Consider the following 55,844-nt stretch of genomic DNA (forward strand, 5'->3'; position numbering starts at 1 on the left):
CCCTGCGCGCGGGCGACTGGGCGAGCAGCGTGCCCGACCTGCTGACCGCCGAGGGTCGGCTGGGGGTCCGGCTGGGCGAGGACCCGGCGGACGCGCGGGCCGAGCTGGAGCGGTGCGTGGCGGACACGTGCGCGGCCGATCCGTGGCTGCGCGCGCATCCGGCGTCGGTGACCTGGCCGGGCGGGCAGTTCGCGAGCGGGCGGCTGGCGGAGGGACATCCGCTGCGGACGGTGGTGCGGGACGCCTGCGCGGACGCCAACGGCTGGGCGTCCCGGCCCCGGGAGCGCGGGGCGCCCTACGGCAGCGATCTGCGGCTGTACGCGGGGGCCGGGATCCCGACCCTGCAGTACGGGCCGGGGGATGTGCGGGTGGCGCACAGTGCGGAGGAGCGGGTGTCGGTGGCGGAGGTGGTGGCGGTGGCCCGGACGCTGGTGGTGGCGGTGCTGCGGACGGTGGGGGTCGAATAGGCCCGCCGGGGCCGGCCTCCGGCAACGGCTCCGCCTCCGCCTCCGCCTCGGCCCCCGGCAACGGTCACCGGCCCCGGTCGCCGTTGCCGGTCACGACCCCCAGGGAACCGTAAGAAACCCCTCCGCCCGCGCGCTCGCCAGGCCGATCCTCGGGAGGTCGCTGCTCTTGGTGAAGAGGATGTAGCGGGGCTCCCACACCGGGCGGTACTTGGCGTTCGCGCGGTACAGGGACTCGATCTGCCACCAGCGGGAGAAGAAGGTCAGGGTCGCGTGCCACAGGCGCAGGACCGGTCCGGCGCCGAGGCGGGAGCCGCGTTCGAAGACCGAGCGGAACATCGCGAAGTTCAGGGAGACGCGGTCGACCTTCAGTTCCGCGGCGCGGAGGAGGAGTTCGACGACCATGAACTCCATCAGGCCGTTCTCGGAGTCGCGGTCGCGGCGCATCAGGTCCAGGGAGAGGCCCTGCTCGCCCCAGGGGACGAAGCTGAGGAGGGCGCGGGGGGTGTCGTCCGCGTCCCGGCACTCCAGCATCACGCAGCGGCCGTCCGCCGGGTCGCCGAGGCGGCCCAGGGCCATGGAGAAGCCGCGCTCGGTGGCGCCGTCGCGCCAGCTGTCGGCCCGTTCGATCAGGGTCGCCATCTCGTCCGCCGGGATGTCCTCGTGGCGGCGGATGCGGACCGTGTAGCCGGCCCGGCGGACCCGGTTGTGGGCCTGGCGGACGACGCGCATCGCGCGGCCCTCCAGGGTGAAGTCGGCGATGTCGACGAGCGCCTCGTCGCCCAGCTCCAGGGCGTCCAGGCCGTGCCGGGCGTAGACGGTGCCCGCCTCCTCGCTCGCGCCCATGACGGCGGGCGTCCAGGCGTGCTGCCGTGCCTCCGTCAGCCATGCGTCGATCGCGCCGGGCCAGGCCTCCGGGTCGCCGATCGGGTCGCCCGAGGCGAGGCTGACGCCGCCGACGACGCGGTAGGTGACCGCCGACTTGCCGGTGGGGGAGAAGATCGCCATCTTGTCGCGGCGCAGCGCGAAGTAGCCGAGGGAGTCGCGGGCGCCGTGCCTGTCCAGCAGGCACCTCAGCTTCGTCTCGTCCTCCGCGCTGAGCAGGCGTCGGCCGCGCGGCGAGCGGAAGCCGGCGTAGAGGACGAGGCAGAAGGCGGCGGCGAGGAGGACGTTGATGACGATGTCGGCCCAGCGCGGGGCGTGCACCGCGGTGACGTGGTCGGCGAGCGGGCCGACGCTGACGCCCCGCAGCAGGGTGTACGCGATCTCGTCGGGCAGGGTGGCGCCGGGCAGCTTGTTCGTGGCGTCGACGAGGAGGGTGCCGAGGACGCCGGTCACCAGGACGCCGGCGGCCCCCACCGCCAGCGCCGTCTTCGGGTTGGACGGGTCGCCCACCGCGTGGAACTCCCGGCGGCTGATGAGCAGCGCGGCCACGAAGAGGCCGGTGAGGGCCGCCGAGACCCAGTTGAAGGCGTGGGCGCGGTACTCGTGCTGGGTGAGGGCGAGGACGTAGAGGGCGAAGAGCGGGGCGGACAGCAGCAGGTTGACCACCCAGGCCGCGCGCTTGCGGCGGCGCATCACCAGGACGAAGAAGATGGCGAGGGCGGCCGAGACCAGGCCGGCCGTGGCCAGGTACGGGGTGAAGAACTGGCCGCTGTGGTGCGCGTGCTGCCGGTGCAGGTGCAGGGTGATACGGCCGTTGTTGTGCTCGTCGACCTCCTGGCGGAAGGGGAGCGACATCACCGCCACTATGTTCAGCACGGCGATCGCGCGCAGGTACCAGACGGTGAAGTCGGCGGCCCGCCTGCGCAGTGTGCCGCCGGAGGCGCCGGTGGGGGCGCGGAGGGCGGCGGAGACGCGGGGCGGGATCAGGGTCGACAGCTGTGCGGGCATGGGGACCGGTCACCTTGGGGACGGGGGAGCGGGTTGACGGAGGGCTGACCCTACAGTCTGTAAGGTAACTGTGGGGGACGAGGGCGGGATCCGCCCCGGTAGGGAAAACGGTGTGAAAGGGCGTACCGCCTCTTACGGACGCACGGACGCCTGGGTCCGTTCCTGTTCCCGTTCCGCCCGCCGCCTGGCCGCCAGCATCCACGCCAGGTTGCCGATCGCCGCCCCGGCCGCCACCGCCGCCACGATCACCCCGCCGGTCGCCAGCCCGTCGCTGAACAGGTGCGGGCGCCGGTCGAGGCTGTGCAGGCCGAAGCCGGACAGCTCGTACACGCCCACCGCCGCGACCAGCAGGCTCGCCACCAGCACCGCCACCGTGGGGGCGAGGCTGCGCCGCGCCTCCTGTGTGTCCGTGCCCTGCATGAGTACCCCCGTGAGCTGACGAGCCGCCGTGGCCGATGGGGAACCTACAATACGTAGGGTCCGGATAGCCTCAGGACGTGCGTATTTACATCAGCGTGGATATGGAAGGCATCACCGGGCTGGTCGACCGGGACGATGTGCAGCCGGGCGGCCGGGACTACGAGCGCGGCCGGTCGATGATGGCCGAGGACGTGAACGCGGCGATCCGCGGGGCGGTGGCCGCCGGTGCCACCGAGGTTCTCGTCAACGACGCCCACGGGCCGATGCGGAACCTGCTCCCCGAGCACCTGCACCCCGCCGCCCGCCTGGTGCGCGGCAAACCGAAGAGCATGATGATGCTGGAGGGGCTCACGGCGGAGCACGACGCGGCGATATGTGTCGGATACCACTCCCGGGCCGGTGCCCTCGGTGTGCTGAGTCACAGCTTCATGGGCCACGAGATCGAGGACATCTGGCTGGACGGCAGGCCCGTGGGAGAGATCGGTCTCGCGCACGCCACCGCCGCGGCCGCCGGCGTTCCGGTCGTGGCCCTCACGGGTGACGACGCGGCATGCGCCGAGATGACGGCCTGGGACGATTCGGTCGTCACCGTGCCCGTGAAGTACGCCCGGGACCGGTTCGCCGCCGAGCTGCGCCCGGCGGAGGAGGCCCGCCGGGCGATCGAGGAGGCGGTCGTGGCGGCCCTGACGCCGGTGCCGAAGCGGCCCGCCGCGCCCGAGGGCGAGTCGGCCCTCGCCGTGCGCTGGCAGTCCGCCTCCGTGCCCGCCGTCCTGCTCGGCATCCCCGGGGTGACGGCCGTGGACAGCCGCACCGTGCAGGCCCGTGGTCCGCTGCCCGCCCTCTACCGCCAGTTCGGCGTCTGGATGCGGGTCGCCTCCTCGCTCACCAACCAGCCGCCGTACTGCTGACCCCCGGCGGCCGGCTCAGCCGAACCGGCCCGCCACGTAGTCCGCCGTGCGCTGGTCCTGCGGCGAGTTGAAGACGGCCTCCGTGTCGCCGTGCTCGACGATGCCGCCCGGGGTGCCCTGCTCGGCCAGGAAGAACGCGCACTGCTGGGAGACGCGCGCCGCCTGCTGCATGTTGTGGGTGACGATGACGATCGTCACCTGGCCGGCCAGGTCCTGGATGGTCTCCTCGACACGGCGGGTGGAGGTGGGGTCCAGGGCCGAGCACGGCTCGTCCATGAGGAGGACCCGGGGCCGGACCGCCAGGGCCCGCGCGATGCACAGGCGCTGCTGCTGGCCGCCGGACAGGGCGCCGCCGGGCTGGCGGAGCCGGTCGCGGACCTCCTTCCACAGGCCGGCGCGGGTCAGGGACTCCTCGACCAGGACGTCCTTCTCCCGGCGGTTCACCTTCGTGCCGGTCAGCTTCAGGCCCGCCACCACGTTGTCGTAGATCGACATCGCCGGGAACGGGTTCGGCTTCTGGAAGACCATGCCGATCCTGCGGCGGGCGTCGGTCAGCCGCCAGGACGGGTCGTAGATGTCCTCGCCCTCGAAGAGCACCTCGCCGCCGAACTGCGCCGACGGGATCAGCTCGTGCATCCGGTTGAGGGTGCGCAGGAACGTCGACTTGCCGCAGCCCGACGGGCCGATCAGCGCGGTCACCTTGCCCGCGGGCATGGTCAGCGACACCTGGCTGAGCACCTGGTGGGAGCCGAACCAGGCGGAGACGGCACGGGCGTCGAGGGTGGCGGGGGCGGGGCCGTCCACCACGGTGGTGGCGGCGGGCAGTACGGCGGTGTCGGTCATCTCGACGGTCTCGGCGGTCACAGCAGTCTCGGCAGTCTCGGCGGTGTCGGTGGAATCAGCGGAATCAGTGGAGTCGGATGGCTCGGGTGCTTCGGTCACTTCGGTTGCCTGGGTAGCTTCAGTCACTTCACTCACCTCGGTCACAGCAGGTTCGGCAGCAGTTCGGTGGTCCGCGTCGCGACCTGGAGGCCGAGCACCGCGACGACCGGGGCGAAGACGATCCACGTCTGGTGGCGGCCCCAGCGGTGCCAGGTCCAGACGGCGGCCACGGCGGTGAGGAGCAGCGCCTGCAGCCACATCACGAGCGGCCACGGCACCCCGGTGGGGCGGGCCAGCGGTTCCTCGGAGCTCGGCAGGGTGCCGGCCCGGATCACGGCCGACGGGGTCTGGAACGGCGCGGAGACCAGGTCGGCGTCGACGCGCAGCACGCCCGAGGGCATGAACTTCGGGCCCGTCGCGGTGATGAGGACGATCCGGCTCTTGCCCGAGGCCAGCGCCGTCGGCGCCGGGTCGCCGGCCCGCCGTACGTCGATGACCTGGAACTTCGCCTTGCCCTGGCCGGTGGTGACGGAGAACGTGTCACCGGTGGCGAGCCGGGAGAGCGTGCCGAACGGCCCGCCGTACGCCGCGGCCCGGCCCATCAGCACGCTGGTGCCGGCCTGGCCGGGCATCGGGGTGTCCCGGCGGTGTCCGGGGCCGTCGGTCGTCACGGAGGAGTCGGTGCCCTCCAGGACGACCTGGTTCAGGCCCAGCTTCGGTATGTCGATGAGCGCGACCGGCGTGCCGGGCGCCAGCAGCTTGCCGTCCTGCCCGGTCTGCGCCACCGGGGCGGTGCCGAGGGCGAGTTGCTCGCGCAGCTGGTCGAAGTCGGCGTGCTGGGCCGAGTGTTCCTGGGCGGTGCTGAACACCAGCAGCTGGGCGGTGATGCCGAGCAGCAGGGCGGCGAGGCTGAGCAGTCCACCGCGTGAGAGGTGGCGGACGAAGGTGAGGCTGCGGACGGGCCTGCGGGGCACGGCCGGAGCCAGGGTTTTCGGTGTCGGTACGGCGACGGTCATGGCGGCCCGCCTCCTTCGAAGAATGAGTGAGGGGCCGCCGGGAGCCGTACGAGGCTCCCGGCGGGCCCGTCAGACGGTCACTTGGAGGTGATGGTGAAGTTGGCGCCGGTCTTCGAGTTCACGGTCGAGGAACCGACGTAGAAGGCGTGCAGGGTGTGCTTGCCCTTGGCCAGCTTCGGCAGGGTGATGGTGACCTTGCCGCTGCTCAGGGTGCCGGTGGCGATGACCTTGGAGCCCTGGTAGATGCGGACGGTGCCGGTCGGGGTGGTGCCGGTCGCGGTGACCTTGACGGTGACCTTGGCCTTGGCGGTGTGGCTCACCGTGGTGGGGTGCGACGTGGAGACCGACGCCGTGGCCTTGGTGATCTTCAGGGAGACGGTCGTCGAGGACGCGTTCAGGCTGGAGCTGCCCGCGTAGGAGACCGACAGGGAGTGCGTGGCGACCTTGAGGTGGTTCGACAGGCCGATGGTGACCTTGCCGGACGAGTCCAGGGTGCCGGTGCCGAGGACGGTGGTGCCGTCCTTGACGGTGACCTTGCCGGTCGGCTTCACGCTGTGCGTGTCGGTGACCGTGACGGAGACCTTCGGGGTCTTGCCGTACGCGGTGGTGGCCGTGGTGGCCGCCGTCTTGCTCGCGTACTTGACCGCGCCGGTCCAGGTGGCCGCGGCACCGGTGCCGTTGAGGTTGTTGGCGGTGACCGTGGCGGTGTAGGTGCCGTTGGCCAGGCCGGTGAAGGAGTACGACGTGGTGGAGGCCGCGACGTCCTTGACCGCGACGACGCCGCCGTCCGCACCGGTCAGCGTGATCTTGTAGTCGGTGACCGGCAGCGCGGTGGCGGCCGGCGCCGTCCAGGACAGCTTCAGGCTGGCGTCGCCGACGGTGGACTTCAGGGTGGGGGCGCCCGGCACGTGCGCGTCGACGCCGGACTCCTCCAGGCCGCCGACCTTGGCGTGCTTGGTCAGCAGGACGGAGCCGTTGTAGGACTCGTTGACGAAGCCGAACTTGGAGATGACGGACTCGGCGGCGTCCGATGCCAGCTCGGCGGTGTGGCTGCCGCTGGTGACGAAGACGTCGTACAGGTCCTTGTCGAAGAAGATGCTGGTGGTGTCGATCGCGCGGCTCGGTACGACGTTGTAGACGTCACGGCCGAACGTGGAGTTCTCGTAGTAGGCGTTGACCGGGGCCAGCTTGCCGTTGACGGTCGTGACCGGGCTGGTGGCGCCGCCGGTGTCGCCGGGCAGCTGGATGGAGGCCAGGTGGCCGCCGGCCGCGGCCGCCGTCTTGCTGTAGTCGGGGGAGACGCCGTTGATCTGGGCGATCCAGGAACCGACCGAGAACGGGACGAGCGCACCGTCCTCGGTGAGGGCCGCGTTGGCCTGGTTCTCCTGGACGGTGGTGACGTTCGGGGAGAGCGTCGCGTCGGTCAGGCCGATCGCCGCGAGGAAGAACTTGCGGGTGCCGGAGCCGGCCTGCGGGATCCGCGGGTGCACCGTCTGGCCGTTGACCGTGGTGAGCGTGCCCGAGTAGATGTCGTGCAGCTGGTCCGCGGTCAGCGTGTCCAGGGCCGAGCCCTTGACCGCGACGCCGACCGCGTCACGCGCCATCGGGATGTAGGTCAGCGCGCTGCCGGAGACGGACGGGCCGCCGGAGGAACGGGCGAAGTCGACCTGGCCGCTGATGGAGACACCGGCGCTGGTCGGGTACTTGTCGCCGGTCAGCGCCTCGCTGAGGGCGAGACGGCCGTTGCCGGAGCCGTTCGGGCGCAGGAAGGACGGGCCGCCGGAGCGGGTGGTGATGTTCGAGGTGGTGGAGCCGGTGCCGGGCTCGATCGCGTCGTACGACGCGATGCCCGCGCCGTTCGCCGACTTCACCGCGGTGGCGGAGTAGCTGGTGCCGTTCACGGTGTCACCGGCCAGGGCGTTCAGCACGTCCTGGGTGGTGTCCGAGCCCACGCCGACCAGCTGGCGGAAGGCACCGGCGTCCGGGTCTGCGACCGCCGGGGTGGCGAGGGCGAGGCCGCCGGCCACCACGGCAGCGGCGACGAACGCCGCCGAAGAGCGCATTCTGCGCATCGAGAGTCTCCTGACAAGAGCTAGCTAGCTGGGTGGTTGCCAGAGGATCTGGCAGGGTGGTACGGGCCGTCCGCCCCGACTGCCTTTCGGGGCGGGCGGCCGTCTGTGGGGCGCCCCGTCAGGGGCGCGGGGAACTGCGCGGCCAGCCACGACGCACCCGCAGCCGACGCACTGCCGTCGTCACGGAGGCGATCGACAGCTGACGGCCACCGGCGAAGGGCGCGCCCACGCCGGCGACGGCGCCGAGCGCGGCCCCCGCCGGAACGGCGTACCGCAGCGGATTCGCCGGGTCGGCGGGAGTGTTGCCGGCCGCGGTGGTCTCCAGCGCCTTGCCGCCGTCGAAGGACGGCTTGGCGCTGGGCGAGGTGCTGGAGCCGTCGGCCGGCGTGCCCGTGCCGGCGCCGCCGGTGGTGCCGCCGTCGACGCCGTCGGTGCCGGAGGGGGCACCGCCGCTGGTGTCGGTGCCGCCGCCGTCGGCCGAGCCGCTGCCGGTGGAGGTCGGTCCGGTGTAGGTGAGCAGCGCGTCCGCCGCCTTCACGGTCTGCGCGCGCAGCTTCGAGGAGAGCGGGGCGTAGCCCTCGGGCAGCTTGCCCGGGTCGGCGCCCGGGGTCTGGCCGGTGCCGGAGGCGTAGCGCAGCAGGGCCGAGTAGTCCTGGCGGGCCGCCTTGCTCTCCTCGCCGGGCCGGACCGCCGCGTACACCAGCTCGGCGAGCGGGTAGGCGCCCTTCGCGGTGGCGTTGGCCGGGGTGACCTCGGCGACGCCGGAACCGGTGGCGGTCGCGGCGGCCGCGGTCAGGCTGGCCGTGCTCGGGGCCACGTACTTGCCGGCGGTGTTCTTCAGCTCCGCGGTCTGCAGGCCGTACCGGGCGGCGGAGGCCGCGTCCGTGATCGTGATGATGAAGCGCGAGCCGACCGTCTGCGGGCCCGGGCTCTTGTACGCCTGCGGGCTGGACAGCGCGTCCCAGCTGGACTTCCAGAGGGTGTCCGCGCGCCGGGTGTGCAGGGCGCCGGAGTGCATGTCGTCCACGTAGGGGTGGAAGTCGGTCATGCACTGGGTGGCCGTGGACGGGGCGTCCGAGCCGGGCGGCACCGTGCACCACGGGTCGCTCTTCGGGTAGTCGTCAGAGTTCGACGGGTCGAAGGCGATACCGGTCGGGTTCCGGTCCTTGTTGGTGCTGTAGTACGGGTTGACCTGCATGCCGTCGTCGTCCGGGACACCGGCGAGGAACAGCCGGGCGTCCTTGTCGGCGAGGATCCACTGCCAGATCGCGCGGGCGGTGTCCGAGTGGCCCAGCGACGTGATCAGGTCGGTGTCGGTGGCCGGCGTCTCGGCGACCGACAGGTACTCGAACTCCGGGTTCAGCGCGATGAACTCGGGGTCGGAGGCGATACCGGCCGGGTTGTTCTTCGCCCAGCCGTACCCCTTGGCCGCCGTCCCGCTGATGACCGCACCCCAGGCGGAGTTGCGGTACGACTCGGTGAGCAGCTTGGCGACCAGGCGGGCGTTGAGCTTGATGGACTCGACCTTGGTACCGGCGAGTTTCCTGACGCTGTCCGGTGCTCCGGACTTGGGTCTGCGCTCGATCGTGAACCCGATGACGGCTCCGGACAGTGCGACCGGCGCGTACGTCGTCGTCCCCGACGGCGCCGTGGTGCCCGCGTCCGCGCCCAGCTTCCGGGTGGTGAAGGCCAGACCGGTGGAGGAGGCGTCCGAGGTCAGCCGGGACCGGGTGTCCGGCTCACCCAGCTCGGTGTAGCCGTAGACCTTGCCGTCCGAGCACAGCTGGGCCTGCCAGCTGGTCATCGCGTCCGCCGCCAGCTCGCTGCCGGTGGTGGGGCGTTCGTCGGCGCCGAGGGCGCAGTTGCTGCCGACGCTGTTGAAGTCCAGCTTGACCGCGATCCGGTTCTGCCAGTTGGTCGAGGAGACCGGGGAGCCCGCGTTGACCTGGCTCTGGTCCGCGTACGGCTTGCCGTCCATGTCCAGATGGCCCTGCGGGACGATCACCAGCCAGCAGGAGCGGGGCCTGGTGACGCCGTCGGTGGTGACGGGGACGCCGCAGCCGAGGTGGGGTGCCTCGTTGGCGGTCTGGACCTCGAAGAACTCCTTGCCGGTGCCGTTGGTGCCGGTGCGGCCGAAGTCGATCTCGTTGGTGGTGTTGTAGTTGAACAGCGCGTTGTTCTGGGTGTTGGTGGTGATCGTGGTGCCGTCCACCGACTTGAAGGGGACCTCGCCCGGGGCGTTCGGGTTGGCGGCGCCGTACCGGTTGTCCTGGCCGTAGTTGGTGGGGTCGGCGCTGTAGAAGATCTGCCGGGTGTCGTCCTGGCCGTTGCCCGGCCAGCTGGTGCGGTTGGTGGTCGGGGACGCGCCGTACTGGCACTGGGTGCGCGACGGGCCCGGGTTGGACGGGACCGTGCCGTCGTCGTCGCCCCAGCACTGCATGATCTGCACGAAGTCGGTGTTGAACTGCGTGCCCGCGAACGTGGTCGGGGTACCGCCGGTCCAGCTCACCGTGACGGCCTGGCTGGTGAGGTCCTTGGTCTGGGAGACCGTGAACTTCATGTCCTTGAACTCGCCGCGCCCGGAGACGGTCACCGCGGAGCCGGTGGCCGCCGCCGCCGTCGGGGCGGTCTGGGCGACCGCGAGTCCGGCGAGGGCGCCGACCGTGGCACCGGCGAGCAGGCGTATCAGCGCGTTGCGTATCCGGGTGCGTCTCATCGCGAACTCCCGTCGTCCGGGCGGCTGTTGCCGTTGGCGTTGCCGTTGGCCCGGCTGCCGACCAGGCGGGAGACCACCGAGGGCAGCAGGAGCAGACCGAAGACCAGGACCGCGGCCAGCAGCATCAGCGTCTGGGTGCCGGTCCAGCCGTGCGCGGTGGCCACGGCGACCGGCTGGGCGAGGGCCACCGTGCCGTCGGCGCCCGCGCCGGAGCCGCCGGAGGCGGTACCCGTGGCGCCGCCGGGGGAGATGGTCTGGCCGGTGTCCGGGTCGACGGAGGGCTGGGCGCTGTTGCCGCCGGCCGAGCCGGTGCCGTCGCCGCCGGTCGAGCCGCCGCTGGTGGTGGTGCCGGTGGAACCGGTCGAGCCGCCGGAGGAACCGCCGCTGCCGTTGCCGGAGTTGGTGGTGGCGCCGCCGCTGCCGCTGGTGCAGGGCGCGGCGCCCTTCTTGTCACAGGCGGCCGGGTAGGGCGCGGTCTGCGCGAGCCGGTTCTCGCCGTTGGCCGTGAAGGTCGGGTTGTTGCAGTTCTTGATGTTGATGTTCTGCGCCTGCACGCCCGGGATCCGGCGGATCTGGTCGAAGCCGGCCTGGACGAGGTTGATCGGGAGCGGCGAGTAGCCGAGGTTCGGCGCCTGCTGCTGGCCCTGGCACATGAAGTAGTACGAGAACGCGCCGAGCGTCTTGCCCTTGGCCTCGGTGAAGGTGCCCTGCACCTTCAGCGGCAGGATCATGTACGAGTAGCTGGACAGCGGGTAGTTGCGCTTGTCGGTGTCGTTGTAGACGCCGTCGAGCTGCTGGGTGAGGTAGTCCGCCGAGTTCTTGTTGGTGTTGATCTTCGCCTTGAGGAGCGAGACCGCCACGTTCTGCGGGGTGGGCTCGGTGTAGTAGCCCGCGTGGTTCAGGACCTTGGCGACCGGGTAGTGCGCGTTGAGCGCGTACGAGTAGTTGACGTACCCGATGGCGCCCTCGCCGTAGTTCTGGGCGACGTAACCGGCGACGCCGAGGTCACCGGACTGGGCGATCATGCCGGTGACGGTCGGGTAGTACGACGTCTGCCCGCACGATCCCGAGCGGCCGACCTTGGCGCAGTAGGCGTTCCACAGCGACTTGTGCTGGTTCGCCATCCACATCGTGAACTGGGCCGTGGAGCCCGAGCCGTCGGAGCGGACGACGGGGACGATGGTGCGGTGCGGGAGCTGCAGCCCCGGGTTGTCGGCCTTGACCGCCGGGTCGTCCCAGCTCTTGATGACCCCGGTGAAGATCTTGGTGACCACGTCGCCGGAGAGGCGGAGGTTGGTGACCTTCTTGCCGTTGACGGTGAGGTGGTACATGAACACCGTGCCGCCGGCGACGATCGGCATGTAGGCGTACGAGCCCTTCGCGGGGCGCTCGGCCGCACTGCCGTCGGTGGGGTTCGTCTGGAACGGGATGTCGGAGACGGCGAAGTCGACGGTGCCGGACAGGAACTGGCGGCGGCCGTCCGAGGAACCGGTGCCGGCGTAGCTGATCCGCATGCCGTTCTTGTTGACGTCGCGCCGCCACTGGTCGACGGCGTTCTCGGCCCAGGTGGAGCCGGCGCCGGCGATGGGGGTGTAGCTGTCGGCGACGGCCGGGGTGCCGGCGAGGGTGCCGAGGATGCCTATCAGTGCGGCCAGGATGCCCAGCCGTCGGAGGGCGTTGATGACTTGGCTGGACATCAGTGACTGTCTCCTGTAGCGGGGTCTGTGTTCCCACCCGCACCACCCGTGCGAGTTTCGTTGTCAGGTGCGGGTGGCCCCTGTGGGGCGGGATCGCCGTCGGCGGCCGCGGGTGCGTTGTCTTCGGGGGACTGCTCGACGTTGTCGGCCGCTGGTGCGTCGGGGCTGGGCGCGCTCCGCGGCGCAGCCGCTGATTGATGCAGCCCCGCGCCCCCTTCGGGGCGCTCGGTCTCGCCGTCGGTCTCGGAGGAACCGGTCTCGAACAGCTCCAGCCCCGGCGTGTGGAGTTCGGCGAATCTCGTGGTGTCCCGGCGGGACGCCCGCGCCGCTCGCCGCGCCTGGCGCTTGTTCTGGTGGCCGGGGCCGCGGCCGCCGATCACGCGGGCGATGACGAAGAGGACCAGGACGAGCGCCATCAGGACCGCCGCCGCGCCGAAGCCGCGCGCGATCATCGTGGGCTCGGGGGACTTGACGAAGTTGAAGACGGCCAGCGGGAGGGAGACCATCGGGCCGCTCGTCGGGTCGCCGTTGAGCGCTGCCGTGAAGCCCGCCGTGAGCAGCACCGGGGAGGTCTCGCCGATACCGCGGGCGGTGCCCAGGATGACGGCGGTGGCGAGGCCCGAGCGGGCCGTCGGCAGGACCACGTGCCACACCGTCCGCCAGCGCGGGGCGCCGAGCGCCTCGGACGCCTCCGTGAGGGTGCCGGGGACCAGGCGCAGCACGACGTCCGCCGCGCGGATCACGATCGGCAGCATCATCACGCTGATCGCGAAGCCCGCCGCCAGACCCGACTTCTGCATGCCGAGGTTGAGGATCCAGACGGCGTAGACCATCAGGCCGGCCACGATGGACGGCAGCGCGGTCATCGCCTCGACGATCGTGCGCACGAACCGGGAGAAGCGGCCGGGGATCTGGTTGAGGTACACCGCGCAGGCCAGGCCCAGCGGGACCGTGATCGCCAGCGCGATGGCGATCATGATGAGCGTGCCGAGCATGGCGTGCGCGATGCCGCCGTCGCTCAGCGGGTCGAGCGGGCCCGCCGCCTGCATGTCCTGGGTGAAGAAGTTGGCGTGCGGCAGGGCCTCCCGGCCGCGCCACGCGGTGAAGCCCACGACCATGGTGAGCGCGGCGAACATCAGCCCGCCCGCCGACCACAGGACGACGGTCATCACCCGGTCCCGGACCGCCTGCCCGTCCTCCTCAAGCCCTGTCAACACCGCGTAGATACCTAGGAAAGACAGGTAGGCGGTGACGAAGAACCCCAGTGCGCCGGAGAACGGGGCGAGTTCGCCGAAGAGGAGGACGGCGACGCACAGCCCGGAGGCGGCGGCGCCGAACACCGAAAGCACACCGGAGCGGGTGAACCCGCCGATCCGGCGCGGCACGTCGCTGAGCGCGACGGGGTCCGCGGCGAGGGAGGTCCTCGCGGCAGGGCTCACGGGGGCGTCTTGCGGGGCGTCCTGCGGGGCGTCCTGGGGAGCGCCCTTCTCAAGGTCCACGACGGTCATCGTCACGCCTCGCTCTGTGCGCCGGACCGTGACCGCGCCACGATCGAGGAGGCGGTGAAGTTGACCGCCAGGGTGAGCAGGAACAGCGCCAGGCCCGCCGCCATCAGCGCCGACATGCCGAAGGTCGAGGCATCGCCGTAGTGCAGGGCGATGAGGGAGGAGACGGAGTTCGAGCCGGTCTGCAGGATGTGCGGCTGGATGGTGAAGACCGGGGAGATGATCAGGTAGACCGCGATGGTCTCGCCGAGCGCCCGGCCCAGGCCCAGCATCGTGCCGCCGATGATCCCGCCCATGCCGTACGGCAGCACGACCGCGCGGATCATGCCCCAGCGGGTGGCGCCGAGCGCGTAGGCGCCCTCCCGTTCACCGGCCGGTGCCTGGGCGAACACCTCGCGCATCACCGAGCACTGGATCGGCGCGACCATCAGGGCCACGACGATGCCGGCCACGAAGGTGGAGGCGGTGTAGACGCTCTGCGAGGCGAGCGGCTCGCCCGGCTGGGTGCCGTCGACGTGCAGGAAGGGGATCCACCCGAACCAGTCCGACAGCCACCGGGACAGCCCGATCACGTGCTGCTGGAGGAAGAAGAGGCCCCACAGGCCGTAGACCACGGACGGCACGGCGGCCATCAGGTCGACCATGGAGACCAGCGTGCGGCGCAGCGAGCGGGGCGCGATGTCCGAGATGAACAGGGCGGTCCCGAGGGCCAGCGGCACGCTGATCGTGACGGCCACGGTGGCGATCAGCAGGGTGCCGGTGAGCACGGCCGCGATGCCGAAGCGGTGGACGTCCGGCTGCCATTCGGCGGTGGTGAGGAAGTCCCAGACCCCTCTGGTGCGCAGCGCCTGTCCGGCCCGGAGCAGCAGGAACAGCCCTACGGCAGCCATAATGGCGAGGACGATGACGCCGGAGGCCGTCAACTGGACCCGGAAGATCCGGTCCCCGAGCCCCCGGGCGGCCGACAGCTGCCTGGGCACGGGTCTTTCGGATTCCGCCCCGGCGGAACCCTTGAGCGCGGACACCACGGTGCCCCCCCTATACGAAGCGATGACTCCCCACGCGGCTCCGAATCGGGGTGCCGCGACCGAGAGTCAATGGCCGGTTCCTTGCGCACCAACGCGTCGAACATGGAGAACAGGTGAACTGTTCATGCCATTTCAGTGGGGGAGGTGTGGGGGCCTGTGTACTGGAGGGTCAGGCGGGACGAGGGGCGCAAGGCGCCCGCGCCGCTCAGGAGGCGGGCGGGCAGGGCGAGTTCGGCCAGGACACCCTCGGCCGGGCAAGACGGGGGCGGACGGGGGGCGGTCGTACACGCCCCGCCGGCTGGCACGGCCGGGCGTGGCCGGATGCCGTCGGACGTGGCCGGATGTGATCTGAGGTGATCCGAGGTGATCCGAGGTGAGGAGACGGGGGGCGGGGTTCAGCCGCGGGCCGCTCGGTCCAGAGCTCGCTTGACGGCCTGCTCGTCCTGCCCCAGCAGCGCCTTCTCCAGGCTGTGGTCGTCGTGCCGGGAGAAGCGCTCGCCCTCGGCGACGTCCTCCTTGCTCAGCACGCGCCCGCACCACTCGCCCTGGTCGCCGGTGTGGTCGTCGAAGGGCACGCTCCCGCCCTCGCCGAGCACCGCCCAGCCGCCCGCGTGCCGGCGCAGGGCGAGCAGATAGGTGTGGCCGACCTGGAGGCGGGGCGCGTCGGTCGCCATCTCGGCGACGCGGGTGCCGGAGGACCGGTAGACCTCCCAGCCGGGGGCCACCACGTCGAACGTGGCGCCGAGGGCGTGCCGGGGCGCGGCCCGCGACCACAGCGTGCTGTCGGTCCGGAAGCTCACCAGCCGGTCCGTCGCGTAGGCCACGGCCCCCGTGCCGTAGGTCCGCCGGTTGGTCTCCCGCTCCCCGGTCGGACGGGCGACGACGACGTGGTCGGCGTACGACACCCAGTCCTTCGCGGTCTGCGACGGATACAGGTCCCCCGACGTCCCGCACCCCGCCACCGACTCCAGTCCCGGCCTGCCGACCAGCACCCCGGCCACGACCCCGGCGGCGGCCAGCAGCGCGGCGGCCGGCCTCGTCGGCCGCGTCGGCAGCCGCCGAGGCGCGACGGATCGCGTGACGGATCGTTCCCCCATGATGAAAAAGCCCCCGTGATCTCTGCGTCCCCTGTGCGGCAACGAAAATGGTCAGGATCCGCGAACCGCGTTGATCACTTTAGGCACGGCCGGACGAAAGTGAACAAGGATCACCTTGGCCCGGCACAGAACTGTGACGCGGGGACGGCCGGCTCAGCAGCCGCCCGCGACCGGGGAGAACGCCAGCCGGGCGTGGTCGTCCGCGGCGAGGGCGTCGCCGTAGACCGAGCGGCTGACCCGGTACCAGACATCGTCCTTCTGCCTGTCGCCGTTCACGTCGTCCAGCTCCACGCACCACTTCTCGGTGCGGACGGTCTTCCGGTAGGTCTCGGTGCCGCTGCGGACCTTGGTGCAGGACCGGTACCGCTCGGTCGTGTACCAGGTACGGGTGGTGCGTCTGCTGCCGGTCCCGCTGCTGGAGGTGTGCCGGACCCGGTGGGTGGCGGTGGTGCACTTCCTGACCAGGCGGGGGCGGGTGGTCCGGGTGGTCTTCGCGGTGATGTGCCGGACGCTGTCCTTCAGGCCGTGGACGGTGTCGTCCTGGGCGGACGCGGTGCCGCCGGAGCCGGAGCCGGAGCCGGAGCCGGAGTTCGAGCCCGAGCCGGTCCCGGTCCCGGATCCGGTGCCCGTGCCGTCCTGCCCGTAGGTGATGCCGTTGTCGACTCCGTCCCCGTCCCCGCCCCCGGAGCACGCGCCGAGCACGCCGATCAGAATCGCGATGGTTCCGCTCGCTATGAGCCGCTTTCCGAACATGAATCCCCCACCCTCGACAACCGTTCCGAGCACCGCCCGGTGACCCCGCCGATTCTGCACGAGCCCCGGTGCGGCGGCGGAGCAGGACGGGTATAGCGTCGCGCAGTGGACCTGACCTGACCCGTTTCGTCCCCGATCGAAGGAGGGTGAGCCGGATGGCCGAGCTGACCGTGGGCCGGCTGCTGACGTCGTGGCAGCCGGACGTGCCGGCGCTGCTGCTGGTCGTGGCCCTGGGCGGGCTGTACGGCTGGGGCGTGCGACGCGTGCGCGCCGGGGGCGGGTCCTGGTCGCCGGCGCGGTCCGCGGCCTTCGTGGTGCTTGGCCTGGGCGCGCTGGTCGTGGCGACGATGTCCGGCCTGGCCGTCTACGACCACGTGCTGTTCTGGCCCGCGGCCGTGCAGAACATCCTGCTCGACCTCCTGGCCCCGCTCGGCCTGGCCCTCGGCGACCCGCTGCGGCTGGCGGTGGAGGCGCTGCCGGAGGGCGCGGCGGCGAGGGTCCGCCGCGCGATGACCGGGCGGGTGGTCCGCGTCCTGACCTTTCCGCTGGTCAGCACGGCTCTCGTCCTCGCCACCGAGCTGACGGTCTACTTCACCCCGTACTTCGCCACCGCGCTGCGCGTGGGCTGGCTGCACGAGCTGATGTACCTGCACCTGCTGGTGGCGGGCTGCCTCTTCGTCGTACCGGTCCTGACCCGCGAGGAGACCCTGCCGGCCTGGTGCACCCATCCGGTGCGGGCGGCCCTGGTCTTCCTGGACGGCGTGATCGACGCGATCCCCGGGGTCGTCGTGATGACGCACGGCACGCTGATCGCCGGCGCGTGGTACCTGCACCACCATCCGTCCTGGGCTCCCGACGTCCGGTACGACCAGCAGATCGGCGGCGGCGCGATGCTGAGCATCGCCGAGCTGGTCGCCGTGCCGTTCCTGCTGGTGCTCCTCTTCCAGTGGGCGCGGGCGGAGCGCGTCCAGACGGCGGCCCTCGACCGCCGGCTGGACGAGCAGCTCGCCGTGGTCCCGGCGGTAACCGCACCGGCCGCCGCTGCACCCGCACCCGCACCCGCCCCCGTCGCCGACCGGGTCCGCCCCTGGTGGGAGACGGAGGACAACGAGGTGGCCACAAGGATCCGCCGCCAGCACGGCGAGAAGTGACCGGCGACCCGTCACGGCCGTTTCGGCGGAGCGCCCCCTGGCGCCGCCTGCCGCCGCCCGGCACCGTCTAGCGCTGGTCGGCGCGGAAGGCCCCCGGTGTACCACCCGCCTCGCGGGTGAAGAACTTGCTGAAGTTGGTCGGCTCGGTGAAGCCGAGCCGGTGGCTGATGGCGGCGACGGGCAGGTCGGTGTGGGCCAGCAGCCGCTTGGCCTCCAGGGTGACCCGGGCGTCGACGAGCTGCTTGGCGGTGTGACCGGTGGCGCGCCGGCACGCGCGGTTGAGGGTCTTGAGGGAGTAGCCGAGCCGGGCCGCGTAGTCGTGGGCCTGCCGCAGGGTGGTGAAGGACCGCTCCAGCTCGTGCTGGAAGAGGCGGTACGGCTCCTGCGCGGCCGCCGACGCCTGGGACGACCCGTCGTCGGACCAGTCGGGCCGGTCGGACCGGTCGGACTCGTTGGCCCCGTCGTTGCCGTGGGGCCCGCCGGGCAGGCGGGCCATGCGGAGCAGCACGCCGGCGAGGAGCTGGCGGAGCAGCTCCCTGCTGATCTCGGAGTCCTCGCCGTCCGCGGTGTACGCGCCGTACTCCTCCGCCAGTTCGGCGAACGCGCGGCCGAGGCGGTCGTGGTCGGCGGCGCCGAGCTGCCAGGCGGCCGGGCCGAACGGGTCGTCGGTGACGCGGGCGGTCGCCGGGAGCCGGGGCGGGAAGTCCGGGGTGAACAGGACCAGGGTGGCGTCGAGGCTCGCGGGGGTGCCGTCGGCCGCCGTGGGCAGGCGCTGCACCTGGCCGGGGCGGATGTGCAGCAGGGTGCCCGGCCGGCAGGGGCGGTCGACGAAGTCGACCATGGCGGTGCCGTGGCCGCCGCGGACCAGGGTGAGGTGGTGGAAGTCGGGCCGGTGGACCCGCCGGTACTCGTCGCCGGGCAGCCGGCGGCGCAGGTCTGCGAAGGGCAGCAGCTCCAGACCGAGTCCCGGCCTGGTGGGGTTGCGATACCCGCGTTCGAGCACCAGCGGCACCGGAGGTTGTCCCGTTTCGACCATGACCATGCCCGACTCTACCGTGCGCGGGACCGGGCCCGACGGGAGAGTGGGGGACGCACCGGCGGACGGATGCCGGTGCGAATTCCCAGATCGGAGACATGGTTATGAGCAGCAAGGACATCGTTCTCAAGGCGGCCGGCGAGTTGTTCGGGGACCGTGACCCGGGTGCGGTGGACCGCTGGGTGGCCGCTGACTACCGTCAGCACAGCAGCCTGGCGGCGGACGGCCCGGAGGCGCTGCGCGCTCTGGTGGCCGGCCTGCCGGAGGAGTTCCGTTACGAGGGCGCGCGGGTGATCGCCGACGGTGACCTGGTGGCGCTGCACGGCACGTACCACGGCTTCGGTCCCGCACCCCTGGTCGCGTTCGACCTGTTCCGGGTCGACGCGGACGGCCGGCTGGCCGAGCACTGGGACGCGCTGACGCCGGTGGTCACGGACACCGCCTCGGGCCGCTCCCAGACGGACGGCCCGGCCGCGCCGTCGGACCTGGACCGGACGGAGGCCAACCGCGCGCTGGTGGCCGAGTTCGCCCAGAAGGTGCTCGTCGGCGCCGACTACTCGGTGCTGACCGACTACATCTCCACCGACACCTACCGCCAGCACAACCCGGAGGCCGCCGACGGCCTGGACGGCTTCGGCGCGGCGGCCGCCAAGTGGGCGGAGCAGGGCAAGAACCTCGTCTACAAAACGGTCCACCAGGTGGTCGCCGAGGGAGACCTGGTCCTGCTCCAGTCCGAGGGCGAGTTCGGCGTCCCGGTCGCCTACTGGGACCTGTTCCGGGTGGCCGACGGCAGGATCGTCGAGCACTGGGACGTCATCGCCCCGGTCCCGGCCGAACTCCCGCACTCCAACGGACTGTTCTGACCGGCCGGGCTCACACGGTCGCGAGGGACACCTCGGTCGCCTTGATCAGCGCCACGACCGGCGCACCGGCGGTCAGGCCGAGATCGCCGACCGCGTCCCTGGTGATCGCCGCGGTGAGGTCCTGCCCTCCGGCCACGGCGACCTTGACCGTGGCCATCGCCCCGCCGGTGGCCACGTCGCTGACCGTGCCGGGCAGCTGGTTGCGGATGGACACGCCGGGCACCCGGCCGGTGGCGAGCGCGACCTCGGTGGACTTCACCATCGCGCGTACGGCCGAACCCTCGGCGAGCCCCAGCTCCCGGACCGCCTCCAGGGTGATCGCGGCGGTCAGCTCCTGGCCGCCGTCGAGACGGACCTTCACAGTCGCCATCACCTCGCCCGGGGTGACGGCGGTGACGGTGCCGGGGATCTGGTTGCGGATGCTCAGGCTCATGACGGGCCGCCTAACTGTCTGGAAAGTGATGTTCTGTCAGTCTTCGTCCTGACATCGACTCCACAAGGTAGCCGGTCGGGCGCGGCGGGCCCGTCAGGCAGGCACTCCCCTCCGTGCCGCGCACCCATCACGCATCCGCCCGGGCACCCGCCTGTGCACACACCTGCGCACTCCCCGGCGCACACAGCCGCCCACGTACCGCATCACCCCGGCTGCTTTGGGTACGTGAAGCCCATGAGAGTAGGCCTGGTGGACGCGGGGTCGAACACGGTCCGGCTGGTGGTGACCGATGCGACGGGCGGGGTGCCGCTGCCGGTGCACACCGCGAAGTGGAAGCTCCGCCTGTCCGAACAGGTGGGAGCCGACGGGCGCTTCGGGGCGGAGGCCACCGAGCAGCTGGTCAAGGCGCTCCGCAAGGCCGTCGAGACCGCCCGTCGGTGGGGCGCCCCGGAACCCCTGGCGTTCGCCACCGCCGTGGTCCGCAACGCACCCGACCGCGCGGCCGTCCTGCGGGCCGTGGCCGAGGACACCGGGGTACGGCTGTGCGTGCTGCCCGGCGAGGTGGAGGCCGAGCTCACCTTTCTCGGCGTCCGGCGCTGGATGGGCTGGCGGGCCGGGCCCCTGGCCGTCTTCGACATCGGGGGCGGCACTTTCGAAGTGGCCTTCGGGCGGGGGCGGATGCCGGAGTTCGCGGTCTCCCTGCCGCTCGGGGCGGGCCGGCTGACCAACGAGTTCCTCGGCCACGACGGCCCGCCGACGGCGGACGAACTGCGCGTCCTGCGCCGCCGGGCCCGCCATCAGCTGCGCGACGCCACCGCCCGCATCCGCTGGGAGCACCCGCACACCGTCGTCGCCACCTCCCGCACCTTCCAGCAGCTGGCCCGGCTGTGCGGCGCGGCCCCGGGACGCAACGGCCCGTTCGCCGAGCGGCTGCTGCGCCGGGGCGACCTGCGCCGCGCGATCGACCGGCTGGCCGCCCTGCCGGTGCCCGAGCGCTCCGGCCTGCCCGGCATCTCCGCCCCCCGGGCCCGGCAGAGCCTGGCGGGCGCGGTCGTCGGCCACACCGCGATGAAACTGAGCGGCGTGAAGAGCCTCGCGATCTGCCCCTGGGCCCTGCGCGAGGGCATCCTGCTGCGCTACCTGGAGGACGGCGCCGACTGGTGGACCGCCACCGAGGCGGCCCATGGCACGAACCGGGACGGGGACGGGGGCGGCGGGGGACGTGCCGGGGGCGGGGACAGCGGGGAACGCTATGCGGCCGGGAGCGGCGAGGAACGTCACGGCGACCGGGGCGGCGAGGAACGCTACCGCGACCGGGGCGGCGAGGAACGCTACCGCGACCGGGACAGTGGGGAACGCGCCGGAGACCGGGGCAGTGGGGAACGCTACGGAGACCGGGACAGCAGGGACCGCGACTGCAATCGGGACGCGGCGGCCGCGAGGGCCTTCAGCCTGCTGCCACTCCGGAGCACCCCACCGACGCCGACTGCCTGATCCCGGTCGCGTGACGCCGACTCCCTGACGCTGACTGCCTGATCCCGATCGCCTGAAGCTGACTGCTTGACGCCGGTCGTCTGACGCTGGCTACTTGAGCCGATCGCTTGATGTTGATCGCTTGAGCCGATCGTCTGACGCCAGCCGCCTGATCCCGACTGCCTGATCCCGACTGCCTGATCTCGACCGCGTGCCCCCGACTCCCTGCCCCTGCCCGGCAGACAGGCCCGCCTGTTCCCTCTGCCCCCTTGCCCCCCCTGCCTCCCTTGCCCCATGTCCCCCCTATTCAGCGGCGCAGCCCCAGCGCCTCGGTGCCCGCGTAGCGAGCCTGGGGGCCCAGGTCCTGTTCGATTCGGACGAGTTGGTTGTACTTGGCGGTGCGGTCGGCGCGGGACAGGGAGCCGGTCTTGATCTGGCCGCAGCCGGTGGCGACGGCGAGGTCGGCGATGGTGGTGTCCTCGGTCTCGCCGGAGCGGTGGGACATGACGACCGTGTAGCCGGCGCGGTGGGCGGTGGTGACGGTGGCCAGCGTCTCGGTGAGGGTGCCGATCTGGTTGACCTTCACCAGGACCGAGTTGGCGATGCCGTCGCGGATGCCGGCCCGCAGCAGGGTCTCGTTGGTGCAGAAGACGTCGTCGCCGGTGAGCTGGCAGCGGTCGCCGAGCCGGGCGGTCAGGTCGCGCCAGCCGTCGTGGTCGTCCTCGGCCATCGGGTCCTCGATCGAGGCGACCGGGTAGCGGTCGACCAGCGCGGCCAGGTACCCGGCGTGCTCGGCCGGGGTGCGGCGGACGCCCTCGCCGGTGTAGTCGTACACCCCGTCGCGGAAGAACTCCGAGCTGGCCGGGTCCATGACGAGGGTGATGTCGGTACCCGGCTTGTAGCCGGTCCGCTCGATGGCCTGTACGACGAAGTCCAGGGCTTCCTCGGCGGTGCGCAGGTCGGGGGCGAAGCCGCCCTCGTCGCCGACGTTCACGCTGTGGCCGGCGGCGAGCAGGCTGTCGCGCAGGGTGTGGAAGACCTCCGAGCCCATCCGGACGGCCTCGGCGAAGGTCGCCGCGCCGACCGGAGCGATCATGAACTCCTGGAAGTCGAGCGGGTTGTCGGCATGGGCGCCGCCGTTGACGATGTTCATCATCGGGACCGGCAGCAGCCGTGCGTCGACCCCGCCGACGTACCGGTACAGCGGGAGGCGGTGGGCGGCGGCCGCGGCCTTGGCGGTGGCCAGGGAGACGCCGAGCAGGGCGTTGGCGCCGAGCCGGGACTTGGTGTCGGTGCCGTCCAGCTCGATCATCGTACGGTCGACAGCCGCCTGGTCCTCGGCGTCGAGGCCGACGACGGCGTCCGCGACGCTCTCGTTGACGGCGTCGACGGCGCGCAGCACACCCTTGCCGTGGAAGCGGGCCGGGTCGCCGTCGCGGAGTTCCACGGCCTCCCTCGCTCCGGTGGAGGCCCCGGACGGGACGGCCGCGCGGCCGAGCGAGCCGTCCCTGAGTTCCACGTCCACCTCGACGGTGGGGTTGCCCCGGCTGTCGATGATCTCCCGTGCGACGACGCGGCTGATGGCGGTCACGGTGCAACTCCTCACGCAGGGCCCGCGGTTCTTCGCACCGACGGGCAGTAAGTTTCAGTCAGAAACAAAGTGAGTCCCGAAAGGGAACTTACTATGGGCGCATGAGGATGCACAACGCCGACGAGACGTGTGGCGTGGCCCGGGCCGCGCTGGTCCTGGGCGACTGGTGGAACGTGCTGGTGCTGCGCGAGGTCGCCCGTGGGCACGTCCGGTTCGACGCCCTGGCCGCCGAGATCGGCCTGTCCCGGAAGGTGCTCACCGAGCGGCTCGGCGGGCTGGTCGCCCAGGGCGTCCTGCGGCGCGCCCTGTACCAGCGGCGCCCGGTGCGCTACGAGTACCTGCTCACCGACGCCGGCACGGCACTGCTCCCGGTGCTCGTCGCCATGCAGGACTGGGGCGACCGGTGGGCCCTCGGCGACGGCACGCTGACCGCGACGGCGGACGCCGACGGCGCCGAACACGCCCGCGTCCACGCCCTGCCGGGCACCCGCCTGCCGGAGGGCCTCGAACTGCCCGCGACCGTGGGGACCGAGCACGGAGCCGACGGGGCCGGCCTCCCCGTCGTGTCGCCCCACGCCCCCGCCACCGTGCTGTTCGCCTACCCCGGCACCGGCGTCGAATGGGGCCCGATCCCCGGAGCCGCCGGCTGCACCCTGGAGAACCGGCTCTTCCGGGACGCCTGGCCCGGCTTCCGCCGCGCGGGCGTCGACGTACGCGGCGTCAGCACCCAGCTCCCGCACGAACAGCAGGAGTTCGCCCGTGCCGAGCGGCTCCCGTACCCGCTCCTCTCCGACGCCGCCCACCAGCTGGCCGCGGCCCTGCGCCTGCCGGTCTTCCGCGGCGCCGGCCGGCTGCGGCACAAGCGGCTGATCCTGGTCGTCGACGCCGAACGGACCGTACGCCATGCGCTGTTCCCGGTCACCGACATCCCGCACGCCGTCGCGGAGAGCCTGCGGCTGGCCGCGGCCCTGCGGAACCCCGTTGCCGGGGGCGACCTGGGCTGACTAGGTTCGGCCCATGGCGGATGACGAACCCACGCGCGCGGCGCGCCTGCTCGAAGCCCAGGACAAGGCCGTACGGCTGTTCGCGGAGATCGAGAAGCGCGGGCTCGTCGCGCCCGGCGAGGGGGAGCGGGCGGTCAGCGACCGGATCCGCGACCTGGCGAACGAGCTGTTCGGCACGACCCGGCACTGGCACAAGCGGATCGTGCGCTCCGGGCCGAACACCGTGCTGCCGTACCGGGAGAACCCGCCGGACCGGGTGATCGCCGCGGACGACATCGTCTTCGCCGACTTCGGGCCGATCTTCGAGGAGTACGAGGCCGACTTCGGCCGTACCTTCGTCCTCGGCGACGACCCGGTCAAGCACCGGCTCCGCGCCGACCTCCCCCGGGTCTTCGCCGCCGGCCGGCGGTTCTTCGAGGCCGACGCCGGGATCACGGGCGCGCGGCTGTACGCGGAGGTCGAGCGGCTCGCCCGGGACGCGGGCTGGGAGCTGGGCGGCTGGCACGCCGGGCACCTGGTGGGCGAGTTCCCGCACGAGACGATCGACGGCGCGGACGTCGAGTCGTACATCACGCCCGGCAACGACACCCCGCTGCGCCGCACGGACAAGGCCGGCCGCACCTGCCACTGGATCCTGGAGATCCATCTCCTCACCCCGGAGCGGCAGTTCGGCGGCTTCCACGAGGAACTGCTCACCCTCTGACGGGTCCCGGTCGCCCCGTGTGCCCAAGTCGGCCCGCGCCCAAGGCAGATGAGATCCCCGAGTACGATCACCACGACCCCGGTCTCTCACCGTCCTCCCCCGGCGCGATGGAGTTGCCATGACGACCGACCCACAGCCGTCCCTGCCGATAGACACCAGCAAGGCACACCCCGCGCGGGTCTACGACTGGCTGCTCGGTGGCAAGGACAACTACCCGGTCGACGAGGCGGTCGGGGAGAAGCTGCCGCCCGAGGCGCGGGACGCCGCCCGGCAGAACCGTCAGTTCATGCACCGGGCGGCGGCGTGGCTCGCCGAGCAGGGCATCGACCAGTTCCTGGACATCGGCACCGGAATCCCCACCGAGCCGAACCTCCACCAGATCGTCCAGAACGTCGTGCCGTCGGCCAAGGTCGTCTACACCGACAACGACCCGATCGTCCTGCGGCACGCCGAGGCGCTGCTGATCAGCCGCCCCGAGGGAGCGACCGACTACATCCAGGCCGACGTGCGCGACCCGGAGGCGATCGTCCGGCACGCCCGGCACGTCCTGGACTTCGACCGCCCGGTCGCGCTCTCCCTGATCGCCCTGATGCACTTCATAAGCGACGAGCAGGGCGCCCACGGCATCGTCCGGGACCTGGTCGACACCCTGCCGTCGGGCAGCTACCTGATCCTGTCGCACGCCGCGTCCGACCTGTACCCGGACCTCGTCGAACAGGTCGTCGCCGAGTACGCCAGGGGCGGCATCAAGCTCGCCTTCCGCACCCGCCCCGAGGTGGAGCGCTTCTTCGACGGCCTGGACCTGGTCCGCCCCGGCCTGGTCACGGCCACGGAGTGGTTCGCCGGCTCCCCGGCGCCGGAGCCGGAGGGCAGCGGTATCTACTCCGGGGTGGCCCGCATCCGCTGAACCGGCCTACGGGGAACGGTCCTTCAGTTCACCCCGGCCGCGGTGTGCGCCCCGGCAGGGGTGTGTGCCGTGTCAGGAGTGTGCGCGTCGGCCGGGGTGTCGCGCAGGCCGAGGCGCAGGTGCTCGACGTGGTAGAGGGCCTGCTCCAGGAGTTCGGCGACGTGGTTGTCGTAGAGGGCGTAGATGACCGAGCGGCCCCGGCGCTCGGTGGTGACCAGGCCGAGGTTGCGCAGCAGCCGTAGCTGGTGGGAACAGGCGGACTGCTCCATGCCGACGGCGTCGGCCAGTTCCGTCGCCGCGCACGGACCCTCCTGGAGGCGGGCCAGGATGCGCAGCCGGGACGGGGTGGCCAGCGCCTGGAGCGTGGCCGCCACATCGGCGGCGCCGACGGCTTCCAGGCGCTCTCGTGCGGTGGCGGTGCCGGTGGCCCGCCCGTCAGCTCCATGACCCATGGGCTTCATCCTACGGAGAACCATCCATGAACGTATGAATGAGTCTTCATGTGGTCCTGTACGGTGGAGGTGCGGCGCCGGGATCCCGGTCGCCCGCGGACCCGTCATGCCCTGGCGCATGCCCTCGTACATGCCCTGGCGCATGCCCTCGTGAAGGACCCTGCCCGATGACCTCCACCCTCGTCACACCGCCGGCTCCGGCCGGCCGGACCGCCGACGCGCGCGCGGCCGCGGTGCCCCGGCGCCGTACCCGGGTCCTCGCGCTGCCCGAGGCGCGGTGGGCGGCGGTCGCCCTCGTGCTGTTCCTGGTGGCGCTGCCCCTCCGGCTGACCGGCGCCCCGGCCTGGACCTGGGGCCCGCTGTACGCGCTGGCCTACGCGGCCGGCGGCTGGGAACCGGGCTGGGCCGGGCTCCGTGCGCTGAAGGACAGGACCCTCGACGTCGACCTGCTGATGGTCGTCGCGGCGCTCGGTGCCGCGGCGATCGGGCAGGCGACGGACGGCGCGCTGCTCATCGTCATCTTCGCCACCTCCGGCGCCCTGGAGTCACTGGCCACCGCCCGCACCGCCGACTCGGTGCGCGGTCTGCTGGACCTGGCTCCGGCCACCGCCACCCGGATCGGGGACGACGGCACCGAGACCGCCGTGGCCGTCGCGGAGTTGCGCGTCGGCGACACGGTCCTGGTGCGGCCCGGCGAGCGCATCGGGGCCGACGGCCGCGTGGTGGACGGGGCCGGCGACGTCGACCAGGCGACCATCACCGGCGAACCCCTGCCGGTGGCCAAGGAGCCGGGCGACGAGGTGTTCGCCGGGACCCTCAACGGCACCGGTGCGCTGCGGGTCCGGGTCGAGCGCGTCGCCGCCGACTCGGTGATCGCCCGGATCGTGCGGATGGTCGAGGAGGCCTCGGAGACCAAGGCGCCCACCCAGTTGTTCATCGAGAAGGTCGAACAGCGCTACTCGCTCGGCATGGTGGCCGCGACCCTCGCCGTCTTCCTCGTGCCGCTCGCGTTCGGCGCCGCGCCGGCCGGCTCGCTGCTGCGGGCCATGACCTTCATGATCGTCGCCTCGCCGTGCGCGGTCGTCCTCGCCACCATGCCGCCGCTGCTGTCGGCGATCGCCAACGCGGGGCGGCACGGTGTGCTGGTCAAGTCCGCGGTGGTCATGGAGCGGCTCGGAGAGGTCGACGCGGTCGCCCTCGACAAGACCGGCACGCTCACCGAGGGCACCCCGCGCGTCACCGACGTCCGGCCGCTGCCGGGCTCCGGTCTGGACGAGGCCGCGCTGCTCACGCTGGCCGCCGCAGCCGAGCATGCCAGCGAACACCCGCTGGCCCGCGCCGTGGTGGCGGCGGCTCGGGAGAGGGGCCTTGCCCTGCCGGCGGCCGAGGGCTTCGACTCGACGCCCGGGGTGGGCGTCCGGGCCGTCGTGGACGGGCGCGCGGTCGCGGTCGGGGCGCCTGCGCGGCTGCTCGCCGGTGTCGGTGCGGGTGCGGGTGCGGGTGCCCGTGCCGGTGCGGGCGCGAGTGCGGGCGCGGGTGCGGGCGTCGGCGTTGATGTGGGTGTGGGTGTGGGTGCCGCGGACACGGACGCGGACGCGGGCTCGGGCTCGGGCTCGGGCTCGTGCTGGGCGCGTGCGTCGGTCCTCTGCGCCGAGCTGGAGGACGGTGGCCGGACCGCCGTCCTGGTCATGGCCGACGGCAAGCCCGTCGGTGTCCTGGGCATCGCCGACCGCCTCCGCCCGGACGCCAGGCCCACCGTCGCCGCCCTCACGGCGCTGACCGGAACGGCCCCCCTCCTGCTGACCGGCGACAATCCGCGCGCCGCGGCCCTGCTGGCCGCCGAGGTCGGCATCGAGGACGTGCGCGCCGGGCTGCTGCCCGAGCACAAGGTGCGGGCGGTCCGGGAACTGGAGGCGGCCGGCCGCAAGGTGATGGTCGTCGGCGACGGCGTCAACGACGCGCCCGCGCTGGCCGCCGCCCACGTCGGCGTCGCGATGGGCCGGGCGGGCTCGGACCTGGCACTGGAGACCGCCGACGCGGTCGTCGTCCGCGACGAACTCGCCACCGTCCCGGCCGTGGTCTCGCTGTCCCGGCGGGCACGCGGCCTCGTCGTCCAGAACCTGGTGATCGCGGGAGTGTTCATCGCCGCCCTGGTCGCCTGGGACCTGGCCGGAACCCTCCCCCTGCCGCTCGGCGTGGCGGGCCACGAGGGCTCCACCGTCGTCGTCGGCCTCAACGGGCTCCGCCTGCTGCGCGAGGCCGCCTGGCGGCGGGCCGCCCGCTGAGGGAGGGGCGCCGGGCGGATGGTCGCCGGTGTGATCAGGAGCCCGGGTCGTGCGGCCCGTCGGTCTCCTCCTCCTGGTAGGAGTAGCGCTGGCCCTTCCAGGGGTCGGCGAGGTTGTGGTAGCCGCGTTCCTCCCAGAACCCGCGCCGGTCGGCGGTCATGTACTCGATGCCGCGCAGCCACTTGGGGCCCTTGTAGGTGAAGAGGTGCGGGACGACCAGGCGGAGCGGGAAGCCGTGTTCGGCGGTGAGGGGCTCGCCGTTGTGGTGGGTGGCCATCAGGGTCTGCGGCGAGGTGAGGTCGGCGAGGCGCAGGTTGGCGGAGTAGCCGTACTCGGCCCAGGCCATCACGTGCGTGACCTCCGGCGCCGGTGGCACCAGGTCCAGGACGGTGGCGGCGGGGATGCCGTACCACTCGTGTCCGGTGGAGGTGGGGCCGCTCGCGCAGTGCAGGTCGGCGACGACGGTGGTGCGGGGGAGGCCGGCGAGGTCGTCGAAGGTCCACTCGTGCGTCTCGCCGGAGGCGGTGGCACCGAAGACGCGCAGGTTCCAGCGTTCGGGGCGGAAACGGGGGACGGGGCCGTAGTGCGAGACGGGCCAGCCGTTCACGAAGCGCTGTCCGGGTGGCATGCGATCGGGGGCAGTGGGGCCGGGCGGCATGGAACCGGGGGCCGTGGGGCCGGGGTCCGTGGGCCCGGGGGAACCCTCGTCGGCCACGATCACCACCCCGCTCTCGTCGTCCAGTCGTCTCGTCCCGTGGATCTGCTTTTCCCGTGCAGGGTAAGCGTTCACTCCCCGGGACGCCGTGGCCGGCCGCCCCACGGTGAGTCGCTCGGCCTCATATGCAATGCAAAACCCGTCACCGGAGTTGCAAGTACGGCATGAACCATGCTCTCACCTTCGTATCTGCGTTTGCCGAAGGCCGCTGCCCGGGTACGGTCGTGCGGGAGGTGGTGGCCCGTGATCCAGATCGTGGAACACGCACCGGGCGAAGGGCCGTACGCCATCGGGACCGCGATCGAGGCGGCCGGGCTGCCGGTGCGGGTCTGCCGCACTTGGGCGGGCGACCGGGTGCCGGACACGGTGGACGACCTGGTGGGCCTGGTGGTGCTGGGCGGTCCGACGGCCGCGTACGCGGACTTCCCGGGCCGTACGGCCGAACTGGCGCTGCTGCGGGCCGCGCTGGCGGCCGAGGTGCCGGTGCTCGGGGTGTGCCTGGGCGCGCAGCTGCTGGCGGTCGCGGCGGGCGGTACTGCCAGACCGGGCACGGGAGCGCAGGTCGGCTGGGACGCCGTACGGATGACCGGGGCCGCCCACGACGACCTGCTGTTCGCCGCCGTTCCGGAGCGGCTGCGGGTGCTGCACTGGCACGCCGACACGATGAACCTGCCGGCCGGGGCGACGCTCCTCGCCTCCTGCGGCCGCTACCCGGTGCAGGCGTTCCGGGTGGGCGGCTCGGCGTGGGGGATGCAGTTCCACCTGGAGGTGGACGAGGCGGCGGTCGGGGTGTTCGCCGGGGCCTACCCGGCGGAGGCGGCCCTCGCACCCGGTTTGGTCGAGTCCGCGCCGGCGGAGCTGGCCGCGCTGGCCCGGCACCGCGACGGCGTGTTCAAGCGCTTCGCCGCCTTCGCCGCGGAGCGGGCCGGGCGGACGGCGACCCGGGCCTTCTTCACGCGGCGCGCGGCCACCTGGGAGGAACGGTTCGCCGATGACGGCCCCCGGTACGCGGCGGCGGTCGGGAGAATGGAACTGAGCCCCGGGCAACGGGTGCTGGACGTGGGCTGCGGCACCGGCCGGGCACTTCCCGCGCTGCGCACCCGGGTCGGCGCCGAGGGCACCGTGCTCGGCGTGGACGTCACCCCGGCGATGCTCACGGCCGCGGCGCGGCTGGGGCGCACCGTTCTGCTCCTGGCCGACGCCGGCCGGCTCCCGCTGCCGACCGCGGCACTGGACGGCATCTTCAGCGCCGGGCTGGTCGACCACGTCCCCGACCCCGCCCCCACCCTCCGCGAGTGGGCCCGCGTGACCGCCCCCGGCGGCGTCCTCCTGCTCTTCCACCCGTCCGGCCGCACCGAACGCGCCGCCCGCCACGGCCGCCCCCTCGACCCCACCGACCTCCTCGCCGAGCCCAACCTGCGGCCCGCACTCCGGACGGCGGGCTGGCACCTGTCCTGCTACGAGGACACCCCACACCACTTCCTGGCGCGGGCGATCCGCACCGGCGACTGAACCCGTCGCACCGCATGACCGCGAATACCGCGCCCGCGCCCCGTCCCACGATCGGGGCGCCGACCGCCCGTAGCGCGCCGTCTTCCACGGCCCGGGCACGTCGTGCGGTCGGATCGGGCGACCGGCGATCACGCATCGCGAGCTGTCCTCGATCAGACGGCACAGCTCCGTGCCCCCTGGGACACGTCACGTCGGGTCACCTGGCGCGGAGCCTGGCCGGGCGCCCGGATTCCTGTCCCTGGGTGATCGACGGCCCGGTCGGCTCAGGCCTGGAACTCGGTGAGATCGATGGCGTGAACGCGCAGCGGGAAGCCGAGCGCCGGGTGCACCGTCTCACGCTCCGGCACCATGCCGAGCTTGCGGATGACGTTCTCGGAGGCGTCGTCGCCCAGCCGGCTGATGCTGATGACGCGGTCGAGGCCGCGGTCCTGGAGCGCGAATTCCAGCGTGGCATGGGCGGCTTCGGACGCGTATCCCTGACCCCAGAACTGTGCACCGAGCCGCCAGCTGATCGCCACGGCGGGCAGTACCTCCGGCAGGAACTCGGGCACGGACAGACCCGTGAAGCCGGCGAGCTCCCCCGAAGCCAGCAGCTCGACGGCGAAGAGCCCGAAGCCCTCCTCGTCCCACTCCTCCTCCCACCGCTCGATGGCTTCCGCGGTGTGCTCGAGGTCGCGCACGGAGCCGTCATCGATCCAGCGCATGACCTGGGGGTCCGCGTTGATGTCCGCCATGGGCACGAGGTCGTCGTCGTCCCAGCGACGCAGGAGCAGACGGGGTGTACGGATCTCGGTCATGGCGCTCATCCTGCCGAAGGCAACGGCCTCACGGGTAATCGGCGCCAACCCGCGCCGAGGGGTCCGCACCGGCCCGGACCCCGGACGAGCAGCGCATTCGCACTTCCCTGCGGAGCGTGTGCGGCCACATGGCAGCGCCCGAGGTCTCCAGGGCTGCGGAAGCGGGCTGCGGAAGCGGGCTGCGGAGCGGCGCCTTCCGGTGTCCGGAGTTCTTCCAGCACCGCGGAAGAGGCGCAAGCCTGCCCGGAGGAGTTTCTTACGGCCTTGAGCGGGGCCGGGAGTGCGGCCGTATCCGATCGGTTCGGTGACGCCGACTTGTCGCCGGCGTCAAACCTGCGAGGAGCAGCACGGGTCGTCTCCAGGGCGCCCTTCGTGGTGGCCTACGAGACGTCTCATGGCGTAGCCGCAGCCAGTGTCGCTGCCGCGACGGCCCACGGCGCGGCACGTGGCCACCCGACCGGGCCACGCGCTCGGTGCCCGGGGCGGTGGCAGTACGGGCCGGGGCAGTGACCGGGTTGTCGGGAGGCGGCGGCTCTCACCGGCCGAGGTAGACGAGAGGCGGGCCGGCTGGGCCCTCCAGCCGGAGCGCTCGCCCCTGCCGGACACCGGCACGCTGGCCGGTGACATCCGCGCGCACGCGACGACGCTGGTGGACGATCTGACGGGCGAGAACAGGCGGTTCGTGCTGCGGGCGCTGATCATCGCCGGCAACGGCACGGGAGCGGGAGAGGGAGAGGGAGAGGGAGAGGGAGAGGGAGAGGGCGAGGGCGAAGGCGGGGCCTGCCAGCGGGCGCTGGTCGAACGCACCGACACGGTCCGGGCCATGCTCGAACGCGCCGCCGCGCGTGGGGAGCCCTCGGTCGACGCGCTCGGCTACTTCGACGCGGTCGTCGGACCGTTGTACGGCTACGCGCTGATGCTGCCCGGGCTCGTGCGCACCCGCGCGCCGGTGCTGGTCGAGGAGTTCCTGGCCGGCCTCGACCGGACGAGCACGACGCGCCGTGATCAGTCGGACGACCCCGGCTCGCCATGACCTGCCGGACGCGGACCGTGCCCTCAGGTCTGCCCGTGGCGTCGCAGGCGGGCGAGGGCCGACGGGCCGATCACCGGTATCAGGATCCAGCACAGATACGCGTACGCGGTGAGGAACGAGATCGGAACGGACACCAGGAACGCCGCCGCGGCCGTGGCGCTTCGGCGGGTCACCAGGGAGAACGCCTCGGCCGGGGCGTCCGTCCGGTGGAGGCCGGCCCTGCGGATCTCCCGGACCATCAGCAGGAACAGCACGCAGGCGGCGAACTGCACCGTGGCGTAGAAGACGAACCGGACCTGGAACGCGCCGTGGCCGCTGATCACGTCGGTCGCGAAGGGGGTGATCACCAGCAGGAGCAGCCAGTACACGGTCAAGCTTGTCAGCCGACCGTTCAGGGCGGTGACGTACCGGAACACCCGGTGGTGGGCTCGCCAGTGCGCGGCGATCACCACGAAGCTGATCAGGAACGCCAGGTAGCCCGCGCGGTCCGCCCACGCCGACCGCAGGAGGGCGGAGTTGGTGGATCCTTCCGGCACGGGCAGTTCAAGTGCCAGCAGGGTGAGCGCGATGGCGATCACCGCGTCTCCGAAGAACGTGAGCCGCTCGGCGGCGGCCGCCCGTGTCTCCACGTCCTCGGACGGCACCTGCTCGGTCGAGATGGTCATGGCACCAGACGATGACACACACGTTCCCGTCCACGGGGCGGCCACTGCTCATCGGCAGGCCGGCGGGGTGGTACCGCTGTTCCCACCCTCCTGGGCGGTGGTCCCGCGTCGGCGAACTACCGTTGGCGGGCCGTGCGCAGGGCGTCCAGGTTCTCGGCGTCGTCGGTTTCGGCGACGGCCGTGTAGGTGACGATCCGGAGATCCGACCCGGGGACCATGAGGACGTCGAGGTCGAGGCTCAGGTCGCCGACCACGGGGTGTTCGATGGTCTTGCGGTCGCCGGTGTGGAGGCTCGCGGTGCCGTTGGACCACAGGCGGGCGAAGCGGGGGCTGGTGTGCAGCAGCCGGTCGACGAGCAGGTTGAGGCGGACGTCGCCCGGATAGGTCGCGGCCGTGACCCGCAGGTCGGCGACGAGGGACTCCTCCTCGGCCTCGTCGCCGGCCCAGGACCGTACCGGCCAGGCGGCGATGGAATCGACCCGGTGACCGGCGCGGGAGCGGAACATCCCGGCGACGAGATTGCGCTGCTCCCAGTCGTAGGTGCGGGGGTCACCGATGGTGGTGGTCCACATCCGGTTCCAGCTGACCAGCGTCCAGTCGGCCGCGAAGACGGCGACCGGTATGTCGCCGAGCTGCTGGACGAGCCGGTGGACCCTCGGCGGTACCTCCAGTGGTACGGCGCCGCCGGAGGGCGGTGCCAGGTTGGCACAGCGGAACAGGTGGTCGCGTTCCGAGGCGTCCAGGCGCAGGGCCCTGGCCAGGGCGGTGACGACTTGGGCGGAGGGGTTGCGGGCGCGGCCCTGTTCGAGCCGCACCACGTAGTCGACCGACACACCGGCCAGGTCGGCCAGTTCCGCGCGGCGCAGACCGGGGATGCGCCGGCCGGTGGTGGACTCCAGCCCGCTCGCCGAGGGCGAAAGGCGCTCCCGCCAGCCTCGCAGGGCGATGCCGAAGTTGTTCGTCGGTGCCATGCGGTCATCATCGTTCGGACGCTCTGCCCGCAGTGGATCTGCTCTCCCACGTCTGGGTAAAACCCGTCAGGGGCAAGGGAGTTCGTGCAGGTGTGGTGCGAGGGGGTGCCGTTACGACAGGAGCGAGGCGGCCGGCGCCGCCCCGGCGGAAGACTTGGCGGTGGCCTTGGCGGTGGCCTTGGCGGTGGCCTTGGCGGCGGCCGTCCAGTGGGCCCGGGTGAAGGCGGCGGCGGACTCCAGTGCCTCGTCGGCTTCGTCGAGCATGACGGCGAACGACTGGAAGACGTGCGGGACTCGGGGCCAGACCTGGAGTTCGACACGGACGTCGTCGGCGGCTGCGCGAGCGGCCAGTCGTACGGCGTCGTCCAGCAGGATCTCGTGCGAGCCCACCTGGACGAGCAGCGGCGGCAGGCCGGTCAGGTCGGCGAAGACCGGGCTGGCCAGCGGTTCGCTGCCGGACGTCGTCGGACCGAGGTAGTCGCGGGCCCGGGTGCGCAGGGCCTCCTGGGTCAGCGCGGGGTCGACGGCGGCCTTGCCCGTCGCGCTGGCGCCGGACACCGTGAGGTCGGCCCAGGGCGAGAACACTGCGGCCGACGAGGGCTGGGGCAGTCCCGCTTCCTTGACGGCGACCAGCGTCGCGACCGCCAGGCCGCCGCCGGCGGACTCGCCGACGAAAGCGATCCGGGCGGCGGAGACGCCCTGGTCGAGCAGAGCGCGATACGCGGCGACCGCGTCGTCGACGGCCGCGGGGAACGGGTTCTCGGGGGCCAGCCGGTAGTCGACGCAGACGGCGCGTGCGCCGACGCGCCGGGACACGTCGGCAGCCAGGCCGGCCGCGTCGGCGGCAGAGCCGATGGCGTAGGCGCCGCCGTGGAAGTACAGCAGGACGTGGGACGGATCGCTGCCCGGGGTGTCGACGGTGACGACGGGGACGCCGTCGAGGCGGCCGGGGGTGGTGGTGACACCGGGGGGCAGGGGTATCGAGGTCATCATCTCGTGGAAGACGGCGCGCGCTTCGGCCACGTCGCCTCCGACGTCGAGCGGGGCGTGCCGGAGCATCTCGTCGAGGTCGCGGCGTTGCTGCTCGGACATGGTGGTGCCTTTCGTACGGGGTGACTGCGCAGGTGGAGAGGTGCGGGGTGGTGGTTCAGCGAGGCGGGCCGAGGATGATCTGGCCGTACAGGCCGGCGGTGTCGGAGGCGATCCGGTGGCCGTGCGGAACGTTCTCGGGCGGGTGGACGATGCCGCCGTGGTACGGCGGAGCCTCGCCCTTGGCGACGCTGAACCGTCCCACGGTCAGCTGCCCGCCGCCGGCGGCGCTGTCCAGGGGCACGGCGAACCGTCCGCCGTCCAGCCGTTCGAGCTTCTGCTGCTGATCAGACGGTGCCGGATACGCCATGCTCACGACGATGTCCGTTCTGTACGGTCGGCGGATGCCCTGCCCTCACCCGTGGGTATGAGCGCGACAACGGGGATCACGCGTTGCGTCTTGCGCTGGTAACCGGCGAAGCCGGGATAACGGCGGGCCTGCTCCGCGAACGCGGTGTCGCGCTCGGCGCCGCGCAGCTCGACAGCCTCTACGGCGACGACGTCGTCGCCCACCTCGATGCTGACCTGGGGATGCGCGAGCAGGTTGTGGTACCAGTCCGGATTGCGGTCGGAGCCCGCCTTCGAGGCGAAGACCAGGTAACGGCCCCCGTCGGCCAGGTACATCATCGGATTGACGCGTGCCGCGCCCGAGCGAGCGCCGACGGTGTGCAGCAGCAACACCGGGGCCCCGGCGAAACCCCCGCCCAACTGCCCGTGGTTCGCGCGGAACTCCTCGATATTGCGTGCATTGAAGTCGGCGGTCGCCGCCATTGCTTCTCCAGCGCGAGACGGGGGGTGGGGGCGACCATCGACGGTCGCCTCTCGGGAGCCATCGTCCTCGCCCGCAGCCGCGTGCCGCCAGACGCGACGATAGGACCAGCAGTACCACCGCCGACTCCCATGATCGCGGCGGGCTCTGCTCCGGCGCTCCAGCAGTGCTTCGCTGCCCGGCCCGGCCCCATGACGTGGCCGCCGCCTCGGCCGCTCCCTGCCGGGATGGCCAGGGAGTTCCGGTGCAGCGCCAGATCACCGACGAGCAGTTCCACGACGCGACGCTGATCTGGAACCACCACCAGATCGGGCACGAGCCGCGACCCTGCTCGGCTGCGATTCGACTTGGACGGCTACATCACGTCGATCGGCGACGAGAGGCTTGTCGTCGACCTGCAGCGGGAGATCGAGTACCCGAAGCTCGGCCGGCTTCGTGCCGTAGCACCGGCAGGCACCGCAAACCCCGGTCACCCACTTCGGAAGGCGAGAGCGGGGCGCACCGGTGACCAGCGCCGCCGAGCCCGGGACAGCTCCGGGCCGCCCGACTGCTCCTTCGGCCACACGAAAAAGGCGGGGTTCGAAAACCCCGCCCACAATCTGTGAAATCGAGGCTCACGGCCACACCAGGCAATAAGGCTGATGCCCCGCCTCATGCAGCCGATGCGAGAAGTCCTGCCACTCGTGCAGCAGCTGGTACACGTTGAACGCGTCCCTCGGGCCGCCCCGGTCCGGGACCGTCGACCAGATGAAGGCGGCCGCGCCGACCGCCTCCTCGCCTATGCCGCGCAGCGGGTCCACCACCGTCATGGGGAGCTTGACCACGGCGTAGTCGGGGTGCAGGACGACCAGTTCCAGTGGCGGCACCTTGTGCAGAGGCACGCCTTCGATGCCCGTCAGCACCATCGCGGCCATGGTCTCCGGCTTGATCTTCGTGAACATGCCGTTCATGCCGAGCTCGTCGCCGCCGAGTTCCTCGGGGCGCATCGAGATCGGGACCCGGGCCGCGGTCGCGCCGTCCGGTGCGCCGAAGTATTTGTACGTCACCCCCACCCGACCACCATTCCTGCTCCCGGTCTGCAGACGGTCGATCCGCCGCTCGCTGCGCTGGCCCCGATCCCTCTGATCGCGGTCCCGCTGATCGATACGTCGGTCGCGCCGCTCCGACTCACTCGGTACGCCCTGTTCGTGACGTGCTGCTTCGGTCGATTCCTCCGCGTCGCGCCGGTGCTTTCCCCGTTCGGCACGCCGAGGACCCAGGTCATCGGTCCCCTCGCCCAGTCCGCCACCGCGATGCATATCTCCACCCGACTGCTTTTCTAGGACGCGTGGCCCCCGCCGCGCAACCCGATCATCGTGTCAGTGACCTCCCCCACGGCCGCCCGCCGAAACGTGCGTCGAAACATCAGTCCGCAGGATCTTTACAGCCTCCGGCCGCCTGCGTACCGGATGAGCTGGGTGTATCGGGTCACAGTCTCGCAGATGCCCCGGGCGCTGTGCGGGGACCGCCGTCCTCCGCTGCGAGGAGAGCCCGGTCCTCGGCCTACCCTGAGGAGGTCACCACGCATCCGGAGTCCGAGAAGTCGGAGAAGCCGCACGTCATGAGTGCCCAGAGCGAAACGCCCTATCCCTACGACGCGCCCGTCTCACAGGCGCTCTTCGACCGTGCCTCCGCCGTCACGCCCGGCGGCGTGAACTCCCCGGTGCGCGCCTTCCGCGCCGTCGGCGGCACCCCCCGGTTCATGGTCTCCGGCAAGGGGGCCTACCTGACGGACGCCGACGGGCGCGAGTACGTCGATCTCGTGTGCTCGTGGGGGCCCATGATCCTCGGGCACTCGCACCCCGAGGTCATCGCCGCCGTCCAGGAAGCCGTCGCCCGCGGTACCTCTTTCGGTACCCCCGGTGAGGGCGAGGTCGCCCTCGCGGAGGAGATGGTCGCCCGGATCGAGCCCCTGGAGCAGGTGCGGCTCGTCAGCAGCGGGACGGAGGCGACCATGAGCGCCATCCGGCTCGCCCGCGGGTTCACCCGGCGCACCAAGGTGATCAAGTTCGCCGGGTGTTACCACGGTCACGTCGACAGCCTCCTGGCCGCCGCCGGGTCCGGCGTCGCCACCTTCGCGCTGCCCGACACCCCCGGTGTCACCGGTGCCCAGGCCGGCGACACGATCGTGCTGCCGTACAACGACCTGGAGGCGGTGCAGGAGGCGTTCCACCGGCACCCGGGGGAGATCGCCTGCGTGATCACCGAGGCCTCGCCGGGCAACATGGGCGTCGTGCCGCCCGCGCCCGGGTTCAACCAGGGGCTGAAGAACGCCTGCCGCGAGAACGGCGCGCTGTACATCTCCGACGAGGTCATGACCGGGTTCCGGACGAGCCGGGCCGGATGGTTCGGGATCGACGGGGTGGTGCCGGACCTGATGACCTTCGGGAAGGTCATGGGGGGCGGCTTCCCGGCCGCCGCCTTCGGCGGGCGGGCGGACGTCATGGCGCACCTCGCCCCGGCCGGGCCCGTCTACCAGGCCGGCACCCTCTCCGGGAACCCGGTCGCCACCGCCGCCGGGCTCGCCCAGCTGCGGCTGCTCGACGACGCGGCGTACGACAAGGTCAACGCCGTGTCGGAGCAGATCCAGGGACTCGTCGGCGAGGCGCTGAACAAGGAGGGCGTCGCGCACCAGGTGCAGACCGCCTCCAACATGTTCTCCGTCTTCTTCACCAACCGTCCGGTGCGCAACTACGAGGACGCGCGGGGCCAGGAGTCCTTCCGGTTCACCGCCTTCTTCCACTCCCTCCTCTCCGACGGCGTCTACCTGCCGCCGTCGTCCTTCGAGTCCTGGTTCGTCTCCACGGCCCACGACGAGCGGGCCGTCCAGAAGATCGCCGACGCCCTCCCGGCGGCGGCCCGAGCGGCCGCGGAGGCCACGGCAGCATGAGCCAGCAGAGTGAGCAGAGCGGGCAGCGGGACATCACCGTCGTGCATGTGATGCGGCACGGGGAGGTCGCCAATCCGGAGGGGGTGCTGTACGGGAGGCTGCCCGGCTACCACCTCTCCGAGCTCGGGCGGCAGATGGCCGACCGGGTCGCCGAGCACCTCGCCCCGCGGGACGTGACGCACGTCGTCGCCTCGCCGCTGGAGCGTGCGCAGGAGACCGCCACCCCGATCGCCAAGGCGCACGGGATCGACCTCGCCACCGACGAGCGGCTCATCGAGGCCGAGAACATCTTCCAGGGCAAGACCTTCGGCGTCGGCGACGGGGCGCTGAAGAATCCCGCCAACTGGAAGTACCTCGTCAACCCGTTCCGGCCGTCCTGGGGCGAGCCGTACGTCGACCAGGTCGTGCGGATGAAGAACGCGCTGGACACGGCCAGGGACCGCGCCCGCGGACACGAGGCCGTGCTGGTCAGCCATCAGCTGCCGATCTGGATCCTGCGGTCGTACGTCGAGAACCGCAGGCTCTGGCACGACCCGCGCAAGCGGCAGTGCACCCTCGCCTCCCTGACGACTTTCACATACGAGGGCGACAGGATCGTTTCTGTCGGCTACTCCGAGCCCGCCATCGACCTGGTCCCGGCCCACCTCCGGGCCGGTGCCAAGCCGGTGAAGGGGAAGGACAAGGCCTTCGGGGCGTGAACTCCGCGCCGTCCAGACCTGCTTCATGAGATTAGTCTGAAAATATGTGGTTCCTTGTGGAACCTCCCTGTTCGTCCCGCCCTCTGAGTGGGTGACCACCAGAGGACGTGACGAATCGGGGAACCATGCGGACCTTCACCCGAAGGGGAATGCTCGGCGTCGGCGCGGGCGCCGCGGCCGGACTGGGCCTCGCCGGCTGCGGGACCCACACATCGTCGGACGGGGCGACCCATGCCGGCGGTTCCGGCGGGACTCCCTCCGGAACGCCCAAGCCCAGGATCACCGCCCGCCCCCTCGGCGACGGCTCCACCGCCAGCACCGGCAAGCAGCCCCACCAGCCCGCCGCCCCCGAGCCGCTGGAGCCCGGCCAGGTCCCGCCGCAGTTCGTGATCTTCTCCTGGGACGGCGCAGGCGAGGTCGGCACCGGCCTCTTCCCGCGCTTCCTGGATCTCGCCAGGGAGCACGGCGCGTCCATGACCTTCTTCCTCTCGGGGCTGTACCTGCTCCCCGAGTCGAAGAAGCGGCTCTACGACCCGCCGAACAACCCCCGCGGCGCCTCCGACATCGGCTACCTCACCGACGAGCACATCAAGGCGACGCTCGCCAACGTCCGCCGGGCCTGGCTCGAAGGGCACGAGATAGGCACCCACTTCAACGGCCACTTCTGCGGCGGCTACGGCACCGTCGGCAACTGGACGCCCAAGCAGTGGCGCAGCGAGATAGACCAGGCCAAGGCGTTCGTGAAGGAGTGGCGGACCAACTCCGGCTGGACCGACCTGCCGCCGCTCCCCTTCGACTACGACAAGGAGCTGGTCGGCGGCCGTACGCCCTGCCTCCTCGGCCAGAACAACCTGCTGCCCACCGCCCGCGAGCTCGGCTGGCGCTACGACGCCTCCTCGCCCGGCGGCCGCCAGGTCTGGCCGGAGAAGAAGCTGGGCATCTGGGACCTGCCGCTGCAGCAGATACCGTTCCCGGGCCGCTCCTTCGAGGTCCTCTCCATGGACTACAACATGCTCGCCAACCAGTCGGTCAACTCGACCAAGGCCCCCGCCTACAACTACCCGGGGTGGCGGACCCAGTCGGCCCAGGCCTACATATCCGGATTCGAGCGGGCGTACACGACGAACCGGGCACCGTTCTTCATAGGCAACCACTTCGAGCAGTGGAACGGCGGCATCTACATGGACGCCGTCGAGCAGGCCTTCAAGCACATCGCCCGGGAGAAGGAGAAGGGCGCCGACGTGCGCCTGGTCTCCTTCCGGCAGTTCGTGGACTGGATGGACGTACAGAAGCCGGCGGTACTGACGAAGCTGCGCACCCTGGACGTGGGGCAGCGGCCGGCCGGTGGCTGGAAGGCCTTCCTCTGAAGGCCGAGGAGCGACCCCGGACCGGCCGGGCGCACCTCTCCCTGCAGCACGGCCAAGACCGGCAACCTCCTCGGCCCGTCCCGGCCCGGCGTCCCGTCGAAACCGGGTTCTCGCAGGTCAGATCTGCCGTTCCGGGGTGAGACGCTTGCGCACCTCCCTTCGCGAGGGGGGTGCGCAAGATCCCCAGAACGGGCATGCGAAACTTTTCACATGAGTACCCGTAGCCGCGCCGTCCTGCTTGGCGCCACGGCCGCCGCGGCGGCCCTGACTCTGTCCGCGTGCGGCAACGGCGGCACCTCCGGCGGAGGCGGCAACACCAACTTCGTCACCGGCAGGGACGGCATCGACACGGTCGCGGAGGGCCACCGCGCGGCGGCTCCCGACCTGTCCGGCAAGACCATCGACGGCGGCACCCTGGACGTCGCCGACTACAAGGGCAAGGTCGTCGTCATCAACGTCTGGGGCTCCTGGTGCAGCCCCTGCCGGGCCGAGGCCCCCAACTTCGCCTCCGTCGCCAAGGAGTACGCGAGCAAGGGCGTCCAGTTCGTCGGCATCAACACCCGCGACACCAGCACCGGTTCCGCGGTCGCCTTCGAGAAGCAGAACGGCATCGACTACCCGAGCCTGTACGACCCGACGGGCAAGCTGATGCTCCGCTTCAAGAAGGGCACGCTCAACCCGCAGGCCATCCCCTCCACCCTGGTACTCGACCGGCAGGGGAAGGTCGCGGCGCGCTCGCTGGCGGCGCTCAGCGAGGAGAGCCTGCTGAAGATGATCAAGCCGGTCGTCGCGGAGAAGTGACGTGAGCGCACTCCTGACGCTCGCGGCGACGACGGGCACCAACCAGACGGTCATGAACGGCGCGCTGCTGCTCGCCCTGCCGATCGCGCTGCTCGGCGGGCTCGTCTCCTTCTTCTCCCCGTGCGTGCTGCCCCTGGTGCCCGGATACCTCTCGTATGTCACGGGGGTCGCCGGCACCGACCTGGCCGAGGCGCGGCGGGGGCGCATGGCAGCCGGCGCCACTCTCTTCGTACTCGGCTTCACCGCCGTGTTCGTCTCCGGCGGGGCCCTGTTCGGCTACTTCGGCCAGACCCTGCAGGAGCAGTCCGGCACCCTCAGCAAGGTGCTCGGCGTGCTGATGATCGCCATGGGCGTGTTCTTCATGGGCATGATGCCCTGGTTCACCCAGCGCGAGTTCCGCTTCCACAAGCGACCGGTGGCCGGTCTCGCCGGTGCGCCGGTGCTGGGCGCGCTGTTCGGGATCGGCTGGACACCGTGCATCGGCCCGACCCTGTCGGCCGTCACGTCCCTGTCCATCAACCAGGCGAGCGCCGGACGAGGCGCCATACTGACCGTCGCCTACTGCCTCGGCCTCGGTGTCCCGTTCGTGCTCACCGCGGTCGCCTTCCGCAAGGCCCTCGGTGCCTTCGGCTGGGTCAAGCGCCACTATGTCTGGGTGATGCGCATCGGCGGCACGATGATGATCGTGACCGGTGTGCTGCTGCTGACCGGGGCCTGGGACAGCCTCGTGCAGGAGATGCAGGGCTGGTCCAACGGCTTCACTGTGGGGATCTGATCGATGAGCAAGACCGAAACCGAGAACACCGAGCCGGACCTCGGCGCGGCGGGCTCCCAGCTCTCCACCGCCCCCGCCGAGCCGCCGGCCGCCCCCGGGCTCGGGGTCGTCGGCTGGGCCCGCTGGTTCTGGCGGCAGCTCACCTCGATGCGGGTCGCGCTGCTGCTGCTCCTGCTGCTGTCGCTGGGCGCGATCCCCGGCTCGCTGATCCCGCAGAGCGGCGCCGACATCAACAAGGTCGCCGAGTTCCAGAAGGCCCACAAGACGCTGTCGCCGGTCTACGACAAGCTCGGCCTGTTCCACGTCTACAGCTCGGTGTGGTTCTCGGCGATCTACATCCTGCTGTTCGTCTCGCTCGTCGGCTGCATCATCCCGCGCGCCTGGCAGTTCGTGGGCCAGCTGCGCGGCCGTCCGCCGGGCGCGCCGAAGCGACTGGACCGGCTCCCGGCGTACACGACCTGGCGGACCGCGGCCGAGCCGGACGAGGTCCGTGCGGCGGCGCTGAAGCTGCTGAAGAAGCGGCACTTCCGCGCACACCTCGCCGGGGACGCGGTCGCCGCCGAGAAGGGCTACGTCCGCGAGTTCGGCAACCTGGTCTTCCACATCGCGCTGATCGTGCTGCTGATCGCCTTCGCCTCCGGCCAGATGTACAAGTCGGACGGCACCAAGCTGGTCGTCGAGGGCGACGGGTTCGCCAACTCGCTCCTCCAGTACGACGACTTCAAGTCCGGCTCCATGTTCAGCACCGACGACCTGGTGCCGTTCAGCTTCGACCTGAAGAACTTCAGCGCCACCTACCAGACCAGCGGCCCCAGCAAGGGCACGGCGGTCTCCTTCACCGCGGACGTCGACTACAGCGAGGGGGCCTACGGCAAGCCGAAGCGGACCACCATCAAGGTGAACGAGCCGCTGCACATCGACGACGCCAAGGTCTACCTCGTCAGCCACGGCTACGCGCCCGTCATCACCGTCCGCGACAGCAAGGGCAAGGTCGTCTACCACGACGCAGTCCCGCTGCTCCCGCTCGACAGCAACGTCACCTCCCAGGGCGTGGTGAAGGTGATGGACGGCTACCAGAACGCCAAGGGCGTCGGCGAACAGCTCGGCATCTCGCTGTTCTTCCTGCCGACGTACGCCGGCGGGTCCTCGGTGCTCTCCAGCTTCCCCGCGCTCGACAACCCGGTGCTGAACCTGACGCCGTACCACGGCGACCTCGGCGTCAACTCGGGTATCCCGCAGAGCGTGTACCAGCTCGACAAGACCCACATGAAGGAGTTCAAGGACTCCAAGGGCGCGCAGTTCCGGGACAACCTCAAGCCCGGCCAGACCATGCAGCTGCCGAACGGCGCCGGGTCCGTGACGTTCGAGAAGGACGTCAAGGAATGGGCCGGCTTCGAGATCGTCCAGGAGCCCGGCAGCGGCTGGGCGCTGGGCGGTGCCCTCTCCGCGATCTTCGGCCTCGCCGCCTCGCTGTTCATCCAGCGCCGCCGCGTGTGGGTGCGCGCGGTGCAGGGCCCCGACGGCGTGACGGTGGTCGAGATGGGCGGGCTGGGCCGCAGCGAGTCCGCGAAGGTGCCCGAGGAACTCGGCGACCTCGCCGGGATCCTCTACGACCAGGCGCCGGGGGCCCCCGACCCCGGCGACACCACTGACGACGACCCCGCAGAATCCCCCGACCCCGAAGTCGTACCTGCCGAAGGGGCTGAGAAGCGATGACTTCCGCCGCCGCAACCGCGCTCGACGCAACCACCCTCGCCGCGACCAACGAGCATCTGGCGAGCATGAGCAACACGCTCGTCTACTCCTCGATGGCCGTCTACACGCTGGCGTTCTTCGCCTACATCTTCGAGTGGCTGCTCGGCAGCCGCAGCCGGGTGGCGCGCACCGCCAACGCGCTCACCACCACGGCGGAGGCGAAGAAGGCGCCGGCCGTGACGGTCAAGAAGGCCGGCGGCACCGCCGTACTGGAGCGGCCGCAGGTCGTGGTCCGGTCCGCGGCGGGTTCGCGGGACGTGCCGGACGGGCCCGGCGCGCACGGCGGCGACGAGCAGGGCGACCTCTACGGCCGGATCGCGATCTCCCTCACGGTCCTCGCCTTCCTCGTGGAGCTGGCGGGCGTGGTCACCCGCGCGGCCTCCGTGCAGCGGGCGCCGTGGGGCAACATGTACGAGTTCAACATCACGTTCTCCACGGTCGCGGTCGCCGTCTACCTGACGCTCCTCGCCCTGAAGAAGAACGTCCGCTGGCTCGGCCTCTTCCTGATCACCACGGTCCTGCTCGACCTCGGCCTCGCGGTCACCGTCCTCTACACGGCGAGCGAGCCGCTGGTCCCGGCCCTGCACTCGTACTGGCTGTACATCCACGTCTCGACGGCGATCTTCTGCGGCGCGGTCTTCTACGTCGGCGCGGTGGCGACCATCCTGTACCTCTTCAAGGACGCCTACGAGAGCAAGCTGGAGAGCGGCGGCAAGCCCGGCAGCTTCGCCACCTCGGTCCTGGAGCGGCTGCCCGCCTCGGCGTCCCTCGACAAGTTCGCCTACCGCGTCAACGCGGCGGTCTTCCCGCTCTGGACCTTCACGATCATCGCGGGCGCGATCTGGGCGGGCAGCGCCTGGGGCCGCTACTGGAACTGGGACCCCAAGGAGACCTGGTCCTTCATCACCTGGGTCGCCTACGCCTGCTACCTGCACGCCCGCGCCACCGCCGGCTGGAAGGGCCGCAAGGCCGCCTACCTGGCGATGATCGCCTTCGGCTGCTGGCTCTTCAACTACTACGGCGTCAACATCTTCGTCACCGGCAAGCACTCCTACGCGGGCGTCTGAGCCGGCGAGGGGCGACACTGGTGCCATGGCCGGTTCCATAGAACAGGGCACCAGTCAGACCCACGGGAGAACGCACATCCTCCACTTCCGGGTGCGGCTCCCGAGACCGACGGACCAGGTCTGGCCGAGCCTCTCCACCCCGGAGGGCCTGGCCGCCTGGTTCGCTCCGGCCGACGTCCTGCAACCGAGACTGGGCGGCACGGTCACCCTCGGTGACCTGGGCACGGGCACGGTGACCGCCTGGGACGTCGACCGCGTCGCGGAGTACACGCTGGAGGGCGGCGGCAGGATCCGCTTCCACCTGGAACGCGACGGGGAGACCGGCAGCACCCTGCGCTTCACGCACGAGTTCAAGGGCGAGGCGGAGACGGAACAGCGCTGGCGCACCAGATTCGAACAGCTGATTGACTCCCTGGGGTGACTGCGAGGCGCGCGGCGCCGGGATTTCAAGGGCGCAGATCACGACGGCGGCAGACACTCCCCGCTCGGCGGCTTCCCCTCCGGCCACGCGATGGTCACGAACCGTGACCCGCCCTCCGCCCGCAGCTCCACGATCGGCACCGCCTTGTCGTACGGGTTCCCGTGCGCGTCCAGGCAGATCCACCCGCTCGCCCCGTCCACCCGCAGCGACCCCTTCACCTGCGGCCACTGCAACCCCACGTCGGCCAGCGCCGGCACGGACCGGCCCTCCGGCACCGCCTCGCGGATGCCGTGCACCGCGAGCCGCATCGCGTCGTAGCCGATGATCAGCTGCCCGTCCTCCAGGGCGACCGGCCCGATCGGCCCCGCCGGCGCCTTCGCCGCGCTCTTCAGCAGCCCGGTCAGCGTCGCCATGTCCGCCGCCGAACCGCCCGTCCTCGGGCTGCCCGTGCCCCACGCGTCCGGATGGGCGAGGGCGGTGTAGCGGACGGAGAGGTTGTGCCGCAGGGCGCTGCGGTCCAGCTTCGTCTCACCGGTCAGGTACGACCCCTCGTCCCCGGTCAGCACCGTGAACCTCCGGTCCTGGCAGCCCCGTCCGCCCAGCGCGTTGATGAACTGCCGCAGCTGGGTGTGGCGGCCGGCGAAGAGGATCGTGTCCGTCGTCCGCGAGGTGTCGCAGACCAGGTTGGTGATCTGCCGGAAGGTGTTCGCGGTGGTCCCCTCCTGGCTGCGGTCGGCCGGCGGCGTGAACGGCTGCGGCTCGTACGGCGAGCCCTTGATCAGCGCCGCGAACGACGTCTGGAGCGTCCGCGTGTAGGGGTCGCCCGGCTTGTCGTAGACGAGCAGCGCCCGGCCCGCGCTCACCTTCGCGAAGGAGGCGAGCGCGCGGGCCTCGTCGGTGTTGGTGGGGGAGACCCGGGCCAGCCCGGGGTACGGGTCCTTGCCGTTCTGCCCGTTGGCGAGGTCGTCGGCGGTGATCGACGACCCCACCACCGGGATGCCCAGCCGGGTCAGCTCCCTGACGGCCTTCTTGTTGTTGTCGGTGCTCTGCCCGACCCCGGCGACCGCCCGCAGCCGGTCCGTGCCTCCGGTCATACCGGCCAGCTGCGTGACCATCAGCTGCCAGTACCTGCTGGTCGCCCCGGGGTTGGCCAGCACCAGCCGGATCGCCGGGGACTGGCCGTTGGAGTCGTGGTTGGCCTGGTACTGGGCGAGGTAGGCGCCCTGGAGCTCGTGCTGGATGTCGGCGAGGCTGGCCGCGGCCGTCGCGGTGTACGGCAGCATCACCGCGACCGTGACGTAACTCCCGGGCTTCAGGCGGGCGTTCTCGCGGTCGATCGCCCGCACGGTGTCCCGCAGCCGCGGCTGCCCGAAGTCGTACGCGGCGGTCGCCACGCCCACGCACTCGTCGCTGCCCTCGGGGCGGGCCACCCCCGGCGCGCAGGACCGGTCGTCGTGGACGGCCGCCCGTACCCCGACGACCAGCCCGGCGATCACCGCGGCCGTGACCAGCAGGGCCAGATAGCGGCGGAGCGGAATCTCCCAGACGCCCTCACGCAACCACGTGCCCACGCCCCGCCCCGCCATCACGCCACCCCGCTCCGCTCGTCGTCGCCCTCGTCGTCGTCCGGTTCCGCCGGCAGGCCCCCCACCAGTGCGGTCGGCCAGGTCCGGGAGGCCTGCCACAGCAGCGCGTTGTCGGCCGGACGCAGGTTGGACAGCTGCTCCAGCTCGAAACGCAGCCGGTCACCGACCCTGGGGTCGGGCAGCACCAGCGGGTCGGACAGGTACCACATCGCGTGCAGCAACCGCCGCACGCGCAGATGCAGTACGGGATCCACCCCCTCCGGCACCCGTTGGCCCGCGTCCGTGCGGCCCAGCGCCACCGCCGCCCGCCGGTCGTCGTGACCGGTGAAGTCGTGGCCCTCGGCGTCATGGGCGTGGAAGTAGGGCGCCGTGCCGAGGAAGCGCAGGACGCGCAGCCAGGCGGGGGTGTCCATGACCGGGAAGGTGTCGCGGAGGTGGGCGACCGCCGGCTCGGTCCGCCCCAGCGCCAGCTGGAGGTACAGCCGGAAGCGGGCCTGGTCCTCCGCCGCGTAGAAGGCGATCAGGGTCTCGTGGGCGGTGCGCCAGCCGCTGTGGTCGGCGTCCCGCAGATGCAGCCGGAGCAGCAGCAGGGTCCGGGTGAAGCGGTCGCCGACGAACTGCCCGTACCGGGCCGGCATGCCCTCCTGGACCAGCCGGCCCTGCAGAGCCCGTACGTCGGCCGGGCCGAAGTCCTCCGGGAGCAGCGCGGCGGCCAGCGCGCACGCCGAGCCGTAGTCGTGGGCGCAGGCCAGCACGGTCAGTTCGTCCAGACGGTCCCGCGGGACCAGCCGGTCGAGGAGCTGGAGGTAGGCGGGGGCGGCCGGGCCCTCGTCGGCCAGCCGCACCTCGGCGGTGAGCAGGGCGGCCGGCGAGCCGGCCCGCTCCGGGTACTGGGCCGCGGCCTCCGCGAGCACGGCGATGCCCAGCGGATTGCCGCCGGTCAGCCGGTGCACGGCGTGCGGAAGCCGGGGCGCGGCCGGGGCGCCGACCAGGTGCAGGGTGTCGTCCGGGGTCAGCGGCGGGAGCGCGACCAGCAGCGCCCGTGAGGAGGGCACGGCCGGGTCCGGCGTCCACTCGCTGCGCCGGGCGACCCCGGCCAGCTCCCGCCGGATCCCGGCGCGCAGCAGCTCCCGGCCGTCGCCGCGCAGTCCGGCGACGAACGCCACCTGGTCGGCGTGGCCCTCGGCGCGGTCCCTGAGCACCGCCTCCAGCAGGCCCGGCCCCGGCCCGGCCTGCACGTTGTCGACGAGCACCAGCGGCCGGCCGAGCCGCTGCATCCGCGGCAGCACGCCCGCGTACGCCTCGGTCAGGTCGGCGAGCAGGGCCCGCACCAGGTAGCGCTCGGCGTGCTCGCGGGAGGTGCCGCCCGCGCGGAAGTGCCCGGAGAGCAGGATCAGCCCGCGCTGGGCGTGCCCGCCCGCGTTGGGGTACGTCCGGTACCAGACCGAAGCCTTCTGGTGGCGGCGGCTGGCGAAGCCCTCGGCGATCGACTCCAGGGTGGCCTCGATGGCCCCGGAGACCAGCGGGCCGGTGCCGGTCGCGGCGGCGACGACCTTCGCCGTCACCTTCCCGGCCCACCGCCCGGCGAAGCCGCTGATCCACGAGCCGCTCTCGTTCAGCAGCAGGATCCGCTCCACCTCGCGCCGGATCCGCTCCGAGTCCGCGTCGCCCCAGCCGCCGGCGGCCACCGCGACCAGGCCGGACATCAGCCGCGGGAACGTGATCCGGCCGGCGCCGGTGACCGGCTCGGCGAGCTGCTCGGCGACCACGAGCAGCGCCTGCGCGACCGGCGACCAGGACTCGGCGGGCCGCTCCGGCGGCGGCCCCGCGAACTGCGCCTCCGCACAGTCGACGAGCGCGACCGGGGTGTGCCCCTTGTACGCGTCCCGCAACTCGCCGAGCACCGCGCTCTTGCCGAGCCCCCGCGCCCCGGTCAGCACGACGAACGGCAGCTCGCCGGGGTGTTCGAGGGGTAGGACACGATGCTGGTACGGCCGTAACCCGACGATTCTCGGCACGAGCCCGGCCGGCTCGACGTCGAACAGCGCCCCGCGCCCGTGCAGCCGTCTGTGCAAGGCAGTCCCCCCTCAACACGAGTGTAGGAAGGGGGAGTTGCTTCGAGCCAGAGCAGGTGATGACTGTTGGGTCACGAATCCTGACGCTGTGAGATCAGCCGACGGTGATGGAGTCCAGCTTCTCCCGGAGGTAGACGTGCGAGTCGACCGCCGGGTACGCCACCCTGCCGACCGGCGCCGGCACGGACTCCACGGTGGTGCCCGGGGTGCACTCGCCGAAGTAGACGAGCGACATCAGCTCCTCGGCGGGCGCGTCCGTGGGCGGCGGCAGCACCCGGTGCCGCCCCGACCGCCACCGGTCGCCGGTCCAACGGGCCATCAGGTCACCGATGTTGATGGTGAACGCGGCGGGGTCGAAGGGCGCGTCCTCCCAGCCGCCCTCGTCGGTGTACACCTGCAGCCCGCCCTTGCCGGCCTGCCGGTCCAGGATGGTCACCGTCCCGAAGTCGGTGTGCGGCCCGATCCTGAACTGCCCCGGCGCGGGCTCGCCGAGCACCTCGGTCCCCGGATACCAGTTGATGTTGAAGCCGTACGTCGGATGGTCCATGTGCCGGGAGAAGAAATCCCGTTCGAGCCCGAGCGCGTACCCGAGGAGGGACAGCAGCTCCTTCTCCAGCTCGGCCATCCGGTCCAGGTACTCCTCGCAGAGCGTCCGCAGCTCCGGCACCTCGGCCGGCCACACGTTGGGCGCGTACCACTCCGCGTTGACCACCGGGTCCTCGAACGGTTCGTGGGTCGCGAAGGTCAGCGACTCCTTCAGGTCGGGCGGCGTCTCGGTGCCCTCGGAGTACCCGTTGGCCTCCGCGCCGGGCCCCAGCCAGCCGCGCCCGCCGACCTTCGCCTCGTAAGCCTGCTTCGCCTCGGCAGGCAGGGCGAAGAAACGGCGCGCGGCCTCCCGGACGGCCGTGCGCAGCTCCGCGTCGACCCCGTGCCCCGTGACGAGCAGGAAGCCGGCGGTCTGCAGGGCGGAGTCGACGGTCCGGGCGATGTCCTCGCGGGCCGTCGGGTCACCGTCCAGCCAGGGACGCAGATCGATGGTGGGGATGCGGGGCGTGAGCTCACTCACCGATGTCCTCATTCCACAGAGCCGGGTTGTCGTTGATGAAGTCGCGCATCAGCGCGACGCACTCCTCGTCGTCCAGCAGGACGATCTCCACACCGTGTTCGGCGAGCCAGTCGTGGCCGCCGTGGAAGGTGGCCGCCTCGCCGATCACGACCCGGGAGATACCGAACTGGCGGACCAGACCGGAGCAGTACCAGCAGGGTGACAGGGTCGTCACCATGGTGGTGCCCCGGTACGACCGCTGCCGGCCCGCCGCGCGGAAGGCGGCCGTCTCCGCGTGCATGGCGGGGTCGCCGTCCTGGACCCGCCGGTTGTGGCCGCGGCCGAGCAGTGCGCCGTCGGCGCCGTAGAGCGCGGCACCGATCGGGATGCCTCCCTCGGCGAGCCCGGCACGGGCCTCGGCGACGGCGGTGGCGAGCCAGGTACGGGCTTGCAGTTGATCCATGACGTCACTCTCCCGTGGCCGAAACACGAGGGCAACGTGCGGAAAGTACCCTCCGGGCAACCCCCGGCCGGACGAAATGTCAGCGGCCGTGCCCGTCCCCTGGAGGTCGCCGTGCCCGCACTCACCCTCCGCGAAGTCCTGGCCCTCGACCCCGTGCGGGCGGCCCGCCCCGAACTCCTCGCCGGGGAGGGCGCCCTGGACCGCCCCGTGCGCTGGGTGCACTCCAGCGAGGTCTACGAGGGCGCCAACTTCCTCGACGGGGGCGAACTGCTCCTCACCAACGGCTTCGGGCTGACCGACGCCGACGACGAGGTCCGCCGCCGGTACGTGCGGGAGCTGGCCGCGCGCGGTGCGGCCGGGCTCGCGGTGGAGGTCGGGCGCGCGCTGCCCGGCATGCCGCCCGAGGTGACCGACGAGGCCTGCCGGCTCGGCCTGCCGCTGCTCGCCCTGCACCGGGTGGTGCCCTTCGTGCGGATCACCGAGGCCGCCAACCGGGCGATCGTGGCCCGGGGCCTGTCCGGCCGCCGTACGGTCGTCCGGGCCTGGGGCGACGACCACGCGGCGGCGCTCCTCGCCGACCTGGCCGACGGGCAGGCCCTCAACCAGCCCGAGGTGGAGGCGCGGGCCGCCCTTGCGGGGTTCCACCCCGGCCCCGGCGCCCGGCTGCTCGGCGTCTCGCTGCACGGCAGCCGGGGCGTGGGCGCGGTGGACCGGGCGGTACGGGTGCTGGGCGGGGCCGGGGTGCTGCGGGCCGCGTTCCCCGGGGACGTCCTGGCCCTGCTCGCGGTGCCGGCCGCCGTCTCCGGCGACCCCGTGCGGGCCGTGCAGGAGGCGTTCCGGGGCACCGCCGAGACGGGGGCCACGGTCGCCGTCGGCCACGCGGTCGGCCCCGGCGGCTGGCTGCACTGGAGCGAGACGCTGCGCGCGGCCCGCACCACCCTCGAACTCGCGCTGACCGTGCCGCCCGCCGAACCGGCCGTGCCCGAGGGCCCGTCGGTGACCTCGGCCCGCGCCCTCGCCCTGGAGCGGGAGCTGACCCGGGGCGGGGTCGCCGCCAACCGCGACCGGCTCGCCGCGCTCGTCCAGCACACCCTCGGCCCGCTGCTGGCCTGGGAGGCGGCCCACCCCAGCGACCTGGTCCGCACCCTTGAGGTGCACCTGCGGCACGGCTGCTCCCCGACCCGCACGGCCGCCCTCCTGCACATCGGCCGCCAGTCCCTCTACCAGCGTCTGGAACGCATCGAGTCCCTCCTCGGCCTGGAGATCGACGACCCGGACCTGCTGGGCGAACTCCTGACGGCGGCCTGCGCGCACCGGGTGGTGCGGGGAACTGCGCGACCAGCCACGACGGCGCGGCAGCCGGCGGACGCCATGCCGCGGCACCTCCGGCGGAGCGCCTAGGCGCGGGGTTGCCGCCTCGCCCGGACGGCCCGCACCTGGTCGGGGTGGCAGCGGGTGCGCGCACCGCGGGCCGCACGCAGGCTGGGAGCGTGGGCGACGGGATCAGCGGCGAGGGCGATCGATGATCGTGACGGTGGTGTCGGTGCCGGACGGGGGCACCACGACGGTCTCCGTTCCGGAGGCACGCCGGCGGCTCGCCACGGACCCGTTCCTGCTCCTCGGCGTCGAACTGCCCGAGGAGGAGGACCCGGCCGAGGAGCCGGTGGTCCGGCAGCTAGGGCTGGACGACGAGGACCTCGAATGGTTCGCCCGGCCGGGCGGCTCCCCGCGGGCCGAGTTCCTGGGCGACACCGCCGGGTTCGTCGTGCCGGTGGTCCGGGCCGGCCAGGTCCACCATGTGCACGCCCTGGCCTCCGAGAGCTTCCTGGTGGTCGTCCACTGGGGCCGCCGGGCCGGCCTGGCGGGGGACATCAGGGCACTGGTGCGGCGGGAGCGGCCGCGCGACGCGGTGGCCGCGCTGTTCCTGCTGCTCCAGGAGGCGCTCTCGACGTTCCGGCGGGCCGCGGTGGAGGCGCTGCTCCAGGTGGAGGAGCTGGAGGACGACATGTTCGAGGCGCGCCGCCCCGAGCAGATCTACCGGCTGTCCCAGCTCCGCCGCCACTCCGCCGTCCTGCACCACGCGCTGCTGCCCTACCTCCAGGGGGTCGACGAGGTGATCACCCGCAGGATGCTGAGCCCCGACTTCCCGGTGGAACGGCAGCGGCTCGCCCAGGAGTTCCAGCGGGCGGCACGGCTGGTCCTCGCGGACATCGAGTCCCTCCAGGACGCCACCCGCCGGGCCTTCGCCAGCTACGGCTCCCTGGTCGCCGGCGAACAGAACGGCGTGATCAACCGGCTGGCGATCGTGTCGGTGATCTTCCTGCCGCTGTCGTTCCTCACCGGGTTCTTCGGCATGAACTTCGAGTTCCTGACCAACCGGCTGGAGACCCGCGACGAGTTCTGGCTGCTCGCCGTGGGTCTCCAGCTGGTCGCCGTGGTCGGTTCGCTGTTCCTGCTGCACCGGAGCCGGATCTGGCGCAGGCTCCGGGACGACGACTAGGCGCGCTGCTGGGTGGGGCCGCTTCGGGGGTCGTCGGCCGGGTGCGGGCCGGCGGGGGCCGGTCGCGCAGTTCCCCGCGCCCCGATGGGGCGCAGGACCGCGTACAGCAGGGCGCTGACCGCGAAGCCGACCACCGGGGTGATGTCGCCGAAGGACGGCCAGTGCTTCGGGACGTAGCCCACGTAGTCCTCCTGGTTGGAGAAGAGCGGGACGGAGACCGCGACGCCGGTCAGCAGCGAGGAGAGGCCGGGCCAGTTGGTGAAGGAGCGGTCGGCGAGGCGGGCCGAGAGTTCCTCGTCCGTCGCCGTACGGCCCTGGAGCCACCGCTCCACCAGGACGACTCCGAGCCAGGGCGCCACCCAGTAGGCGATGACCAGCAGGAACGCCTCGTAGGCCGCGCCCGCGTCGTCCAGCGAGGCCCAGGCGGCCGCCGTGCCGACGATGCCCGACACCACGACCAGGGCGCTGCGGCTCAGCCAGGTGGGGAGCTTCAGGCCGAAGGAGGCGATGGAGATCGCGCCGGAGTACACGTTGAGGGCGTTCGCCGAGATCCCGCCGAGCATGATGGCGAGCAGGACGAGGTCGCCGAGCCAGCCGGGGAGGTGGCCGGTGAAGGCGGCGGTCGGGGTGGCGTCCTTCGGGGCGATGATGGTGGCGGAGGCCGCGCCGATGACGGCGACGATCGAGACCGACACGAACAGGCCGACGGCCGGCCACAGGACGGTCTTCGCCCTGTTCGCGGTGCGCGGCAGGTAGCGCGAGTAGTCGGTGGCGTACGGGTTCCAGCCGGCCGCGTAGCCCCAGGCCGCGCTGAAGGCGAGCAGGAAGCCGCCGACGCCGCCGCCCGAGCCGCCCCCGCCGAGGTCCGCGTCCTTGAAGGTCCACACCCCGGCCAGCAGGAAGACCACCGCGAGCGCCGGGAACGCGTACTTCTCGAAGGTGTGCACGAAGTTGTGGCCGATGAAGCCGATGAGGATCTCGGCGACCACGACGAGGAGCAGGGAGGGCAGCGGGCGCAGGCCGGTCAGCGTGTTCAGGGCGAAGGCCGCGCTCACGCTGTTCACCGCGAACCAGCCGACGCCGGCGAGCAGGCCGTTGGCGGCGGAGGGCAGGATGTTGCCGAGGAAGCCGAAGGAGAAGCGGCCGATCACCATCTGCGGGACGCCGAACCGGGGCCCGTCCAGCGAGAGCACGCCCTGGGTGACCGCGCCGATCGCGGTGCCCAGCAGGATCGCGGCGGTCGCCGTCCAGAAGTCCAGGCCGAAGAAGAGGACCGCGATCACGCCGATGTAGACGGTCGCGAACTCGATGTTGGGGGACGCCCAGGTCCAGAGCAACTGGAGCGGGCTGCCGTGGCGTTCGGCGTCGGGGATCGGTTCCGAGCCCGCCGCCTCCACGGCGATGACCCGGTCGCCGTACTCGGGCGCGATGCTGGTGGTGGAACCGGCGGGAGCAGTCGTCATACGAGGTAAGTGTCGGGATCGCTCCCGGTGCGGCCCAGGGGCGCACTGTCCGCTTCGGGCGGCTCACCGGCGTACAACCTGCACGCATGCGAGGAGTTCCGCAGGCGTGCTGCCTCCGGAACTCCTCGGACGATACCCGCGGCGGGCGGGCTCGGGTCAGCCGTTGGTGCAGGTGTTGGCCGCCGCCGGGTTCAGCAGGCCGATGACGTCGATGCTGTCGCCGCACAGGTTCACCGGGATGTCGACCGGGACCTCGATGACGTTGCCCGACAGCACACCCGGGCTGTTGGACGCGGTACCGGTGGCCTCGGCGCCGTTGTCGGCGAACGCGGCGGTGGTGCCGCCGAGGGCGAGGGCCGCGGCGACGGCACCGGTGACGGCGAGAGAACGAATGCGCATGACGGTCTCCAAGGTGTCTGGATGTCGGAACGCGTCCATCACAACCGCCGGCCACCGGGCCCGCATGCGCTGCTGGTCCGATCGGCGCAACCGGTCCCGGACCCGGGGCCCGGGACCGGTGCGTAGGTCACGCGGCGAGGCGGTCCGCCAGCTCCTTCGCCTTGCTGGCCGCGTCCTGGAGGGCGCGGTCGCGGGAGGCCTCGTAGAGCGGCACGAGCTCGGCCATCGCCGGGTTCTGCGGGGCCATGGTCAGCTCGGGGACGATGAAGTCGACCTCCAGGCCGAGGCCTTCGCCGAGCAGCGCGGTCAGGTAGTTCTGGACGTACTCGAACGGCTCCCGCGGGGTGCCCGGGGCGTAGGAGCCGCCGCGGCTGGCGACGACGGTGACCGGCGTGCCCTTGGCGGAGGGGTTCTCGCCCATCGTGCGGTTGAACAGGACCACGTTGTCCAGCCACGCCTTCAGCGTCGACGGGATCGTGAAGTTGTACATCGGGGCGCCTATGAGCAGCGCGTCCGCCTGCTCCAGCTCCTCGATCAGCTGCACCCGGACCGCGAAGGCCGCCGCCTGCTCGGGGGTGTGGGTGCCGGGGTCGGCGAAAC

The 55,844-nt window shown here is 72.1% G+C and carries 50 protein-coding genes and 1 pseudogene (2 of these 51 only partly in view); 21 read left to right on the top strand and 30 right to left on the bottom strand.

All coding sequences use genetic code 11. From position 1 onward, the window contains the following. Nucleotides 1-467: the 3' portion of an ArgE/DapE family deacylase gene (locus ACFZB3_RS09410; protein ID WP_391372272.1), read on the top strand. It extends 805 nt beyond the left edge of the window; the window shows 467 of its 1,272 coding nt (coding positions 806-1,272); the start codon falls outside the window, past its left edge; it ends in the stop codon at nt 465-467. Between the two features lie 90 nt (nt 468-557). On the opposite strand, the gene ACFZB3_RS09415 is transcribed toward ACFZB3_RS09410, so the two are convergent. After that, nucleotides 558-2,357 (bottom strand): phosphatidylglycerol lysyltransferase domain-containing protein, encoded by a 1,800-nt coding sequence (locus ACFZB3_RS09415; RefSeq protein WP_391372275.1) that lies wholly within the window; start codon nt 2,355-2,357, stop codon nt 558-560. Between the two features lie 132 nt (nt 2,358-2,489). Continuing rightward, nucleotides 2,490-2,777, bottom strand: a complete 288-nt coding sequence (locus ACFZB3_RS09420) for a hypothetical protein (protein WP_391372278.1) — start codon at nt 2,775-2,777, stop codon at nt 2,490-2,492. Nucleotides 2,778-2,854: 77 nt separating this feature from the next. Here ACFZB3_RS09420 and ACFZB3_RS09425 point away from each other — a divergent pair, with 77 nt between their 5' ends. Continuing rightward, complete coding sequence (locus tag ACFZB3_RS09425) at nt 2,855-3,685, top strand: M55 family metallopeptidase (protein WP_391372281.1); 831 nt, start codon at nt 2,855-2,857, stop codon at nt 3,683-3,685. Nucleotides 3,686-3,700: 15 nt separating this feature from the next. Here the strand turns inward: ACFZB3_RS09425 and pstB are convergent, their stop codons facing one another. From pstB to ACFZB3_RS09470, 9 genes are all read right to left on the bottom strand, one after another. Next, nucleotides 3,701-4,549, bottom strand: coding sequence for a phosphate ABC transporter ATP-binding protein PstB (pstB, locus tag ACFZB3_RS09430; RefSeq protein ID WP_391372284.1), 849 nt, complete (start codon nt 4,547-4,549; stop codon nt 3,701-3,703). Nucleotides 4,550-4,668: 119 nt separating this feature from the next. Then, nucleotides 4,669-5,583, bottom strand: coding sequence for a sortase domain-bontaining protein (locus ACFZB3_RS09435; RefSeq protein WP_391372286.1), 915 nt, complete (start codon nt 5,581-5,583; stop codon nt 4,669-4,671). 77 nt (nt 5,584-5,660) lie between these two features. After that, a complete protein-coding gene (locus ACFZB3_RS09440) occupies nt 5,661-7,655 on the bottom strand; it encodes an Ig-like domain repeat protein (RefSeq protein ID WP_391372288.1) in 1,995 nt (664 codons plus the stop codon). Between the two features lie 118 nt (nt 7,656-7,773). After that, entirely contained in the window at nt 7,774-10,371 is a 2,598-nt protein-coding gene (locus ACFZB3_RS09445; RefSeq protein WP_391372291.1) for a hypothetical protein, read from the bottom strand. Then, nucleotides 10,368-12,068, bottom strand: coding sequence for a phosphate ABC transporter substrate-binding protein PstS (gene pstS / locus ACFZB3_RS09450; protein ID WP_391372294.1), 1,701 nt, complete (start codon nt 12,066-12,068; stop codon nt 10,368-10,370). Before pstS ends, ACFZB3_RS09445 begins: the two co-directional genes overlap by 4 nt. Further along, nucleotides 12,068-13,576: a phosphate ABC transporter permease PstA gene (gene pstA, locus ACFZB3_RS09455; RefSeq protein WP_391373990.1), complete on the bottom strand. Its 1,509-nt coding sequence runs from the start codon at nt 13,574-13,576 to the stop codon at nt 12,068-12,070. The genes pstS and pstA overlap by 1 nt, the downstream gene beginning before the upstream one ends. 2 nt (nt 13,577-13,578) lie before the next feature. After that, on the bottom strand, nt 13,579-14,553 hold the full coding sequence (gene pstC / locus ACFZB3_RS09460) for a phosphate ABC transporter permease subunit PstC (RefSeq protein ID WP_391372297.1): 975 nt from the start codon (nt 14,551-14,553) through the stop codon (nt 13,579-13,581). A gap of 443 nt (nt 14,554-14,996) precedes the next feature. Beyond that, nucleotides 14,997-15,698: a hypothetical protein gene (locus ACFZB3_RS09465; RefSeq protein ID WP_391372300.1), complete on the bottom strand. Its 702-nt coding sequence runs from the start codon at nt 15,696-15,698 to the stop codon at nt 14,997-14,999. A 153-nt stretch (nt 15,699-15,851) separates the two neighbouring features. After that, on the bottom strand, nt 15,852-16,451 hold the full coding sequence (locus ACFZB3_RS09470; RefSeq protein WP_391372303.1) for a hypothetical protein: 600 nt from the start codon (nt 16,449-16,451) through the stop codon (nt 15,852-15,854). A 155-nt stretch (nt 16,452-16,606) separates the two neighbouring features. On the opposite strand from ACFZB3_RS09470, the gene ACFZB3_RS09475 reads away from it, so the two are divergent. After that, nucleotides 16,607-17,602 carry a cytochrome c oxidase assembly protein gene (locus tag ACFZB3_RS09475; protein WP_391372306.1) on the top strand — a complete coding sequence of 332 codons (996 nt, stop codon included), beginning with the start codon at nt 16,607-16,609 and terminating at the stop codon, nt 17,600-17,602. 67 nt (nt 17,603-17,669) lie between these two features. Here ACFZB3_RS09475 and ACFZB3_RS09480 read toward each other — a convergent pair whose 3' ends face one another. Beyond that, nucleotides 17,670-18,644 (bottom strand): helix-turn-helix domain-containing protein, encoded by a 975-nt coding sequence (locus ACFZB3_RS09480; protein ID WP_391372309.1) that lies wholly within the window; start codon nt 18,642-18,644, stop codon nt 17,670-17,672. A 98-nt stretch (nt 18,645-18,742) separates the two neighbouring features. Between ACFZB3_RS09480 and ACFZB3_RS09485 the strand changes: the two genes are divergently transcribed. After that, nucleotides 18,743-19,501 (top strand): nuclear transport factor 2 family protein, encoded by a 759-nt coding sequence (locus tag ACFZB3_RS09485; RefSeq protein WP_391372312.1) that lies wholly within the window; start codon nt 18,743-18,745, stop codon nt 19,499-19,501. Between the two features lie 10 nt (nt 19,502-19,511). On the opposite strand, the gene ACFZB3_RS09490 is transcribed toward ACFZB3_RS09485, so the two are convergent. Further along, nucleotides 19,512-19,934: a TOBE domain-containing protein gene (locus ACFZB3_RS09490; protein ID WP_391372315.1), complete on the bottom strand. Its 423-nt coding sequence runs from the start codon at nt 19,932-19,934 to the stop codon at nt 19,512-19,514. A 234-nt stretch (nt 19,935-20,168) separates the two neighbouring features. On the opposite strand from ACFZB3_RS09490, the pseudogene ACFZB3_RS09495 reads away from it, so the two are divergent. Further along, nucleotides 20,169-21,098: pseudogene (locus ACFZB3_RS09495) on the top strand (Ppx/GppA family phosphatase); the annotation flags it as partial. A gap of 616 nt (nt 21,099-21,714) precedes the next feature. Here ACFZB3_RS09495 and eno read toward each other — a convergent pair. Next, the gene (gene eno / locus ACFZB3_RS09500; protein WP_391372317.1) at nt 21,715-22,998 is read right to left on the bottom strand and encodes a phosphopyruvate hydratase; all 1,284 of its coding nucleotides are present in this window, start codon (nt 22,996-22,998) and stop codon (nt 21,715-21,717) included. A gap of 101 nt (nt 22,999-23,099) precedes the next feature. On the opposite strand from eno, the gene ACFZB3_RS09505 reads away from it, so the two are divergent. The 3 genes from ACFZB3_RS09505 to ACFZB3_RS09515 all read left to right on the top strand — a co-directional run bounded on the left by ACFZB3_RS09505 (nt 23,100) and on the right by ACFZB3_RS09515 (nt 25,612). Continuing rightward, a complete protein-coding gene (locus ACFZB3_RS09505) occupies nt 23,100-24,002 on the top strand; it encodes a winged helix-turn-helix transcriptional regulator (protein ID WP_391372320.1) in 903 nt (300 codons plus the stop codon). Between the two features lie 13 nt (nt 24,003-24,015). Further along, nucleotides 24,016-24,705 carry a M24 family metallopeptidase gene (locus ACFZB3_RS09510; RefSeq protein WP_391372323.1) on the top strand — a complete coding sequence of 230 codons (690 nt, stop codon included), beginning with the start codon at nt 24,016-24,018 and terminating at the stop codon, nt 24,703-24,705. 118 nt (nt 24,706-24,823) lie between these two features. After that, a complete protein-coding gene (locus ACFZB3_RS09515) occupies nt 24,824-25,612 on the top strand; it encodes an SAM-dependent methyltransferase (protein WP_391372325.1) in 789 nt (262 codons plus the stop codon). A gap of 23 nt (nt 25,613-25,635) precedes the next feature. On the opposite strand, the gene ACFZB3_RS09520 is transcribed toward ACFZB3_RS09515, so the two are convergent. Beyond that, complete coding sequence (locus ACFZB3_RS09520; RefSeq protein ID WP_391372328.1) at nt 25,636-26,064, bottom strand: metalloregulator ArsR/SmtB family transcription factor; 429 nt, start codon at nt 26,062-26,064, stop codon at nt 25,636-25,638. A gap of 167 nt (nt 26,065-26,231) precedes the next feature. Between ACFZB3_RS09520 and ACFZB3_RS09525 the strand changes: the two genes are divergently transcribed. Further along, nucleotides 26,232-28,349, top strand: coding sequence for a heavy metal translocating P-type ATPase (locus tag ACFZB3_RS09525; RefSeq protein WP_391372331.1), 2,118 nt, complete (start codon nt 26,232-26,234; stop codon nt 28,347-28,349). Nucleotides 28,350-28,383: 34 nt separating this feature from the next. On the opposite strand, the gene ACFZB3_RS09530 is transcribed toward ACFZB3_RS09525, so the two are convergent. Next, nucleotides 28,384-29,007, bottom strand: a complete 624-nt coding sequence (locus tag ACFZB3_RS09530; protein ID WP_391373993.1) for a molybdopterin-dependent oxidoreductase — start codon at nt 29,005-29,007, stop codon at nt 28,384-28,386. Between the two features lie 300 nt (nt 29,008-29,307). Here ACFZB3_RS09530 and ACFZB3_RS09535 point away from each other — a divergent pair, with 300 nt between their 5' ends. Further along, nucleotides 29,308-30,576: a methyltransferase domain-containing protein gene (locus tag ACFZB3_RS09535; RefSeq protein WP_391372333.1), complete on the top strand. Its 1,269-nt coding sequence runs from the start codon at nt 29,308-29,310 to the stop codon at nt 30,574-30,576. A gap of 263 nt (nt 30,577-30,839) precedes the next feature. Here ACFZB3_RS09535 and ACFZB3_RS09540 read toward each other — a convergent pair whose 3' ends face one another. After that, nucleotides 30,840-31,373, bottom strand: a complete 534-nt coding sequence (locus tag ACFZB3_RS09540) for a GNAT family N-acetyltransferase (RefSeq protein WP_391372336.1) — start codon at nt 31,371-31,373, stop codon at nt 30,840-30,842. Nucleotides 31,374-31,818: 445 nt separating this feature from the next. Here ACFZB3_RS09540 and ACFZB3_RS09545 point away from each other — a divergent pair, with 445 nt between their 5' ends. Beyond that, on the top strand, nt 31,819-32,406 hold the full coding sequence (locus tag ACFZB3_RS09545) for a TetR-like C-terminal domain-containing protein (RefSeq protein WP_391372339.1): 588 nt from the start codon (nt 31,819-31,821) through the stop codon (nt 32,404-32,406). Nucleotides 32,407-32,429: 23 nt separating this feature from the next. Here the strand turns inward: ACFZB3_RS09545 and ACFZB3_RS09550 are convergent, their stop codons facing one another. From ACFZB3_RS09550 to ACFZB3_RS09575, 6 genes are all read right to left on the bottom strand, one after another. Beyond that, nucleotides 32,430-33,071 (bottom strand): TMEM175 family protein, encoded by a 642-nt coding sequence (locus tag ACFZB3_RS09550; protein ID WP_391372342.1) that lies wholly within the window; start codon nt 33,069-33,071, stop codon nt 32,430-32,432. A gap of 116 nt (nt 33,072-33,187) precedes the next feature. After that, nucleotides 33,188-34,042 carry a helix-turn-helix domain-containing protein gene (locus ACFZB3_RS09555; RefSeq protein ID WP_391372345.1) on the bottom strand — a complete coding sequence of 285 codons (855 nt, stop codon included), beginning with the start codon at nt 34,040-34,042 and terminating at the stop codon, nt 33,188-33,190. Between the two features lie 111 nt (nt 34,043-34,153). Then, the gene (locus ACFZB3_RS09560; RefSeq protein ID WP_391372347.1) at nt 34,154-35,134 is read right to left on the bottom strand and encodes an alpha/beta hydrolase fold domain-containing protein; all 981 of its coding nucleotides are present in this window, start codon (nt 35,132-35,134) and stop codon (nt 34,154-34,156) included. 55 nt (nt 35,135-35,189) lie between these two features. Next, entirely contained in the window at nt 35,190-35,441 is a 252-nt protein-coding gene (locus tag ACFZB3_RS09565) for a hypothetical protein (RefSeq protein ID WP_391372350.1), read from the bottom strand. Nucleotides 35,442-35,443: 2 nt separating this feature from the next. Next, nucleotides 35,444-35,902, bottom strand: coding sequence for a nitroreductase/quinone reductase family protein (locus ACFZB3_RS09570; protein WP_391372352.1), 459 nt, complete (start codon nt 35,900-35,902; stop codon nt 35,444-35,446). Nucleotides 35,903-36,514: 612 nt separating this feature from the next. Further along, on the bottom strand, nt 36,515-37,198 hold the full coding sequence (locus tag ACFZB3_RS09575) for a hypothetical protein (RefSeq protein ID WP_391372354.1): 684 nt from the start codon (nt 37,196-37,198) through the stop codon (nt 36,515-36,517). A 302-nt stretch (nt 37,199-37,500) separates the two neighbouring features. On the opposite strand from ACFZB3_RS09575, the gene hemL reads away from it, so the two are divergent. From hemL to ACFZB3_RS09615, 8 genes are all read left to right on the top strand, one after another. After that, nucleotides 37,501-38,829 carry a glutamate-1-semialdehyde 2,1-aminomutase gene (gene hemL, locus ACFZB3_RS09580; protein ID WP_391372357.1) on the top strand — a complete coding sequence of 443 codons (1,329 nt, stop codon included), beginning with the start codon at nt 37,501-37,503 and terminating at the stop codon, nt 38,827-38,829. Continuing rightward, nucleotides 38,826-39,527, top strand: coding sequence for a histidine phosphatase family protein (locus ACFZB3_RS09585; protein WP_391372360.1), 702 nt, complete (start codon nt 38,826-38,828; stop codon nt 39,525-39,527). The genes hemL and ACFZB3_RS09585 overlap by 4 nt, the downstream gene beginning before the upstream one ends. A 125-nt stretch (nt 39,528-39,652) precedes the next feature. Beyond that, nucleotides 39,653-40,894: a hypothetical protein gene (locus ACFZB3_RS09590; RefSeq protein WP_391372363.1), complete on the top strand. Its 1,242-nt coding sequence runs from the start codon at nt 39,653-39,655 to the stop codon at nt 40,892-40,894. A gap of 210 nt (nt 40,895-41,104) precedes the next feature. Beyond that, nucleotides 41,105-41,695 (top strand): redoxin domain-containing protein, encoded by a 591-nt coding sequence (locus ACFZB3_RS09595; protein ID WP_391372366.1) that lies wholly within the window; start codon nt 41,105-41,107, stop codon nt 41,693-41,695. 1 nt (nt 41,696) lies between these two features. Further along, the gene (locus ACFZB3_RS09600) at nt 41,697-42,470 is read left to right on the top strand and encodes a cytochrome c biogenesis protein CcdA (RefSeq protein WP_391372369.1); all 774 of its coding nucleotides are present in this window, start codon (nt 41,697-41,699) and stop codon (nt 42,468-42,470) included. 3 nt (nt 42,471-42,473) lie between these two features. Then, nucleotides 42,474-44,186 carry a cytochrome c biogenesis protein ResB gene (locus ACFZB3_RS09605; protein WP_391372372.1) on the top strand — a complete coding sequence of 571 codons (1,713 nt, stop codon included), beginning with the start codon at nt 42,474-42,476 and terminating at the stop codon, nt 44,184-44,186. Then, complete coding sequence (ccsB, locus tag ACFZB3_RS09610) at nt 44,183-45,292, top strand: c-type cytochrome biogenesis protein CcsB (RefSeq protein ID WP_391372374.1); 1,110 nt, start codon at nt 44,183-44,185, stop codon at nt 45,290-45,292. Before ACFZB3_RS09605 ends, ccsB begins: the two co-directional genes overlap by 4 nt. Nucleotides 45,293-45,317: 25 nt before the next feature. Continuing rightward, nucleotides 45,318-45,713, top strand: coding sequence for an SRPBCC domain-containing protein (locus tag ACFZB3_RS09615; protein ID WP_391372377.1), 396 nt, complete (start codon nt 45,318-45,320; stop codon nt 45,711-45,713). A 38-nt stretch (nt 45,714-45,751) separates the two neighbouring features. Here the strand turns inward: ACFZB3_RS09615 and ACFZB3_RS09620 are convergent, their stop codons facing one another. The 4 genes from ACFZB3_RS09620 to ACFZB3_RS09635 form a co-directional block, all read right to left on the bottom strand. Beyond that, on the bottom strand, nt 45,752-47,299 hold the full coding sequence (locus ACFZB3_RS09620; RefSeq protein WP_391372380.1) for a hypothetical protein: 1,548 nt from the start codon (nt 47,297-47,299) through the stop codon (nt 45,752-45,754). Continuing rightward, entirely contained in the window at nt 47,299-49,374 is a 2,076-nt protein-coding gene (locus ACFZB3_RS09625) for a hypothetical protein (RefSeq protein WP_391372383.1), read from the bottom strand. The genes ACFZB3_RS09620 and ACFZB3_RS09625 overlap by 1 nt, the downstream gene beginning before the upstream one ends. Nucleotides 49,375-49,468: 94 nt before the next feature. Next, nucleotides 49,469-50,440 carry a 2-oxoglutarate and iron-dependent oxygenase domain-containing protein gene (locus tag ACFZB3_RS09630; RefSeq protein ID WP_391372386.1) on the bottom strand — a complete coding sequence of 324 codons (972 nt, stop codon included), beginning with the start codon at nt 50,438-50,440 and terminating at the stop codon, nt 49,469-49,471. After that, a complete protein-coding gene (locus ACFZB3_RS09635) occupies nt 50,433-50,882 on the bottom strand; it encodes a deaminase (RefSeq protein ID WP_391372389.1) in 450 nt (149 codons plus the stop codon). Before ACFZB3_RS09635 ends, ACFZB3_RS09630 begins: the two co-directional genes overlap by 8 nt. Before the next feature lie 111 nt (nt 50,883-50,993). Between ACFZB3_RS09635 and ACFZB3_RS09640 the strand changes: the two genes are divergently transcribed. Both ACFZB3_RS09640 and ACFZB3_RS09645 read left to right on the top strand, forming a co-directional pair. Then, nucleotides 50,994-52,283 carry a PucR family transcriptional regulator ligand-binding domain-containing protein gene (locus ACFZB3_RS09640; RefSeq protein WP_391372392.1) on the top strand — a complete coding sequence of 430 codons (1,290 nt, stop codon included), beginning with the start codon at nt 50,994-50,996 and terminating at the stop codon, nt 52,281-52,283. A gap of 121 nt (nt 52,284-52,404) precedes the next feature. Beyond that, a complete protein-coding gene (locus ACFZB3_RS09645; RefSeq protein WP_391372394.1) occupies nt 52,405-53,382 on the top strand; it encodes a CorA family divalent cation transporter in 978 nt (325 codons plus the stop codon). Here ACFZB3_RS09645 and ACFZB3_RS09650 read toward each other — a convergent pair. The 3 genes from ACFZB3_RS09650 to ACFZB3_RS09660 all read right to left on the bottom strand — a co-directional run. Then, a complete protein-coding gene (locus ACFZB3_RS09650) occupies nt 53,379-54,845 on the bottom strand; it encodes a cytosine permease (protein WP_391372397.1) in 1,467 nt (488 codons plus the stop codon). The two genes, ACFZB3_RS09645 and ACFZB3_RS09650, sit on opposite strands and share 4 nt — an antisense overlap. Before the next feature lie 156 nt (nt 54,846-55,001). Next, nucleotides 55,002-55,244 carry a chaplin family protein gene (locus ACFZB3_RS09655; RefSeq protein WP_391372400.1) on the bottom strand — a complete coding sequence of 81 codons (243 nt, stop codon included), beginning with the start codon at nt 55,242-55,244 and terminating at the stop codon, nt 55,002-55,004. Between the two features lie 127 nt (nt 55,245-55,371). Continuing rightward, on the bottom strand, nt 55,372-55,844 hold the 3' portion of the coding sequence (locus ACFZB3_RS09660) for an NAD(P)H-dependent oxidoreductase (RefSeq protein ID WP_391372402.1). 178 nt of this gene lie beyond the right edge of the window; 473 of the gene's 651 nt are visible here — the last part of the coding sequence; its start codon lies off the right edge, out of view — the gene reads right to left on this strand; it ends in the stop codon at nt 55,372-55,374.

Origin of the sequence: Streptomyces sp. NPDC008092 (assembly GCF_042957285.1) — a bacterium.
GTDB lineage: Bacteria > Actinomycetota > Actinomycetes > Streptomycetales > Streptomycetaceae > Streptomyces.

Bases quoted from the DNA above. Each gene is read 5' to 3' on its own strand.
- ACFZB3_RS09605 (WP_391372372.1), top strand. From the start codon at position 42,474: ATGAGCAAGACCGAAACCGAGAACACCGAGCCGGACCTCGGCGCGGCG.
- ACFZB3_RS09480 (WP_391372309.1), bottom strand. From the start codon at position 18,644: ATGGTCATGGTCGAAACGGGACAACCTCCGGTGCCGCTGGTGCTCGAA.
- hemL (WP_391372357.1), top strand. From the start codon at position 37,501: ATGAGTGCCCAGAGCGAAACGCCCTATCCCTACGACGCGCCCGTCTCA.
- ACFZB3_RS09575 (WP_391372354.1), bottom strand. From the start codon at position 37,198: ATGCATCGCGGTGGCGGACTGGGCGAGGGGACCGATGACCTGGGTCCT.
- ACFZB3_RS09540 (WP_391372336.1), bottom strand. From the start codon at position 31,373: ATGACCGAGATCCGTACACCCCGTCTGCTCCTGCGTCGCTGGGACGAC.
- ACFZB3_RS09530 (WP_391373993.1), bottom strand. From the start codon at position 29,007: ATGCCGCCCGGCCCCACTGCCCCCGATCGCATGCCACCCGGACAGCGC.
- ccsB (WP_391372374.1), top strand. From the start codon at position 44,183: ATGACTTCCGCCGCCGCAACCGCGCTCGACGCAACCACCCTCGCCGCG.
- pstS (WP_391372294.1), bottom strand. From the start codon at position 12,068: ATGTCCAGCCAAGTCATCAACGCCCTCCGACGGCTGGGCATCCTGGCC.
- ACFZB3_RS09615 (WP_391372377.1), top strand. From the start codon at position 45,318: ATGGCCGGTTCCATAGAACAGGGCACCAGTCAGACCCACGGGAGAACG.
- ACFZB3_RS09415 (WP_391372275.1), bottom strand. From the start codon at position 2,357: ATGCCCGCACAGCTGTCGACCCTGATCCCGCCCCGCGTCTCCGCCGCC.
- ACFZB3_RS09655 (WP_391372400.1), bottom strand. From the start codon at position 55,244: ATGCGCATTCGTTCTCTCGCCGTCACCGGTGCCGTCGCCGCGGCCCTC.
- ACFZB3_RS09585 (WP_391372360.1), top strand. From the start codon at position 38,826: ATGAGCCAGCAGAGTGAGCAGAGCGGGCAGCGGGACATCACCGTCGTG.
- ACFZB3_RS09510 (WP_391372323.1), top strand. From the start codon at position 24,016: ATGGCGGATGACGAACCCACGCGCGCGGCGCGCCTGCTCGAAGCCCAG.
- ACFZB3_RS09470 (WP_391372303.1), bottom strand. From the start codon at position 16,451: ATGTTCGGAAAGCGGCTCATAGCGAGCGGAACCATCGCGATTCTGATC.
- ACFZB3_RS09555 (WP_391372345.1), bottom strand. From the start codon at position 34,042: ATGGCACCGACGAACAACTTCGGCATCGCCCTGCGAGGCTGGCGGGAG.
- ACFZB3_RS09475 (WP_391372306.1), top strand. From the start codon at position 16,607: ATGGCCGAGCTGACCGTGGGCCGGCTGCTGACGTCGTGGCAGCCGGAC.
- ACFZB3_RS09490 (WP_391372315.1), bottom strand. From the start codon at position 19,934: ATGAGCCTGAGCATCCGCAACCAGATCCCCGGCACCGTCACCGCCGTC.
- ACFZB3_RS09595 (WP_391372366.1), top strand. From the start codon at position 41,105: ATGAGTACCCGTAGCCGCGCCGTCCTGCTTGGCGCCACGGCCGCCGCG.
- ACFZB3_RS09515 (WP_391372325.1), top strand. From the start codon at position 24,824: ATGACGACCGACCCACAGCCGTCCCTGCCGATAGACACCAGCAAGGCA.
- ACFZB3_RS09520 (WP_391372328.1), bottom strand. From the start codon at position 26,064: ATGGGTCATGGAGCTGACGGGCGGGCCACCGGCACCGCCACCGCACGA.
- ACFZB3_RS09620 (WP_391372380.1), bottom strand. From the start codon at position 47,299: ATGGCGGGGCGGGGCGTGGGCACGTGGTTGCGTGAGGGCGTCTGGGAG.
- ACFZB3_RS09590 (WP_391372363.1), top strand. From the start codon at position 39,653: ATGCGGACCTTCACCCGAAGGGGAATGCTCGGCGTCGGCGCGGGCGCC.
- ACFZB3_RS09550 (WP_391372342.1), bottom strand. From the start codon at position 33,071: ATGACCATCTCGACCGAGCAGGTGCCGTCCGAGGACGTGGAGACACGG.
- ACFZB3_RS09635 (WP_391372389.1), bottom strand. From the start codon at position 50,882: ATGGATCAACTGCAAGCCCGTACCTGGCTCGCCACCGCCGTCGCCGAG.
- ACFZB3_RS09645 (WP_391372394.1), top strand. From the start codon at position 52,405: ATGATCGTGACGGTGGTGTCGGTGCCGGACGGGGGCACCACGACGGTC.
- ACFZB3_RS09570 (WP_391372352.1), bottom strand. From the start codon at position 35,902: ATGGCGGCGACCGCCGACTTCAATGCACGCAATATCGAGGAGTTCCGC.
- ACFZB3_RS09485 (WP_391372312.1), top strand. From the start codon at position 18,743: ATGAGCAGCAAGGACATCGTTCTCAAGGCGGCCGGCGAGTTGTTCGGG.
- ACFZB3_RS09435 (WP_391372286.1), bottom strand. From the start codon at position 5,583: ATGACCGTCGCCGTACCGACACCGAAAACCCTGGCTCCGGCCGTGCCC.
- ACFZB3_RS09420 (WP_391372278.1), bottom strand. From the start codon at position 2,777: ATGCAGGGCACGGACACACAGGAGGCGCGGCGCAGCCTCGCCCCCACG.
- ACFZB3_RS09560 (WP_391372347.1), bottom strand. From the start codon at position 35,134: ATGTCCGAGCAGCAACGCCGCGACCTCGACGAGATGCTCCGGCACGCC.
- ACFZB3_RS09445 (WP_391372291.1), bottom strand. From the start codon at position 10,371: ATGAGACGCACCCGGATACGCAACGCGCTGATACGCCTGCTCGCCGGT.
- pstA (WP_391373990.1), bottom strand. From the start codon at position 13,576: ATGACCGTCGTGGACCTTGAGAAGGGCGCTCCCCAGGACGCCCCGCAG.
- ACFZB3_RS09440 (WP_391372288.1), bottom strand. From the start codon at position 7,655: ATGCGCAGAATGCGCTCTTCGGCGGCGTTCGTCGCCGCTGCCGTGGTG.
- ACFZB3_RS09650 (WP_391372397.1), bottom strand. From the start codon at position 54,845: ATGACGACTGCTCCCGCCGGTTCCACCACCAGCATCGCGCCCGAGTAC.
- ACFZB3_RS09565 (WP_391372350.1), bottom strand. From the start codon at position 35,441: ATGGCGTATCCGGCACCGTCTGATCAGCAGCAGAAGCTCGAACGGCTG.
- ACFZB3_RS09505 (WP_391372320.1), top strand. From the start codon at position 23,100: ATGAGGATGCACAACGCCGACGAGACGTGTGGCGTGGCCCGGGCCGCG.
- ACFZB3_RS09525 (WP_391372331.1), top strand. From the start codon at position 26,232: ATGACCTCCACCCTCGTCACACCGCCGGCTCCGGCCGGCCGGACCGCC.
- ACFZB3_RS09465 (WP_391372300.1), bottom strand. From the start codon at position 15,698: ATGGGGGAACGATCCGTCACGCGATCCGTCGCGCCTCGGCGGCTGCCG.